This is a genomic window from Aeromonas sp. 600282, assembly GCF_049175755.1.
Classification (GTDB): domain Bacteria; phylum Pseudomonadota; class Gammaproteobacteria; order Enterobacterales; family Aeromonadaceae; genus Aeromonas; species Aeromonas veronii_A.
The window spans coordinates 115,343-169,090 of sequence record NZ_JAAKVR010000009.1 but is presented as its reverse complement, the minus strand read 5'-3'; the positions used below and the strand labels follow the sequence as shown (position 1 = coordinate 169,090).

Genomic DNA, 53,748 nt, shown 5'->3' with positions numbered 1-53,748 from the left:
GCAGTTGAGGCAGTTGAGGCAGTTGAGGCAGTTGAGGCAGTTGAGGCAGTTGAGGCAGTTGAGGCAGTTGAGGCAGTTGAGGCAGTGTCAGAATGGATTAAAAGAAAAGCCGGGACAAGCCCGGCTTTTTCTTTATCACTCAGCAGCTGCTTCAGCAGCGGCCGGGCGGTCTACCAGCTCAATATAAGCCATAGGGGCGTTGTCGCCAGCACGGAAACCGCATTTCAGAATGCGAGTATAACCGCCGGCGCGCTCCAGGTAGCGCGGGCCCAGTTCATTGAACAGCTTAGCCACGATCGCGTTGTCGCGAGTGCGGGCAAATGCCAGACGACGATTAGCAACGCTATCAGTCTTGGCAAGGGTGATCAGCGGTTCAACTACACGACGCAGCTCTTTTGCCTTAGGCAGAGTCGTCTTGATGATCTCATGACGAACCAGGGAGCTGGCCATGTTGCGGAACATAGCCTGACGATGGCTGCTGTTCCGGTTCAGTTGACGACCACTCAAACGATGGCGCATGACCTTATCCTTCTAACTAAATCTGTGAAACCCGTAATCTGGATTACTCGTCAGCGATGCTGGCGGGCGGCCAGTTCTCAAGGCGCATGCCAAGAGACAGACCACGGGAGGCCAACACGTCCTTGATCTCAGTCAGGGACTTCTTACCGAGGTTAGGAGTCTTAAGCAACTCAACTTCGGTACGCTGTACCAGATCACCAATATAGTGGATAGCTTCTGCCTTCAGACAGTTCGCAGAACGAACTGTCAGCTCCAAATCATCGACAGGACGCAGCAGAATCGGATCAAACTCGGGTTTCTCTTCTTTCTTCTCGGGCACGCTGACATCGCGCAGATCCACGAAGGCTTCCAGTTGCTCAGCCAGAATAGTGGCAGAACGACGGATAGCTTCCTCAGGATCCAGGGTACCATTGGTCTCCATGTCGATGACCAGCTTGTCCAAGTCGGTACGCTGTTCCACACGTGCTGCCTCAACATTGTAGGCAATACGAACGATGGGGCTGAACGCGGAGTCCAGCAGCAGGCGACCGATAGGACGCTCTTCGTCATCATTGTGAACACGAGCAGAAGCAGGCACATAACCACGACCGCGCTGAACTTTCAGGCGCATGCTGATTTCAGCATTGGCACCAGTCAGGTGGCAGATTACGTGCTCCGGGTTTACGATCTCGACTTCATCACCGTGAGTGATATCACCTGCGGTAACGGGGCCTGTTCCAGACTTGGTCAGGGACAGAGTTACCTCGTCCTTGCCTTCCAGCTTCACAGCGATACCTTTCAGGTTGAGCAGGATTTCAAGAATGTCTTCCTGTACACCTTCTTTGCTGCTGTACTCATGCAGTACCCCGTCAATTTCGACTTCAGTAACTGCACAACCGGGCATAGAAGACAGCAAAATACGACGCAGGGCGTTGCCCAGCGTGTGACCAAAGCCACGCTCGAGTGGCTCAAGAGTCACTTTCGCATGAGTCGGGCTAACTTGCTCGATGTCAACTAGCCGCGGTTTAAGAAAATCTGTTACAGAACCCAGCATTGTGTCCTCTCTTTAGAAGCTAGCTTTACTTGGAGTAAAGCTCGACGATCAGCTGTTCGTTAATGTCGGCAGACAGGTCGGAACGCTCTGGCAGGCGCTTGAAGGCACCTTCCATTTTAGCGGCATCAACCTCTACCCAAGTCGGCTTCTCGCGCTGACCAGCAACCTCAAGGGCAGCTTTGATACGCGCTTGCTTCTTAGCCTTCTCACGAACGCAGATCACGTCCTCAGGGGAAACCTGGAAAGAAGGAATGTTCACAACGCGGCCGTTTACCATGATGGCCTTGTGGCTCACCAGCTGACGAGATTCAGCGCGGGTAGCACCGAAGCCCATGCGGTATACGACGTTGTCCAGACGACCTTCCAGCAGCTGCAACAGGTTTTCACCGGTGTTACCCTTTTGACGGGCAGCGTCGCGGTAGTAGTTGCGGAACTGTTTTTCCAATACGCCGTAGATACGACGAACTTTTTGTTTCTCGCGCAGTTGCACACCGTAATCGGACAGACGGGGCTTGCGAGCGCCGTGCTGACCAGGAGCGGTGTCAATCTTGCACTTAGAATCAATCGCACGAACACCAGACTTCAGGAAGAGGTCTGTGCCCTCACGACGGCTAAGCTTAAGCTTAGGACCGATATATCTTGCCATCTTCTTTCTCCAACAATCCTAGACCAAGTAGCTACAGCGTTACACGCGGCGCTTCTTGGGAGGACGACAACCGTTGTGCGGGATCGGAGTCACATCAGTAATGTTAGTGATGCGGAAACCAGCCGCGTTCAGGGCGCGGATGGAAGACTCACGACCGGGACCCGGACCTTTGACCATGACTTCCAGGTTCTTGACGCCATATTCTTTGGCCATCTCACCAGCGCGCTCGGCAGCTACCTGAGCAGCGAACGGGGTGGACTTACGAGAACCACGGAAACCGGAACCACCAGAAGTAGCCCAAGACAGAGCATTGCCCTGACGGTCAGTAATGGTCACGATTGTGTTGTTGAAAGATGCATGAACGTGCGCAATACCGTCGCTCACTTGCTTTTTAACGCGCTTGCGAGCACGAGTCGGAGTTTTAGCCATTTTCTACCTTCCCGTTACTTCTTGATAGCCTTGCGCGGACCCTTACGGGTACGAGCGTTGGTCTTGGTACGTTGACCACGAACAGGCAGGCTACGACGGTGACGCAAACCACGGTAGCAACCCAGATCCATCAATCGCTTGATGTTCATGGAAATCTGACGACGCAGGTCACCTTCAACGGTGAATTTACCTACTTGTTCACGCAGACTCTCGATCTGAGCTTCGTCCAGGTCTTTAATTTTCACATTCTCAGCGATACCGGCTGCGGCACAAATGGCCTTGGAGCGGGTACGACCGACGCCATAAATCGCAGTCAAAGCAATGACTGCATGCTTATGGTCAGGAATGTTAATGCCAGCGATACGGGCCACTATTCACTCCTACATATAGTAGATTACGACCACCACAAAGCCCGTGAGCGGATACGTGGCGGTCAACCAATACACAACAAAAGTTGGCTGGCTATATTAGCCAGCACAACTATTTGTTGCAAGTACTAACCGTAAAAAATTAGCCTTGGCGCTGTTTATGCTTTGGCTCGCTGCAAATCACACGCACCACACCGTGACGCTTGATGATTTTGCAGTTACGGCAGATTGCCTTAACGGAAGCACGAACTTTCATTGCTTAACTCCGTAACTACGCCGACCTTTAGCGGCCGTAGCCCTTCAGGTTGGCCTTCCTCAGGACGTCACCATATTGATGAGACATCATATGGGTTTGTACCTGAGCCATGAAGTCCATGATAACCACCACAATAATCAGCAGCGAAGTGCCACCGAAGTAGAACTGTACGTTCCAGGCAGTCATCAGGAACTGGGGTACCAGACAGATAAAGGTTATATAGAGCGCACCTGCCAATGTCAGGCGAGTCATAACCTTATCGATATAACGTGCTGTCTGCTCGCCCGGGCGGATCCCCGGGATAAAGGCTCCACTCTTCTTCAGGTTATCTGCTGTCTCGCGGGGGTTGAACACCAGCGCGGTATAGAAGAAACAGAAAAAGATAATGGCTGCTGCATACAGCATCTCGTAAAGCGGCTGACCCGGCTGCAGGACCATAGAGACCTGTTGCAGGATATCAGCGACTTTACCCTCACCCTGACCAAACCAGGAGGTAATGGTACCCGGGAAGAGGATGATACTGGATGCGAAAATCGCAGGAATCACACCAGCCATATTCACTTTCAACGGCAGGTGCGTGCTTTGCGCGGCAAATACCTGGCGGCCTTGTTGACGCTTGGCATAGTTAACGACGATACGACGCTGACCACGCTCCACGAACACCACAAAGTAAGTCACTGCGAAAACAATCAAGCCCAGCAACAACAACAGCAGGATGTGCAATTCCCCTTGACGTGCCTGTTCGGCCGTAGCGCCAATGGCATGCGGCAGACCAGCAACGATACCTGTGAAAATAATCAACGAGATACCATTACCAATCCCACGCTCGGTAATCTGCTCACCCAACCACATCAAGAACATGGTACCGGTGACCAGACTCACAACCGCTGTGAAATAGAAGCCCAAACCCGGATGAGTCACGAGTCCTTGCATCATATTCGGCAGACCGGTTGCAATACCAATGGCCTGGAAAGTTCCCAAAACCAGCGTGCCCCAACGGGTATATTGGCTAATCTTGCGACGGCCGGATTCACCCTCTTTCTTGAGTTCAGCAAGAGCAGGATGAACCACTGTCAGCAGCTGGATAATGATCGACGCCGAAATGTACGGCATGATCCCCAACGCAAGAATAGAAGCACGCGATAGTGCACCACCACTGAACATGTTGAACATCTCAATGATGGTGCCCTTCTGTTGCTGGAACAACTCGGCCAGTACGGCGGCGTCAATACCAGGAATCGGCACATAAGAGCCTGCACGGAAAACGATAATCGCCCCGAGAACGAAGAGCAGACGGCTCTTCAGTTCACTCAGACCACCCTGTGCTTTAACATCCAATCCTGGTTTCTTAGCCATTGTACTGATTATTCCTCGATTTTACCGCCAGCGGCCTCGATGGCTGCACGTGCACCTTTGGTGACGGACAGACCACGAACGGTCACAGCACGGTCAATGTTGCCAGACAGAACAACTTTAGCGAACACGATGTTCTTGGTCAGAACGCCGGCTTGCTTCAGAGTGCTCACGTCGACTACATCACCTTCTACCAGGGCGATTTCGTTCAGGCGCACTTCGGCAGATACCAAAGATTTACGAGAGAAGAAACCGAACTTCGGCAGACGGATTTTCAAAGGCATCTGGCCGCCTTCGAAACCGTTGCGGACTTTACCGCCACCGGAACGAGAGGTTTGACCTTTAACACCACGACCACCGGTCTTGCCCAGACCAGAACCGATACCACGGCCCGGACGGTGCTTAACGCGCTTGGAACCAGCGGCCGGAGACAGAGTATTCAGACGCATGCTTAGCCCTCCACCTTAACCATGTAATAAACCTGGTTGATCATACCGCGTACGCAAGGAGTATCTTCCAGCTCAACGGTGTGACCAATGCGACGCAGACCCAGACCACGCAGAGTCGCCTTGTGCTTTGGCAGACGGCCGATAGAGCTGCGAGTTTGAGTTACTTTTACAGTGTTAGCCATGTCGCATTACCCCAGAATTTCTTCAACGCGCAGACCACGCTTGGCAGCGATCTGTTCCGGTGACTGACCGTGAACCAGAGCGTCTACAGTTGCGCGAACAACGTTGATTGGGTTGGTGGAACCGTAGGTCTTAGCCAGCACGTTGTGGATACCAGCAACTTCCAGAACGGCACGCATGGCGCCGCCTGCGATGATACCAGTACCTTGAGAGGCCGGCTTCATGAACACGGTGGAACCGGAGTGAACACCTTTCACCGGGTGGTGCAGGGTGCCGTTGTTCAGTTCAACCTTGTTCAGGTTACGCTTGGCCTGTTCCATTGCTTTTTGAATAGCAGCCGGAACTTCACGGGCTTTACCGTAACCGTAACCTACACGGCCGTTACCATCACCCACCACGGTCAACGCGGTGAAGGACATGATACGACCACCTTTAACAGTTTTCGAAACACGGTTTACTGCAATGAGCTTTTCTTGCAGTTCGCCGGCTTGAGATTCGACTTTAGCCATCTTCGACTCCTAGCTTAGAACTGAAGACCAGCGTCACGTGCGGCAGCTGCCAGGGCAGCGATGCGACCGTGATACTTGAAACCGGAACGATCGAAAGATACGTTCTGAACGCCTTTGGCAATAGCACGCTCAGCGATAGCTTTACCTACAGCGGTAGCCGCATCTGCGTTACCGGTGTATTTCAGAGCTTCACTGATGGCTTTCTCTACTGTGGAAGCAGAGGCCAGAACTTCGGAACCGTTGGCTGCAATAACCTGCGCATAGATATGACGCGGGGTACGGTGAACAACCAGACGGGTAGCTCCCAGTTCCTGCATCTTTTTCCGAGCACGAGTAGCACGACGGAGACGAGCTGCTTTCTTGTCCATAGTGTTACCTTACTTCTTCTTAGCTTCTTTAGTACGCACTTGCTCGTTGGCATAGCGTACACCCTTGCCCTTGTAGGGCTCCGGAGCGCGGTAAGCACGGATATCGGCGGCGACTTGGCCAACCAGCTGCTTGTCGACACCACGCAGAACGATTTCTGTGGCAGTCGGGCACTCAGCGGTCACACCAGCCGGCAGCGCATGCTCTACCGGGTGAGAGAAGCCCAGAGCCAGCGCAACAGCATTGCCCTTGATGGAGGCTTTATAACCTACACCAACCAGCTGCAGCTTGCGCTCGAAGCCTTGGGTAACACCGATTACCATGTTGTTGACCAATGCACGGGCAGTACCGGCCTGAGCGTCAGCACCAGCGATGCCGTCGCGCGGGGCGAACTTCAGTACATTGTCTTCTTTGGTCACTTCTACACCGGCGTGAATAGAGCGAACCAAGGAACCTTTACCACCTTTGATGGACAGTTCCTGGCCGTTCAGAGTCACCTCTACGCCAGCAGGAATAGTGACGGGTGCCTTAGCAACACGAGACATTTCCTACCTCCTATTAAGCGACGTAGCAGATGATCTCACCGCCCATGCTTGCTTTACGGGCAGCACGGTCAGTCATCACACCTTTAGACGTGGACACGATAGCAACACCGAGACCGCCCATAACTTTCGGCAGATCAGTAGTGCGCTTGTAAATACGCAGGCCGGGACGGCTCACGCGTTGGATCAGTTCTACAACTGGCTTGCCCTGGAAATATTTCAGTTCAATTTCCAGTTCCGGCTTCACGTCACCAGCTACGGAGTAGCCAGCGATGTAACCTTCTTCTTTCAGCACTTTGGCGATAGCCACTTTCAGCTTGGAAGAAGGCATGGAAACCGCAACTTTGCTCGCCGCCTGACCGTTACGGATGCGGGTCAGCATATCCGCGATCGGATCTTGCATGCTCATAAGTCTAACTCCCGAGATTCGTTACCAAGAAGCCTTCTTCAGGCCCGGAATTTCGCCCTTCATGGCATGCTCACGCACCTTGATGCGAGACAGGCCAAACTTGCGCAGGAAACCGTGCGGACGACCAGTAATATTGCAACGGTTACGCTGGCGGGACGGACTGGAATCACGGGGCAGCTGTTGCAGTTGCAGTACAGCATCCCAACGCGCTTCTTCAGAAGCGTTCATGTCAACGATGATAGCTTTCAGCTCGGCACGCTTGGTCGCGTACTTGGCTACCAGCTTGGCACGCTTTGCTTCGCGCGCTTTCATGGATGTTTTAGCCATAACCCTAACCTTACTTGCGGAATGGGAAGTTAAAGGCAGCCAGCAGAGCACGGCCTTCTTCATCGGTATTCGCGGAAGTGGTGATGGTGATATCCAGACCACGGACGCGATCGACTTTGTCATAGTCGATTTCCGGGAAGATGATCTGCTCACGCACGCCCATGGAGTAGTTACCACGACCGTCGAACGCTTTAGCGTTCAGGCCACGGAAGTCACGGATACGCGGTACGGAGATGCAGATCAGCCGTTCCAGGAACTCCCACATACGCTCGCCACGCAGGGTTACTTTACAACCTATCGGGTAGCCTTCACGAATCTTGAAGCCCGCAACAGATTTGCGAGCTTTGGTGATCAGCGGCTTCTGACCGGAAATGGCAGCCATATCGGCAGCAGCATTTTCCAGCAATTTCTTGTCAGAGATCGCTTCACCAACACCCATGTTCAGGGTGATTTTCTCGATCCGAGGGACTTGCATGATAGTCTTGTAACCGAACTGCTTGGACAGTTCATTTACTACATCGGATTTGTAGTAATCATGCAGTTTCGCCATCGTTAAACTCCAATTACTTCACAAGTTCGCCGGTGGATTTGAAGAAACGGACTTTTTTGCCGTCTTCAATCCGGAAACCAACGCGGTCAGCTTTGCCAGTGGCAGAGTTGAACAGCGCTACGTTTGATACATCGATGGGGGCTTCTTTGGTGACGATACCGCCAGCCTGACCCAGTGCGGGTACCGGCTTCTGGTGTTTCTTCACCTGGTTGATGCCTTCCACGATTACCTTACCTTTTGCAATCAGGACTTGAGTGACTTTGCCACGCTTGCCCTTGTCTTTGCCGGTAAGAACAATCACTTCGTCTTCGCGACGGATTTTAGCTGCCATCGTTCGACTCCTTACAGTACTTCGGGTGCCAGGGACACAATCTTCATGAACTTCTCATTACGCAGTTCACGGGTCACCGGGCCAAAAATACGAGTACCGATTGGCTGTTGGTTGTTGTTAAGCAACACAGCCGCATTGTTGTCGAAACGGATGACAGAGCCGTCCGGACGACGAACGCCTTTACGGGTGCGTACGACCACCGCGTTATACACATCACCTTTCTTCACTTTACCGCGAGGAATGGCTTCCTTGATGGAAACCTTGATGATGTCGCCGATGCCGGCGTAACGGCGGTGCGAGCCACCCAGAACCTTAATACACATTACACTGCGAGCGCCGGAGTTGTCGGCAACACCCAGCATACTTTGCATCTGGATCATCTTAGTGCTCCGCTTTGTTTACTTCTTATCCCTAATGGGATCTGGCTGCCTTCAAAAGGCGCGAAACTATAACACAGGATTTTCAGAAAAGGTAGCCTAAAAAACAAACGGCCCCTGAAAGGGGCCGCTTGGACTACAAAGTACCGATTAGGCCTTTTCTACAACGGCAACCAGGGTCCAGGACTTGGTCTTGGACAGCGGGCGGCATTCGCGGATTTCCACGAGGTCGCCAGCTTTGCACTCGTTGTTTTCGTCATGCACGTGCAGCTTGGTAGTGCGCTTGATGATCTTACCGTAGATCGGGTGCTTTACCTTGCGCTCGATAGCAACAGTGATGGACTTGTCCATCTTGTCGCTGATTACACGACCTTGCAGAGTACGGATCTTGTCAGTCATTACGCACCTGCCTTCTCAGTCAGTACAGTCTTGATACGTGCGACGTCACGACGCACTTGTTTCAGAGTGTGAGTCTGAGCCAGCTGGCCGGTGGACGCTTGCATGCGCATGTTGAATTGCTCACGCAGCAGGCCCAGCAGCTCCTGGTTCAGTTCTTCGACGCTCTTTTGACGCAGATCTTGGGCTTTCATCACATCACCGTCTTAATTACGAAAGTGGTCTGAACAGACAGCTTAGCTGCGGCCAGGGCAAACGCTTCACGCGCCAGAGCCTCAGGTACACCGTCCATCTCGTACAGAACCTTGCCAGGCTGGATCGGGCAAACCCAGTATTCCACGTTACCCTTACCTTTACCCATACGAACTTCGAGGGGCTTTTCGGTGATGGGCTTGTCCGGGAACACACGGATCCAGATCTTACCTTGACGCTTAACGTGACGGGTCATGGCACGACGGGCTGCTTCGATTTGACGAGCAGTCAGTTGACCACGGGATGTCGCCTTCAGGCCAAAGGTACCGAAGGATACTTCGTTACCAGAGGTGGCCAGACCGCGGTTACGACCCTTGTGGGTCTTGCGGAATTTAGTACGCTTAGGTTGCAACATTTACCGAATCTCCTTACTTAGCAGCGCGGCGCTTGTTGTCACGCTTGGGCTTTGCAGGAGCTTGCTCTTGAGCAGCGGCAGCGTTAACAGCAGCCAGACCGCCCAGAACTTCGCCCTTGAAGATCCAAACTTTAACGCCGATCACACCGTAAGTGGTGTGGGCTTCAGAAGTTGCGTAGTCGATGTCGGCACGCAGGGTGTGCAACGGCACACGACCTTCACGGTACCATTCGGTACGCGCGATTTCAGCGCCGCCCAGACGACCGGAAACTTCCACTTTGATGCCCTTGGCACCCAGGCGCATTGCGTTCTGTACGGCGCGCTTCATAGCACGACGGAACATTACACGACGCTCCAGCTGGGAAGTGATGCTGTCGGCAACGAGTTTGCCATCCAGCTCCGGCTTGCGGACTTCGGAAATGTTGATCTGAGCAGGCACGCCAGCAATAGTGGCTACAGCTTTGCGCAGCTTCTCAACGTCTTCGCCTTTCTTACCGATGACAACACCCGGACGAGCGGTGTGAATGGTCACACGGATGCTCTTGGCCGGACGCTCAATGGTGATCTTGGACAAGGACGCGTTTTTCAGTTCCTTGGTCAGGAACTGGCGTACTTGAAAATCGCTGTACAGGTTGTCAGCGAAGTCTTTGGTGTTCGCGAACCAGGTAGAATTCCAAGGCTTGGTAATACCCAGGCGAATGCCATTAGGATGTACTTTCTGACCCATTGCTTATCTCCCAGCCTTAGCGTCGGATACCACTACAGTGATGTGAGCGGTACGCTTGAGGATACGATCCGCACGACCTTTGGCACGCGGACGGATGCGCTTCATGGAGGGACCTTCGTCGACCATGATAGTAGCAACACGCAGCGCGTCGATATCGGCGCCTTCGTTGTGCTCAGCGTTTGCAATGGCAGATTCCAGCACTTTCTTAACCAGCACTGCAGCCTTTTTCGGGCTGAAGGTCAGGATATTCAGAGCCTTGTCTACGGACAGACCACGTACTTGATCGGCTACCAGACGAGCTTTCTGGGCAGAAGTACGGGCATAACGGTGTTTAGCGATAGCTTCCATCATTTATCCCTTAGCGCTTCTTAGCCTTCTTATCAGCAGCATGGCCGCGATAAGTACGAGTCGGTGCGAATTCACCCAGTTTGTGACCGATCATTTCTTCGGTAACGAAAACCGGAACGTGCTGACGACCATTATGGACAGCGATGGTCAAACCGATCATGTTCGGGATGATCATTGAACGACGGGACCAGGTTTTAACCGGCTTTTTATCCCCGCTTTCCACCGCTTTCTCTACCTTCTTCAGCAAGTGCAGGTCAATAAATGGACCCTTCTTGAGAGAACGTGGCATGGTGATTCCTCTATGTTAACAATTACTTGTTACGACGACGTACGATGTACTTGTCGGTACGCTTGTTCTTACGGGTCTTGAAGCCTTTAGCCTTCTGGCCCCATGGGGACACAGGCTGCATGCCCTTGTTACGACCCTCACCACCACCGTGCGGGTGGTCAACCGGGTTCATCGCCATACCGCGAACGGTCGGACGAATACCACGCCAGCGGTTTGCACCGGCTTTACCCAGTTGACGCAACATGTGCTCGGAGTTACCGACTTCACCGATGGTAGCGCGGCACTCGGCCAGAACTTTACGTACTTCGCCGGAACGCAGACGCAGAGTTACATAGTTACCTTCACGAGCCAGGATCTGGATGAAAGTACCAGCGGAACGAGCCAGCTGGGCACCTTTACCAGGCTTCATCTCTACAGCGTGAACGGTAGAACCAACCGGGATGTTGCGCATCGGCAGGGCGTTACCTACCTTGATGGCTGCATCAGCACCAGAAGCGATCGCGTCACCAGCTTTCAGGCCTTTCGGAGCCAGGATGTAACGACGCTCACCGTCTGCATACAACACCAGAGCGATGTTAGCGGTACGGTTCGGATCGTATTCCAGGCGCTCTACTTTAGCCGGGATACCGTCTTTGTCGCGCTTGAAGTCGACGATACGGTAGTGCTGCTTGTGACCACCACCGATATGACGGGTAGTGATACGGCCGTTGTTGTTACGACCACCGGACTTGCTTTTGCTGTCCAGCAGAGCGGCGAAGGGCTTGCCCTTGTACAGCTCTTGATTGACGATCTTGACGACGTGGCGGCGGCCCGGAGAAGTAGGCTTGCACTTAACGATTGCCATTTTTGAGAACTCCTCTTACTCGGCTGCGCCCATGAAGTCGATGTCCTGACCAGCTTTCAGGGTCACATAAGCCTTTTTCCAATCGGAACGACGGCCTACGCGTGCACCTGCGCGCTTGGTCTTACCCTTCATGTTCAGGGTACGGACGGTCTCAACTTCGACCTCGAACAGTTTCGCAACTGCAGCTTTGACTTCCGCCTTGGTAGCATCAACAGCAACTTTGAACACGATAGTGTTCTGCTTTTCTGCAACCATGGTGCTCTTTTCAGAGATGTGCGGAGCCTTCAGAACTTTCAGCAGACGCTCTTCACGGATCATGCCAGCATCTCCTCGATTTGCTTAACTGCGTCAGCAGTCATCAGAACCTTGTCGAAAGCGATCAGGCTGACCGGGTCGATACCGGCAACGTCACGCACGTCAACTTTGTACAGGTTGCGAGCAGCCAGGAACAGGTTCTCATCGACTTCAGCAGTCACGATCAGAACGTCAGTCAGTTCCATTTCTTTCAGCTTGGCGATCAGTTCTTTGGTCTTCGGAGCTTCGATGCCGAACTTCTCAACAACGATCAGGCGCTCTTGACGTACCAGCTCGGACAGAATGCTACGGATAGCGCCGCGGTACATCTTCTTGTTTACTTTCTGGCTGTGATCTTGCGGCTTAGCAGCAAAAGTCACACCACCGGAACGCCAGATGGGCGAACGGATGGAGCCAGCACGGGCACGACCAGTACCCTTCTGACGCCACGGCTTTTTGCCGCCACCAGACACTTCAGAGCGAGTCAGCTGCGCACGAGTACCCTGACGGGCACCAGCGGCATATGCAACGACGACCTGGTGAACCAGAGCTTCGTTGAATTCGCGCCCGAAGGTAGTCTCGGAAACTTCAAGAGCGCTCTTGGCGTCTTTCATTACCAATTCCATTACTATCTCCTCAGACGTTACGCTTTGACGGCAGGTTTGACGATCACGTTGCCGTTGGTTGCACCCGGTACTGCACCTTTGATGAGCAGCAGGTTGCGTTCAGCGTCAACACGAACCAGTTCCAGGTTCTGAGTCGTTACACGCTCAGCACCCATGTGACCAGCCATCTTTTTGCCCTTGAATACACGACCCGGAGTCTGGTTCTGACCGATAGAACCCGGAACGCGGTGAGACAAGGAGTTACCGTGGGTCATATCCTGGGTGCGGAAGTTGTGGCGCTTAACAGTACCAGCAAAGCCCTTACCTTTGGATGTGCCGGTAACGTCTACCAGCTTAACGTCAGCGAGAAGATCTACTTTCAGCTCGCTACCAACAGTGAAAGTTTCACCGTTGTTCAGGCGGAATTCCCACAGACCGCGACCGGCTTCTACACCAGCTTTGGCGAAGTGGCCAGCTTCCGGCTTGGTCACACGGCTGGCTTTTTTGGCGCCAGTGGTAACCTGAATAGCGTTGTAGCCGTCGGTTTCTACAGATTTGACCTGAGTTACACGGTTAGCTTCAACTTCGATAACAGTCACCGGGATAGAAACGCCATCTTCAGTGAAGATGCGAGTCATACCCACTTTGCGACCTACAAGACCGATTGTCATTGTTATCAACCTCTTTCCGTAATTAACCCAGGCTGATCTGGACGTCTACACCAGCTGCCAGATCCAGACGCATCAGGGCGTCTACGGTCTTGTCAGTCGGCTCAACGATGTCTACCAGACGCTTGTGAGTGCGGATCTCGTACTGATCACGCGCATCTTTGTTGACGTGCGGGGAGATCAGGACGGTGAAGCGCTCTTTGCGAGTCGGCAGCGGAATAGGACCGCGAACCTGCGCGCCAGTGCGCTTAGCAGTTTCAACGATTTCCGCAGTGGATTGATCAATCAGGCGATGATCAAAAGCCTTCAGGCGGATACGGATTCTTTGGTTCTGCATTGACAGAGCTCCAATAGATAAAAGAACATAAATCAACACCGCCCGACCGAGATTTCTCCCGCCAGAGGTGTGATTTTTCACGTTTCCCCCCATATCGGGAGGACTGTATGGCTGGCTCCTGTAAACAGGAAACTCAGCAACAGACATATCGTCTGGCTTACCTCATGGGTAAGCGGAGGGGATTATACGGATTTTTCAAATTTGCGCAAGGGAAAGCGAACAGATTATGCGCAGTTTTATGTAACAGATGGATCTCGCCTGCGGCAACGCACTCTGCTACCAACACCCAGGTAACGACAATGTTACAAGCAGACTGGTAGACTGTGCGCTTGCCTCCGTCAGTGGAACGACATCCCATGCTCAAAGATCAAAAGAAAGCCTATCAGTATGGCCTTTGCGCCGTTGCCCTCTGGTCGACGGTCGCCACAGCCTTCAAGATCTCCCTCGCCTATTTCGAACCCGTGCAACTGTTGCTTGTGGCCGCCTTCACCTCAACTCTCACGCTGACAGCCGTCGTCGCCAAACAGGGCAAACTGCCGCTGCTGGGGAGCTACATCAAGGCCCGCCCTTTCTACTACTTGACTCTGGGTGTGCTGAACCCCTTTCTCTATTACTTGTTGCTGTTCAAGGCGTATGACCTGCTGCCTGCCCAGCAGGCACAGACCCTCAACTACACTTGGGCTATCACTCTCAGTCTGCTTGCCGTCCCCTTTCTCGGCCAGAAGCTGCGTCGGCGCGATGGCGTCGCCATCGTGTTGGGATATTTTGGCGCACTGGTGATCGCTACCAGAGGGGATGTATTCGGCCTGCAGTTCGACAACCCCCTCGGCGTGACGCTGGCACTGGTCTCGACCCTCATCTGGGCCAGCTACTGGATCCTCAACACCCGCAATCAGGGGGATCCCATCGTCAGCCTGTTGCTCGGCTTTATGATCAGCCTGCCCTTTATCGTCGTTGCGACCTGGTTGCTCTCCGATTTTGCCATGACCGCCTGGCAGGGATGGGCTGGTGCCATCTATGTGGGACTGTTCGAAATGGGCTTCGGTTTCGTGCTCTGGCTGATGGCGCTGCGCCATGCCACCAACACGGCCCCCATCAGCAACCTCATCTTTATCTCGCCGTTTGCCTCACTGGTGCTGCTCAACCTGTTGATCGGCGAAACCATCCATCCGGCCACCCCCATCGGGTTGGCGCTCATCGTTGCCGCCCTGCTGATCCAGCAGCTCAAGTACGGTAAACGCTATCGTGCATCAGTCGAAACCAAGAGCTGACCATGCAGAAGGGCGTATCCACGGATACGCCCTTCTCTCAATCCATCCACTCCTGTGGCTGATGTTTCGGCAGCCGTATCTCGACCAGCAGGCCGCCGAGATCCGAGCTTCCCAGCCGGATAGTGCCGTGGTGCTGGGCGACTATCTTGGCCACGATGGCCAACCCCAAGCCACTGCCGCCAACAGTTCGCGCCACATTCCCCTGAGTAAACGGCTTGAGCACCCGGGAGTAGTCCTGCTCCGGAATACCGGGGCCATCATCGGATAGGCGCAGGCGCACCCAGTGCCCGTCGTCCTTCAACTCGGCATACAAGCGGCTCGCCCCATAACGCTGCGAGTTGCTTGATAGGTTGTTCAACACCCGCCGGATACTAACCGGATTGCAGGCCACCCGCACTGCCTCTTGTGGCAGCGCCAGATCGACGTCCAGCCCCTGCTCCGAATAGATCAACAGGGTATCGTGCACCAGCTGGGTCAGATCGACAGGTACCGGAGCCTGCCCCTCATCCGGGCGGATGTAATCGATGAACTGATCGATGATGGCATTGGACTCATCAATATCTGAGTTGATGCTCTCCTTGAGATATTCGTCACCGGAGGACATCATCTCGGTAGCCAGCCGGATACGGGTCAGCGGGGTTCGCAGGTCATGGGAAACCCCCGCCATCATCAGGTTACGCTCTTCGATCAGGCTCTTGATGGAGTGGGACATATGGTTGAAGGTGCGGGTCAGACGGCGTACCTCCCGTGACCCCAGCTCCCCCAGCGCCTCGGGGAAATGTCCTCTGGCCACGGCAACCGCGCCAGCCTCGAGATCCTCGAGCGGACGAACCAACTGGCGTGCAAAGCGCCAGGCAGCAAACAGGGTGATCACCAGCAGCACGCTCAGATAGATGATGAGGGGTTCGATATCGTCATCTTCAATCTCGGTCAGCGGGATCCGCACCCAGATTTTGCTGGCCTGTGGCGGCTGGATCCAGATGATGTAGTGATCCTGGATCTCGACCCGCACCTTGGCCGGGCCACCCAGTTCGCGGCTTATGTTCTCCTCCAGATAGGGGTACGGCTTGGCATCGTTGAAGCCATGCTGCACCGCCTCGCTCTGGGTATAGATGTCGGTACCGGTCGTCACATAGACCAGCGCCTCGGCATCTTCACTCAACGCCAGCTGCTCGGTATTGACCGGAAAGATCAGCTTGACCTGATTGGCCAGCAGGTGACTGATCTGTTTGACGGTGGGTGCCAGCAGATAGTTGTAGAAGGTGACATAGGAGACCGCTTGATAGACCACCAGAACGGCGGCCAGGAACCAGAGCATGCGCGAGAACATGCTGCCGACCTTTTTCATGCACCGTCACCATCTGGTACAAACACATACCCCAGACCCCAGACGGTCTGTAGATAGCGGGGCTGGGCCGGATCCTGCTCCAGCAGGCGGCGCAAGCGGGAAACCTGAACATCGATGCTGCGTTCGGTGGCGGTGTATTCGCGGCCACGGGCCAGATTCATCAGCTTGTCGCGGGAGAGCGGCTCGCGCGGATGGCTGACCAGCACCTTGAGCACCGCAAATTCACCGCTGGTGAGCGCCATCGGCTCACCATCCCGGCTAAGCTCACGGGTAGCCAGATTGAGTTGGAAGGCTCCGAAGTTGACCACCTTCTCTGCAGCAGAGGGAGCCCCTGGCAACTCGACAGTATGGCGGCGCAGCACAGCTCGGATCCGCGCCAGCAGTTCACGGGGATTAAATGGCTTGGGCAGATAGTCATCGGCTCCCATCTCGAGCCCGACGATGCGATCAACTTCATCCCCCTTGGCAGTGAGCATCAGCACCGGGATTTGGTTGCCAGCTTCCCGCAGACGACGACAGATGGAGAGCCCATCCTCCCCCGGCAACATCAGGTCAAGCACCATCAGGCTGAAGTTTTCACGAGTCAGCAAGCGATCGGCCTGTTCGCCATTAGCCACGCCGCGCACCACGAATCCCTGCTCGGTGAGATAGCGTTCCAACAGGGAACGTAATTTCAGGTCATCGTCCACGACCAGGACCTTGTATTGCTGCTGACTCATTGCTTTGCCTCTTCATTCTTTCGCTGCCCACCATACTAGGGGGGGATATCGCGGGAGAAAAGCATAAATATGTTACCGGTTATTACCCATGATCAGAGCGTGACGGCCGTCAAGCCCTCCTCCAGACCAGTACCGCTGAATGGCTCCCGCCAAGCTGGCGCAATTTCTCTCGACAGAAGGAGGACAAAAGCTAATATTCCCGAGCAGTTAGCGATGATTACCCCTCTTTGACCAGGTCCGCATCACCATGAAGACAAAGCTGATCACCCGCGAAGGCTACAACAAGCTGAAAGAAGAGCTCGATTTCCTCTGGCGTCAGGAGCGCCCCGAGGTCACCAGAAAGGTGGCATGGGCCGCCAGCCTGGGGGATCGCAGCGAAAATGCCGACTACCAGTACAACAAGAAGCGACTGCGGGAGATCGATCGGCGGGTGCGTTACCTGCGCAAATGTCTCGAAGAGCTGGGGATCGTCGACTATGCCCCCGCGCAGGAGGGCAAGGTCTTCTTCGGTGCCTGGGTCGAGGTGGAAAACGAAGAGGGCGAGACCAAGCGCTTTCGCATCGTCGGCTATGACGAGATCTTCGAGCGCAAGGATTACATCTCCATCGACTCCCCCATGGCCCGCGCCCTGCTCAAGAAAGAGGTCGGTGATGAGGCCATCGTCCGTACGCCAGTTGGTGACGTCTGCTGGTATATCAACGAGATCAGCTACCCCAAGTAGCCGGACTGCTTGCCACAGGCACATCCAGAGTCACAGGTGTAATGGCAAGATAAACGCTCTCCCCTGCGACTTATCAGTCTGACGGGTGCAGACCCCGGCGCAGGGTGGCATCCCGCAACACGACCCCATATAGTGCTCACACTTGGCGCCTGATGGCGCGGACTCGACCACAGAGGCCCTCAACAACATCATGATGCAAACCATAGAGAGACAGATTGCCGGTGAGCTCAATGCTCGCCCGGAGCAGGTGCAGGCCGCAGTACGCCTGCTGGATGAAGGCTCGACCGTGCCCTTTATCGCCCGTTACCGTAAAGAGGTGACCGGCGGTCTGGACGACAGCCAGCTGCGTACTCTGGAAAGCCGCCTCGGCTATCTGCGTGAACTGGAAGATCGCCGTCAGGTGATCATTCGCTCCATCGAAGAGCAGGGCAAACTGACCCCCGAGCTGGCCCGCGAATTGAATGGCGCCGACAGCAAGACCCGACTGGAAGACCTCTATCTCCCCTACAAGCCCAAGCGCCGCACCAAGGGGCAGATGGCGATCGAAGCCGGGTTGGAGCCGCTGGCCAACCTGCTGCTCAGCGACCCGATGCAGGATCCCGAGCAAGCTGCAGCCACCTTCCTCAATCCCGAACAGGGCATTGCCGACAGCAAGGCAGCCCTCGACGGCGCCCGCTATATCCTGATGGAGCGCTTCGCCGAGCAGGCCGACCTGCTGGAGAAGCTGCGCGACTACCTGTGGCAAAATGCCACCCTGCGCGCCCGCGTGGTGGCAGGCAAGGAGCAGGAAGGGGCCAAGTTCAAGGACTATTTCGAACACGACGAACCACTGCACAAGGCCCCCTCCCACCGGGTGCTGGCCATGCTGCGCGGCCGCAATGAAGGGATCCTCAATCTGGCGCTGGTCACCGGTGACGACGAGAGTGCTAGCCCCTGCGAAGGGATCATTACCCACCACCTCAAGCTCAACCTGCAGAACCGCCCGGCCGACAAGTGGCTGCAAGGGGTGGTGAGCTGGACCTGGAAGATCAAGTTGTCGCTTCAGATGGAGACTGAGCTGATCGGCCGTATCCGCGAGTCGGCAGAGGAGGAAGCGATCAAGGTGTTCGCCATGAACCTCAAGGATCTGCTGATGGCGGCCCCGGCGGGCATGCGCTGCACCATGGGGCTGGATCCGGGCATCCGCACCGGCGTCAAGGTTGCCGTGGTGGATGCCACCGGCAAGCTGGTCGATCACGCCACCATCTATCCGTTCGAACCAAAACGGCAGATTGATCAGAGCCTCAAGACCCTGAGCGAGCTGTGCCAGAAACACAAGGTCGAGCTCATCAGCATCGGCAACGGCACCGCCTCGCGGGAGACCGACCGGCTGGTGAACGACCTGTTCGAGCGCTACCCCGCCGCCAAGGCGCAGAAGATAGTGGTGAGCGAAGCAGGAGCCTCTGTCTACTCCGCCTCCGAGCTTGCCTCTCAGGAGTTCCCGGATCTCGACGTCTCGATCCGTGGCGCCGTCTCCATCGCCCGCCGCCTGCAAGACCCGCTGGCCGAGCTGGTCAAGATCGATCCCAAGAGTATCGGGGTGGGCCAGTATCAGCACGACGTCGGCCAGAGCCAGCTAGCCCGCCGGCTGGATGCGGTGGTCGAGGATTGCGTGAACGCGGTCGGTGTGGATGTGAATACCGCCTCGGTCGCCCTGCTCAACCGGGTTTCCGGCCTCTCCCAGACGCTGGCCCAGAACATCGTCGCCTACCGGGATGAGCACGGCGCATTCAAGAGCCGTCAGCAATTGCTGAAAGTGAGCCGACTCGGCCCAAAAGCCTTCGAACAGTGCGCCGGCTTCCTGCGCATTCGCGGCGGCAGCAATCCCCTCGACAGCTCGGCGGTGCACCCCGAGTCCTATCCGGTGGTGGAGCGGATCCTCGCCAAGCTGGAGCAGACCGTGGAGAGTCTGCTCGGCAACAGCAGCCTGCTGCGCAGCCTGAAACCGGCCGATTACACCGATGAGCAATTCGGCGTACCTACCGTCACCGACATCATCGGCGAGCTGGACAAGCCGGGCCGCGACCCGCGCCCCGAGTTCAAAACCGCGACCTTCAAGGAAGGGGTGGAGCAGATCAGCGACCTGGTGCCAGAGATGGTACTAGAAGGGGTGGTCACCAACGTCACCAACTTCGGCGCCTTCGTCGATATCGGTGTTCATCAGGACGGGCTGGTGCATATCTCCTCCCTGACCGACCGTTTCGTCAAGGATCCCCGCGAGGTGGTCAAGGCGGGCGACATTGTGCGGGTCAAGGTGCTGGAAGTGGACGCCTCGCGCAAGCGGATCAGCCTGACCATGCGCCTCGACGAGAAAGCGGGACAAGCTGCCCGCAAGTCGGCTGAAGCGCGCAACAGCAGTGCTGGCAACGCCAAGCCAAGAAATGAGCCTCGGCAAAGCCCCCCTATGGGTGGTGCCATGGGCAACGCCTTCGCGGCAGCGCTCTCCAAAGCGAAAAAGTAACGACACCGTCCGGAACGTCTCTAAATGCAAAAAGCCCCGCAAGGGGCTTTTTTACACGCGAAGCTCAGGATTACTGCGTCAGGGCAGCAAGTATGCTCTCGGGCTCTCCATGCTGGGCCAGCACCTCCCGCAGTCGGTTGAATGCCTTGCAGGCCTCTTGCGGATACTTGCCGTAAGAGACGACGCCGGTGTGGCTCCAGCCAGCCGCCAGCATCACTTTCTTCTTGAAACTGGTTCCTTCAGTTCCTCCTCCTCCGAGCTGCATCAGAAACTGCTCCATCTGCAGGTGGGGGGGCGGTACACGGGAGAAGGTGGTGAAATCTTCCGCTTTGACTTCATCGAAATGCATGACAGCTCCTGTGAAATTGGAATGGGCCTGATCTTCAGGTTAGTTGCAAAACAGGCAAAGCAGCTGAAAGTTTGGCGAGGGTGATTCAGATATGCAGACTGAGGGACTGGGTAGAAGCCGGGCTGACAGCCTGTTGATAGTGGCCCGCGATGACGCTGTTGCGCTTGTCCATATAGGCACTCAGCACACCGCCCGATTTCGCGCTCTGCTCGGCCATCAGCTCTTTGCGCGCCTTGGCTTCACTCGCGGCGGCGCTGCGTGCAACGGCCAAATCCTGCGCGGAAGGCTCGGCAGGCGCCAGCGCTGCAGAGCGGATCTGCTGCATCTTGGCGATGGTAGCCGCAGGGTCACCGGGTACGACACTGGTATCGATCTGGACTTCGCCACCCGTAGCATAACGCTTGCCATCCGGCCCTTGCGTAAACTGATAGGTGGGCGAGCTGGCGTACTCTCCACCCGCAGACTGGTGAGCCTGCTCGTGAGTACGCACCTCCTTGTCACGCTCGACAAGATCCTGAACCTGCTGCTCTTGCCGCTGTTGCTGCTCCTGCTGTTTGGGATCTTGCTGCTTGCGCTGCCCATCCTCACCGGTGGCCTCGACAAAGCGATTGTCTGGCAGTGTCGTCGGCGCTAATTGCCCGGTTTCACGGCTGTTCTGGGAGGTCTGATTGCTGGAGGCCTGACCGGCTTTGGATTTCTCTTTCTGGGAGCCGACTTCGGATTCGGCAACGGAGGCTTGGCCCGCCCGGGCCTGCGGGATCAGTTCTGCCCGGCGATTATCCGTCCTCGCCGCTTCCACTTGGGGTTGCAGCTGTGTCGGGATAAGGGGAGGCAGACTGACATTGATGTTCATCTCACACCCGGATGTCGATCAGGGTTCCCATCATATCGCTGGCGGTCTGCACTACCTTGGCTGAAGCGCCAGCCTGCTGCTCGGCCACCTTGAGATTGACAAGCTCATCGGTCACTTGCACCTGATCCCCGCTGGGGGTGTTGAGGCGGGCGATCTGATTGGATGCCTTGTCGGCAATCTGCTCGGCTCGCTGAAATCCCTGTACCCCGCTGTTGAAAGCAGAATCAATACGCATGGTGTTACTCCTCTGGTCACAGCTTAATTATCCGCCAGACCAGAGGATTAATGAAGCTTGCAGGCTGTTTTTTAGCCAACAAAATCTCGAACGATTTCAATGAATTCGTCAGGATGGGAGATAAAAGGTGCGTGTGAGGCCTTATTAAGGGTCACGCTGCGGCTGGCAGGGTAGAGATCATCCAGCAGGGGAATGGCCGCCTTGGGTACCAATGAATCCAGTCGGCCATAGATCCGCAACCAGGGCAGATCCAGCTCCTGAAGCGGTTCGCGCAGATCAATCTCGGCCAACAGCGTCAGTCCAGCCTCGAGTGCGGCAAACGCGGGCGCCGGCCGCTCGGCCAGCCAGTGGCGCAACTGACGGATATCGTCCCGGGCGTGTTCACTGCCCATGGCCTGGATCGCCAGAAAACGCTCTATGGTCTGGCGAAAATCCCCTGCCAGCATCTGGTTGAAACTGGTCAGTACTTTGGGGGCGATCCCCGGCCACTCATCGCGGGCCATGAAACAGGGAGAGCTGGCTACCGTGATCAGGGAGTGCAGCCGATCGGGATGCGTCAGCGCCAACTGGCTTGCCACCAGACCGCCGAGCGACCAGCCAAGCAGATGACACTTCTGCGGCAAGATGGCAGCCACCTGCTCGGCAAGCCAGGGCAGGCTGTAATCCACCTCGTCTGCCAGCAGGCTGTTGCCAAAACCGGGCAAATCTACCAGATGAACCCGATAGTGGGGCGCCAACTGTTGGGCAATGCCATGCCAGACCGCACCGTTCATCCCCCAACCGTGCAACAGCACCAGATCGGGCCCCTGGCCAAACTGCTCTACCGATATGCTCATCTAGACTCAAGATCCCTGTTCATGCTCTTGGGGTCAGCATGTTAAAGCGACTGCTCGCTAAAGCAAGCCCGCTGCTCGGCAACCACGGCGACTGGCAAGGGAGTTGCCTCCTCTGTCATCAGCCTTGCGACAACGAGCCCCTGCTCTGCAGCTGGTGTCGGCAGGCGCTGCACCAGTCACAGCCGAGATGCCGCCTCTGCGCCGCACCGCTGACTGAATATATAGAAGAACGCATACCGGTCTGCGGCCGCTGCCAGCGCAGACCTCCCCCCTGGGAGCGGTTGCAGGTGATCGGCGACTACCAGGCTCCCTACCCCATGCTGATCCCCCGGCTCAAATATTCCGGCCAAATCCTGCTGGCGCCACTCCTGGCACGCCTCCTGGCCGATCATCTGGATGACAACGAGCCGCCGGAGGCGATCATTCCGGTTCCCCTGCACTGGTGGCGGCAGTGGCGGCGTGGGTTCAACCAGGCGGAGGAGATCGCGCAAGCCCTTGGCGAGTTCACCGACATTCCCTGCGACAACACTCTGTTGCAACGCATCAAGGCGACCCCGCAACAAACAACCTTGAGCGCCGGGCAGCGGCGGCGCAATCTGCGCGGGGCATTCCGGATCCGCTCCCACCAATACCGTCATGTCGCCCTGCTCGATGACGTCGTGACCACAGGCGCCACCGCTGGGCAGCTCAGCCGTTTGCTCCATGAGAGCGGCATCACAAAGGTAGAAGTGTGGGCAATCTGTCGAACCCTGCGGCACAGCAAGTAGCCATCGGCATGCTACCCAAGCATTAATAACCGCGTTATCATGAATACCCTAGTCGTACACTCAGGTTTATGAGGATAGTGATGATCAGCATTTCCGACGCCGCCCAGGCCCATTTCCGTAAACTGCTGGAAAAACAGCCTGATGGCACCAATATCCGGGTGTTTGTGGTCAATCCGGGAACCCAGAATGCCGAGTGTGGCGTATCGTATTGCCCGCCCGATGCCGTGGACCCGGAAGATCAACACCTGCCCTTCAGCGGCTTCGACTGCATGGTCGATCCCCTGAGCGCCCCCTTCCTGGTGGATGCCACCATCGACTTCGTGACCGATCAGATGGGCTCCCAGCTCACCCTGAAAGCACCGAACGCCAAGATGCGTAAAGTGGCCGATGACGCGCCGCTGATCGAGCGCATCGAGTACGTGTTGATGTCCGAAGTGAACCCCATGCTGGCCGGTCACGGTGGCAAGGTCACCCTGGTCGAGCTGACTGAAGACAAACTGGCCATCCTGCAGTTTGGCGGTGGTTGCAACGGTTGCTCCATGGTCGATTACACCCTGAAAGAGGGGATCGAGAAGCAGCTGCTGGAGAAGTTCCCGGGTGAGCTCAACGGTGTGAAAGACGCCACCGAGCACCAGCGCGGCGACCACTCTTACTACTGATTTGCAGCCCTTGCAGCAAAGAAAAGGCCCCGCCATCTGGCGGGGCCTTTTGCATGGGCAATCGGCAGATTACTCGTCCTTCTTGTCTCGCGACAGCAGGGCGATGGCCGCCTCTTTCGGGTTCTTACCCTCGTAGAGCACCTTGAAGATCTGCTCGCAGATGGGCATCTCGACGCCACAGCGGGCCGCCAGCAGATGCACCTCTTTGGTGTTGCGATACCCCTCCACCACCTGACCGATCTCGGTCATGGCGGTGTTCACATCCTTGCCAGCCCCGAGGGCCAGCCCGAAGCGACGGTTGCGCGACTGGTTGTCGGTACAGGTGAGCACCAGATCCCCGAGCCCCGCCATTCCCATAAAGGTTTTGGCATCGGCACCCAGCGCCGCACCCAGACGCTGCATCTCCACCAGACCCCGGGTGATGAGTGCGGTTCTGGCATTGGCGCCAAACCCGAGCCCGTCGGAGAGACCGGCACCGATGGCGATGACGTTCTTCACCGCCCCACCCAGCTGCAGACCGACGAAGTCCGGATTGGTGTAGACCCGGAACGAGCGGCCACAGTGCAGCAGATGGGAGAGATCGTCGGCGAACTCGTCGTGAGTCGAGGCGACCGAGATGGCGGTCGGCAGACCGGCAGCCAGCTCCTTGGCGAAGGTGGGACCGGAGATCACCGCCAGCGGTATCTCGTCACCCAGCACTTCACGGGCCACATCCTGCAGCAGACGGCCACTGTCCGGCTCCAGACCCTTGGTGGCCCAGGCGATACGGGTATCGGGGCGCAGGAAGGGTTTGATCCGGGTCAGTACATCACCAAATACATGGCTTGGCACGACCAGCAGCAGCACGGGGGCAGCCTGTACCGCACGTTGCAGATCCGCAGTTAGCTGCAAATCAACAGGAAAAGGGACATCAGGCAGAAAAGCCTTGTTGCAGCGGTCTTGTTCCAGCTCGGCGACATGAGCGGGGTCGTGACCCCACAGCAGGGTCGGATGACCGTTGCGCGCCAGAGAAATGGCAAGGGCGGAGCCATAAGACCCCGCCCCCAAGACCGAGATAGCGATCTGGTCAGCCATTATCAGGCTTCCGCAGTCGCCTGCTGGGCCTGTGCTTGCGCCATGTGCTGGGCAAACAGGGCATCGAAGTTGACCGGTGCCAGGTTCAGCTGCGGGAAGGAACCCTTGCTCACCATGTTGGCCACGGCTTCGCGGGCATACGGGAACAGGATGTTCGGGCAGAAGGCAGCCAGGCAGTGAGCCAGTTGCGGCTCCGGCAGGTTACCGATGGTGAAGATACCGGCTTGCTGTACTTCGCACAGGAAGGCGGTTTCTGTTTCCAGTTTGCAAGTTACGGTCAGGGTAAGGACAACCTCGTACACGTTCTCAGCCAGGATGTTGGTCTTGGTATCCATATCCAGCTTGACGTCCGGCTGCCACTCTTTCTGGAAGATGTGCGGGGTGTTCGGCGCTTCGAAAGAGACATCCTTGGTGTAAACACGCTGGATGTGGAATTCCGGTTGTACTTCCTGGTTGTTGATCTCGTCAGCCATTTCGTTTGATTCCTTGTTATATGGATAAGTGGGCTCAGGCCCTGCTTAAATCAGCGTTTCTTGGTTACCGGCAGATTTTCTGCACGCCATTGGGCCATGCCACCGCCGAGCACATAAACCTGCTTGAAGCCAGCTTTGCTCAGCTGACGGCCCGCGCCGCCCGCAGTCATTCCCGACTCGCACACCACTATGATGGGGGCATCTTTATGCTTTTCAACCGGGCCCAGATTATTGCTCTGGATCTGGGTCAGCGGCAGGTGCTGGGCACCGGCCAGATGGCCCTTGGCGTACTCTTCCTGACTGCGAATATCCACCACGGTGGCATTCTCGCGGTTGATCAGCAGGGTCGCGGTGTGGTTGTTGACGGTTTTTACCGGGGACAAACGGGCACGCACAGTGGTGTAAACCAGGGTGCCAGCCAGACCCAACCAGGCTGCGGTCAGCAGCGGGTTACGGGCCGCAAAATCCAAATACTCTTGCATCTTCTACTATCCAGGGACCAAGACAAGGGCCCGAGTATACATGGGGGTATTGATAAGATCAGCCATCTTGGCGGCAAAGCGCGAGCAGGCTCCCATCATCATTGGGCAGCGAGCATGGCAGGAAGGGCGTGGCTTGCGGGGCCACGGGAGCCCCCCTTGGCTATCAGGTGACTATTTCGGCAGATGTAGTAATATTACGCTAGTTTCATTTCCCGCATTTTTTCCAATCCGAGAGGACATAGTCTTATGTCAACAGCTAAGAAACCTTTGGTTCTGGTCATCATGGACGGTTGGGGCTACAGCACCAAGCAAGAGCACAACGCCGTCGCTGCCGCCAAGACTCCCAACCTCGATCGTCTGGCCCGTGACTACACCAGCACCCTGATCTCCGGCTCCGGTCTGGACGTCGGTCTGCCGGATGGCCAGATGGGCAACTCCGAAGTGGGCCACGTCAACATCGGTGCCGGTCGCATCGTCTATCAGGAGCTGACCCGCATCTCCAAAGACATCCAGGACGGCGAATTCTTCCAGAACGTCGAGCTGGCCAAGGCTGTTGACGCTGCCGTCACCAACGGCAAAGCCGTTCACATCATGGGCCTGATGTCTCCGGGTGGCGTACACAGCCACGAAGAGCACATCATGGGCATGATCGAAATGGCTGCCAAGCGTGGCGCCGAGAAGATCTACCTGCACGCCTTCCTGGATGGCCGCGACGTTCCGCCGCGCTCCGCCCAGTCCTCCATCGAGCTGTTCGATGCCCTGTTCGCCAAGCTCGGCAAGGGTCGTTTCGCCTCCATGATCGGCCGTTACTTCGCCATGGACCGTGACAACCGCTGGGATCGCGTGCAGCAAGCCTATGACCTGATGACCCAGGGCAAGGGCGAGTTCACCGCCGAGAGCGCCACCGAAGCACTGGCTGCCGCTTATGCTCGCGACGAGAACGACGAGTTCGTCAAAGCCACCCGCATCGGCGAAGCTGCCCCGATGGAAGATGGTGATGCGCTGATTTTCATGAACTTCCGTGCCGACCGTGCCCGTGAAATCACCCGCGCCTTCGTTGACACAGACTTCACCGGCTTCGCCCGTGCAGTCGAGCCGAAACTGAACTTCGTGATGCTGACCGAATACGCGGCCGACATCAAAACTGCCTGTGCCTACCCGCCGACCGCTCTGGTCAACACCCTGGGTGAGTGGCTGGCCAAGCAGGGCAAGACCCAGCTGCGCATCTCCGAAACCGAGAAGTATGCTCACGTCACCTTCTTCTTCAACGGTGGCGAAGAGTCCTGCTTCACCGGCGAAGATCGCGAGATCGTGGCCAGCCCGAAAGTGGCGACCTATGACCTGCAGCCGGAGATGAGCTCCGAAGAGCTGACCGACAAGCTGGTTGCGGCCATCAAGAGCGGCAAGTACGACGTCATCATCTGTAACTACCCGAATGGCGACATGGTTGGTCACACCGGTGTGTTCGATGCCGCCGTCAAAGCGTGTGAAGCCGTTGACCACTGCATCGGCCGCGTCACCGACGCCCTGGCCGAAGTGGGTGGCGAGTGCCTGATCACTGCCGACCACGGCAACGCCGAGAAGATGCTGGACGAAGAGACTGGTCAGGCCCACACAGCCCACACCAATCTGCCGGTTCCGCTCATCTATTTCGGTCGCAAAGCCGAGGTGGTTGAAGGTGGCAAACTGTCCGATCTGGCCCCCACCATGCTGACCCTGATGGGTCTGCCGGTGCCGCCGGAAATGACTGGCAAGCCCCTGATGATTCTGAAATAATCCTTCCCCATGCGGGGATGCGAAGTTATTTCACAGAAAACCAGTCGCGTCGGCCTGTTGGCCGGCGCGCTGTTTTTTTGCCTGTCGTTTGGCGCCAGCAAACCGGCTTTGGCCGCCAATCAGCAGCTGGGGACCATGCAGTCCCAGATCAAAGAGCAACAGAAGACCATCAAGCTCAGCAAGCAGGAGCTTGCCAAGCTCAATACCCAGCTCAAGGCTGACGAGCAGGCCATCTCGGCCGCCGCCGCCAAACTCAACCAGACCAGGCAGCAGTTGAAGCAGAACCAGCAGACGCTGGCGACCCTGCAAAAAGACAAGCTCGCGCTGGAAGTTCAAGCCAAACATCAAAAGCAGTTGCTGGCCAAACAGGCGGAGAGCGCCTTTCAGGCGGGCAACCACGACTACCTCAAACTGCTGCTCAATCAGCAGGATCCGGCCAAACTGAGCCGCTCACTCGACTACTACGACTACCTCAACAAGGCCCGCATCGAGGCCATCGACGCCCTGCGCGTCACCCGCGACAAGCTGGCGAAAAACCAGCAGGCAACCAAAGAGACCGAAACCAGACTGCAGACCCTGCTTGCCGAACAGCAGGAGCATCACCAGACCCTGCTGGCCAGCCAGCAGAGCCGGGCCAAGGTGCGCAACCAGTTGCAGCAGTCGGTACAGGATGACGAGCAGAAGCTCACCAAGCTGGTCAAAGCGGAGAAAGCGCTGAAAGCCCGGCTGGAAGAGCTGCGCCGCCAGCGGGAAGAGCAGGAGCGCCGCGAACGGGCCGAACGGGAACGGCTGGCCAAGCTGAAAGCGGAACAGGAGCGTCAGCGCAAGCTGGCCGAGCAGCGCCGCGCCGAGCAACAACGACTTGCCGCCCAGCAGAACAAAACCGTCAAACCGGCAGAACCGGTCGAAGAGATGTCCAGTACCAAACCGGAGCGAGGCTCTGGGATTGGGACCGCAGGTTACTACAGCGGGCTCAAGACCAATGGCAGCCTGCGCTGGCCGGTACAGGGGCCGATCCTCATCGCCTACGGCTCGCCGCGCACCGCCCAGCTCAAGTGGAAAGGCACCCTGATCGGCGCCAGCGAAGGAACCCAGGTAAAGGCGGTCGCACCGGGACAAGTGGTTTACGCCGACTGGCTCGACGGCTTCGGTATGCTGCTGGTAATCGATCACGGTCGCGGCTACATGAGCCTCTACGGTCACAACCAGTCGCTGCTGCGCCAGGTGGGCCAGAACGTGGAACAGGGTGAACCAGTGGCACTGGTTGGTGACAGTGGTGGCCAGGACAGACCGGGCCTCTACTTCGAAATTCGCTATCAGGGCGAGGCCATCAACCCAACCAAATGGCTGGCCAAGGGTTGAGTCAACCCGGCCGACAAACGCATCACACGCTCACTAGCAAAAGCCTGCATCACGCAGGCTTTTGTCGTTTCAGGAGTACAGCAACCCGCTGTCGCTCCCATTTGATGAAAAATTACCTAATTTTTCGCTCGGCTCAGGAGAAGACAACCAGACCGATCTGCTCCAGCAAGGTCTGCTGCTGATCCTCGTTGATCTGCACCCCTTGCAGATCGACCCGGCGCAGATCCAGCCCCGGCAGATCGCACTGGCGCAGATCGCAGCCCTGCAGCTTGAAGCTGGTCCAGTCAATCTGGCCAAACTCAGAGCCGCTAAGATCGGAACCCGCCAGCGAGGCACCAAACAGGTTGGCCCCCTGCCAACGGTTGCCGGTCAGCTCGCACTTCTCCAGCAGGCAGCCCTCAAAGCTGGCATAGCTGAAGTTGTTGCCGGTCAGATGGGCCTCGCAGAAGTAGCTTTTGGCGGTGATCTGGTTGGCGAAGCTGGCGTGGCCGAAGTTGATACCGACCGCCTGACAGTCGCGCATCTCCAACCTCAGACACTGGCTGCGGCTGCAATCGGCCATGGTGAGATCGCAGAGCAGGAAGCTGGCCTCGCGCAGATCGCAACCCTGCAACAGGCAGCCCCGTTCACTCTCCCGATCGTAGAAGCTGCAGTCAATGAAGCGGCTATCGCTCAGATCCAGCCAGGAGAAGTTGCATCCGATAAAGCGGCACTCCGAGAACAGCTCCCCCTCCACATCCTGTTGCTCGAACCGGACATCCACGAACTGCTTGCCTCTGATCATCGGAAAACTCCTGCAAAAACGGCTTCATATGCTGACTTTATCCGCCAAAAACGGTAATGTTACATGTAACATCCACCCTGGACACCCCTATGAGCCCCACCCGCAAGCGCCGCCCCACCCTGCAAGATATCGCCGACCAGACCGGCGTGACCAAGATGACTGTCAGCCGCTATCTGCGTGACCCACAGACCGTAGCGGAGGGGACCCGCGAGCGGATCGCAGCTGTAGTGGAAGAGCTGGGTTATATCCCCAATCGGGCGCCGGATATTCTCTCCAACGCGACCAGCAAGGCGATCGGCATCCTGATCCCCTCCCTCTCCAACCAAGTATTCTCTGCGTTGATCCACGGCATCGAGTCGGTGACCCGACCGGCCGGCTACCAGACCCTGCTGGCCCACTACGGCTACAGTCCGGAGCGGGAGGAGGAGCAGGTCGCGTCCCTACTCTCCTACCATGTGGATGGCCTCATCCTCTCCGACAGCCAGCACACAGAGCGCACTCGCAAGATGATCGCCACCGCCGGCATTCCGGTGGTGGAGACCATGGATCTGCCGCAAACCCCCATCGATATGGTGGTCGGCATGGATCATAGAGCCGCGGCCCGGGCCATGGTAACAGAGATGCTGCGCCGGGGCCGACGCAAGCTGGTCTATCTGGGGGCGCGGCTCGACGTGCGCACCCAGCTGCGGATGGAGGGTTACTATCAGGCGATGACCGACTTCGGCCTCACCGGCCAGCATCTGCTGACCGAACAATCCTCCAGCTTCACTCTGGGGGGCGAGCTGCTGGATCAGGCGCTGGTACGCTATCCCGACCTCGACGGCCTGTTCTGCACCAACGATGACCTGGCGGTGGGCGCCCTGCTGCAGTGTCAGGCCAAGTGGATCCCGGTGCCCCAGCAGATCGCCATCGCCGGTTGCAACGCTCTCGACATCGGCCACGCCATGACCCCCAAGCTGGCCAGTATCGCCACCCCGCGGGAAGCGATCGGTCGGGAGGCGGCCACCATGCTGCTGGCTCGTCTCAGCGGCCAATCCCAACCCGACACCCGCAAGGATATCGGCTTCTCCCTCTATGTCGGGGAGAGTCTGGGGTAATCCCTTCCCTCACCCACTTAAGTCACGCTGATAGCAAACAGGCCACCCGAGGGTGGCCTGTTTGGTTTTCTGCACAACTGAGGCTTAGCGTTTTACCAACTCAACCGCTTCGCGGGAGAGGCGAGTCACCTCTTCCCAGTTGCCGCTCTTGACCGCATCGGCCGGCAGCATCCAGGAGCCGCCGACAGTGGCCACGCATTTGAGCGCCAGATAGTCGGCCACGTTTTTCGGGCCGATACCGCCGGTCGGGCAGAACTTCACCTGGGGCAGCGGCGCGGCAATGGCGGAGAGCGCCTTGGTGCCGCCGTTCGCTTCGGCCGGGAAGAACTTCAGGTGGTCATAGCCCGCTTCCAGCGCCTGCATCACTTCAGACGGAGTTGCCACACCCGGGATCAGCGGCGCGGTGCTCTTGGCCGCGTGAGCCAGCAGGGCCGGCGTCATCCCCGGGGAGATGACGAAGCGGGCACCGGCGGCAACGGCTGCGTCAAACTGCTCGCAGTTGAGCACGGTACCAGCACCGACCATGGCATCCGGCATCGCCTTGGCAATGAGGGCGATGGCATCAAGCGCCACCGGGGTGCGCAGGGTGATTTCGAAGACAGAGATGCCGCCGTCGAGCAGCGCCTTGGCCATCGGCAGGGCCTGATCCAGCTCGTTGATAACCATCACGGGTACCAGCGGGGAGGCGGCAAACACCTCGGCCGGGGTCACTTTCCAGTTCTGCATAGCTCTTCCTTAGTCAAAGATGGTGGCGCCACACTCGGCGCTCGATACCGCGCGACGCATCACGCTGAACAGTTCACGGCCCCACCCCTCTTGTTCCAGAGTGAGGTCAATCTCGGCCTGGGTACGGCCACTCAAATCGGTCAGGCAGTCGAGGCTGCCGTTTACCGCATCAACCCGCAGCAGATCGCCGTCGGCCAGCAGGCCAATGGCCCCGCCGTGCAGCGCTTCCGGGGTGACGTGGATGGCGGCCGGAATCTTGCCGGAGGCACCGGAGAGGCGGCCATCGGTGACCAGCGCCACCTTGTAACCCGCCTTCTGCAGGTTGCCGAGCACCGGCATCAGCTTGTGCAGCTCCGGCATGCCGTTGGCGGCCGGACCATTGTGGCGCACTACGATCACGGCATCCTGATTGAGATCGCCCGCCTTGTAGGCCGCTTCCACCGCATGCTGGGAGGAGAAGACCCGCGCTGGCGCTTCGATAACCCGATACTCGGGAGCCACGGCGGATACCTTGACCACGGCGCGGCCCAGATTGCCCGCCAGCAGCTTGGTGCCGCCGGTGGCCTGGAATACGCTGCCGGAAGGCGACAGCACGCTCGCATCGCCGCTCTCGCCCACCGGCTGCCATACCAGCTGGCCATCGACCAATGCCGGACGGCTGAGGTAATCCTGCATCTCGCCAAAGACCGGAGTGGCATCCATGTGGATCAGCCCCTCTTGCGCCAGACGGCGCATCAGGCCGGGCACGCCGCCCGCCTGTTCGAAGGCGTTGACGTCAGCCGGGCCGTTCGGGTACATGCGAACCAAGAGCGGCACCACGTCGGAGAGATCGCTGATGTCATCCCAGGTCAGTACCAGACCGGCGGCGCGGGCCAGCGCCACCATGTGGATGCTGTGGTTGGTACTGCCGCCAGAGGCGAGCAGGGCCACCAGACCGTTGACCAACGAGCGCTCGTCCAGCACCTCGCTCAACGGGCGATAGGCCGGGGAGCCCGGGATCATGGCGCTGATGCGGCGGGCCGCTTCGGCGGTCAGGGCGCGGCGCAGCTCGCTATGGGGATGCACAAAAGCAGAGCCCGGCAGCATCAGGCCCATGGCCTCGAATACCAGCTGGTTGGTGTTGGCGGTGCCGTAGAAGGTACAGGTGCCTGCCGCGTGGTAGGCGCCGCACTCCATCTCCAGCAGGGCATCGCGACCCACTTCACCGGCAGCGTACTTCTGACGCACCTTCACCTTCTCGTCATTGCTGATGCCGCTCGCCATCGGGCCAGCAGGAACAAATGCAGTCGGCAGGTGAGCGTGGGAGAGGGCCCCCATGATCTGACCCGGAGCGATCTTGTCGCAGATACCGAGAAGCAGGGTGGCATCAAAGGTGTTGTGAGAGAGCGACAGTGCGGTTGCCTGGGCGATCAGGTCGCGGGAGAAGAGGGACATGTCCATCCCCGGCTGACCCTGGGTCACGCCGTCGCACATGGCGGGCACGCCGCCGGCGACCTGGGCGCTGTGGCCCAGCTCGGCCAGCACCGCCTTGATCTGATCCGGATAGCCCTGATAGGGCTGATGGGCGCTCAGCATATCGTTGTAGGCGGTGACGATGCCGACGTTGGCACGGGTCATATCGAGAATGCGACCCTTCTCGTCACTGCTGCAGGCGGCCACGGCGTGGGCCAGGTTGCCGCAGGCCAGCGCGGCGCGGGTCTTGCCCTGCTCTGCCTGACGCTGGATGCGGGCCAGAAATGCCTGACGACGGGCGACACTGCGCTCACGGATGCGGGCGGTGACGTCGGAAATTACCTGATGAATCATTGGGCTTGCTCCAATGCTGTGACGGCGCGGTCAACCACCTGTTCGAAGGTGCCGTCTATATCAATGTGGAATACACCGGCTTCGCCATCCGGGCGCTCCAGGGTATCGAACTGACTTTGTACCATGCTTTCACGCATGAAGTGGCCCTTGCGGGCACGCATCCGCTCGAGGATCAGCGGCTGGCTGCCATCGAGGAAGATGAAGCTGACCGACTCGTTGCCTTCGCGGATCTGGTCGCGGTACTTCTTTTTGAGGGCGGAACAGACAATGATGCCGGTCTCGTTCTTCTGCTCGAGACTGTAGGCGGCGTCGCGGATCCGCTCCAGCCAGGGGGCACGATCCTCATCGTTGAGGGGGTTGCCGCCAGCCATCTTCTGGATGTTGGCCTTGGGGTGCAGGTCATCGCCATCGATGAACTTGGCGCCCAGCGCTTCGGCCACTTTCAGACCCACGCTGGATTTGCCGCTACCACACACACCCATCACGATAATGCACTTACCCGCCATAATTTGACCTCTGTCCCACTTTTCAAAAAACCAGCTGTTGATGGGTTCTAATCTAACACGTTACCGGTAACATGTTACCGGTAACGATTGAAAATGTGAAGTCTGCCACAGACTGAGCAAACCCATAGTCACCTGGGCATATGATGTTGAGCCCTTGCCATAAATCTAAATAAATCATAAAGATATGGTTTGCCGACGGATCGGCAAGGTGTCACGACTGAACTTGGAAAAAGGAACGCATAACAATGTCTGACCTCTCCCTGATCATGACAGCCGCCGGCTCGATTGTGCTGCTGCTCTTCCTGGTGATGAAGGCCCGGCTCCACGCCGTGGTAGCCCTGATCCTGGTCTCCATGGTGGCGGGTCTCGCCGCTGGCATGAACCCGGCCGACATCGCCAACACCATCCAGAAAGGGATGGGCGGCACCCTCGGTTTCGTCGCCGTGGTGGTGGCGCTGGGCGCCATGTTCGGCAAGGTGATGGAAGTGACCGGTGCCCTCGACCGGGTAGCCCACACCCTGCTCGGCAAGTTCGGCGTAAAGCGCGCCAACTGGGCCATGGCACTGACCGGCTTTGTCTGCGCCCTGCCGCTCTTCTTTGACGTGGCCGTGGTGCTGCTGATCGGCGTCGCCTTCGCCATCGTCCGTCGTGGCGGCGGCAGCGTGGTTAAGATTGGTATCGCTCTGCTGGCGGGTATCGCCACCTGCCAGGCCTTCCTTATCCCGGCGCCGGGCCCGATCCTGGTGGCATCCCAGCTGGGCGCCGACTTCGGCTACATGATCCTGTTCGGCCTGATCGCCGCCGTACCGGCGCTGATCCTGGCTGGCCCGCTGTTCGGTGACTTCATCAGCAAGATCGTCGATGTGCCGCTGCCTGCCGATGCACAGAACAGCGTCCACGATGACAGCAAATCCCTGCCCTCCTTCGGGCTGGCCATGGGTCTGATCGGTCTGCCGCTGCTGCTGATCGGCCTCAAGACCATCGTCGGTCGTTTCGTCGAGGCGGGCTCCACCCTGCACAACTGGCTGGAGTTCATCGGTCACCCCTTCACCGCCATCATGGTCGCCTGTCTGGCCGCCTTCTATCTGCTGGGTATTCGCCGCGGCATGTCCCGTGACGAGGTGATGAGCGTCTGCAACAGCGCCATCCAGCCGGCAGGCGTCATCATTCTGGTGACCGGTGCCGGTGGCGTGTTCAAGCAGGTGCTGGTTGATTCCGGCGTGGGTGCCGCCCTTGGCAATATGCTGGCCGACTCCGGTCTGCCCATCGTCGCACTGGCCTTCATTCTGGCCGCTGCGGTACGGGTGATTCAGGGCTCCGCCACCGTCGCCATGCTGACCGCCTGCGGTCTGGTGCTGCCGATGCTGGAGCCGCTCGGTCTGAACGGCGCCCAGCTGGCGGCCGTCACCATCGCCATCGGCGGCGGTGCCATCGTGCTCTCCCACGTCAACGACTCCGGTTTCTGGCTGGCGAACCGCTACCTAGGCCTGACCGAGAAGCAGACCCTGCAGACCTGGACCGTGATGGAAACCATCATCGGCACCACTGGCGGCGTGATGGCGATGATCATCTACAGCTTCCTCTGAAAAGGGCAAAATGCTGACAAAAAGGCCTCACTCGTGAGGCCTTTTTCATCTTTCTGATGATTCTTTCTTTGGCTGAGAGGGCGAGATTGCTAGAATCGCCTATTCATCGCTCCGAGTGGAACGCTTAACCCCGTGATTTCAGGTTTATCTATGCATTCATCGGCCCATTATCGACAACTGCTGGCGCGCCTGCCCCAGATCGCCGTCGCAGCGGATCAGTTTGAAGTGCTCTATAGCGCCCAGGATTTCAAACGCCGCATTCTTGCGCTTATCGCCAGTGCCACCCGGCGCATCTATCTGGTCGCGCTCTATCTGCAGGATGACGAAGCAGGCCGGGAGATCCTCTCCGCCCTCTACGCCGCCAAGCAGCGCAATCCGGCCCTCGACATCAAGCTGTTCGTCGACTTCCACCGTGCCCAGCGCGGCCTGATCGGCAAAGGCAAGCAGGGCGGCAACCACCTGATGTATCAGGCCATGGCTGCCGAACACGAGCACCAGATCGAAATCTACGGCGTGCCGGTCAAAGGGCGCGAGCTGCTCGGCGTGCTCCACCTCAAGGGCTTCATCTTTGATGATGTGGTGCTCTACTCCGGCGCCAGCCTCAACGACATCTACCTGCACCAGCAGGATCGCTACCGCTTCGACCGCTATCACCAGATCACCAGCCCGGAGCTGGCCCGCAGCATGGTCAACTATGTGGATGACCTGTTCGTGAAGAGCGACGCGGTGCAGCGACTGGATCACAGCGATATCCCCAGCGCCAAACAGCTGAAGGGGCCGATCCGCCGCTTCAAGCAGAACCTGCGCCAGAGCCAGTACCGCTTCAGCACCATGCCGGTCAACACCCAGGAGGTGGCCGTCACCCCCATGGTGGGTCTGGGCAAGCGCAACAATCAGCTCAACCTGATGATCCGCAATCTGGTGCGTGCCACCGAGCGGGAGATCTTCATCTGCACCCCTTACTTCAACCCGCCCAAAGAGTTGAGTAAGGATATCGAGGATCTGCTGCAGCGCGGTTGCAAAGTCACCATCGTAGTGGGCGACAAGACCGCCAACGACTTCTTCATTCCGCCGGAAGAGAAGTTCTCCACCATCGGTGGCCTGCCCTATCTCTACGAGACCAACCTGCGCAAGTTTGCCGAGCGCAACCAGCGCCACATCGACGACGGTCGCCTCAACCTGATGCTCTGGTGTTGCGAGCGCAACTCCTACCATCTCAAGGGGATCTTCGTGGATGACGAGTGGGCCCTGCTAACAGGCAACAACCTCAACCCCCGCGCCTGGGCGCTGGATCTGGAGAACGGCCTGCTGGTACACGATCGTCGCCACCTGCTGCGTCCCCAGTTCAACGCGGAGCGGGAGAACATCCTGACCAACACCAAGCGGATCAGCCACTTCGATCAGGTTGAGCAGATCCAGGACTACCCGGAACAGGTGCGCAAGCTGCTGGGACGGATCCATCGGGTCAAGGCCCATTTGCTGCTTAAACGCATCATCTGACCCTGGGCGCCATGCGCCCACACCTTGCCTGTTGGCAGCCGCACAGAGGCCTCCCGTTTTCGGCAGGCCTTTGTTATATCCGCCGTTTCCCCCGTCTTGGCTGCCCAGCCAGCAGCAACTCGGCTTGCATCGGCCCCTCAACAACCCCTATCATCTGGACATATTTACAGTGTTTTCGGGCATCTAATTGATGAAATTGGATAAAATTCCTCTCGATAGCCTCAAGGGTGTCGGCAGCAAGATGCTGGAGAAGCTCGAGCGGCTGGGGCTGGCCACGGTACAGGATCTGCTGTTCCACCTCCCCCTGCGCTACGAGGACCGCACCCAGGTGTGGCCCATCGGCGATCTGCCGCCCGGCCTGCACGGCGCCGTCGAGGGCGAAATCCAGGACACTCAGCTGGTGATGGGGCGCCGCCGCATGATGGTCTGTCGCATCAGCGATGGCACCGGCACCCTCACCTTGCGCTTCTTCAACTTCACCGCCGCCCAGAAAAACAGTCTGGCGACGGGCCGTCTGATCCGCTGCTTTGGCGAGGTGCGCCCCGGCAAATACGGGCTGGAGATGGCCCACCCCGAGTACAAGCTGCTCGGCGAGGAGCAGGCCGGTCAGACCGAAGAGGCGCTCACCCCCGTCTACCCGACTACCGAAGGGCTGCGCCAACTCACCCTGCGCAACCTCACCGATCAGGCGCTGGCCCAGCTCGACCTCTATGGCGTCGAGGAGCTGCTGCCCGCCGGCCTCTATCCCCACCAGATTGAGCTGGCCGCCGCTCTGAAATTGCTGCATCGCCCGCCTCCCTCGGTGGCGCTGCCACTGCTCGAAAGCGGCCAGCATCCGGCCCAGCAGCGACTGGTACTGGAGGAGCTGCTGGCGCACAACCTCTCGGTCCTCAAGGTGCGCGCTCAGGCACAAACCCAGCTGGCCCGCGCCCTCAAACCGGCGCCCGAGCTGGTCGAACAGCTGCTCGGCGCCCTGCCGTTCAAGCCCACCGGCGCCCAGAGCCGGGTGGTGGCCGAGATAAGTAAGGATCTGCAACAGAGCCACCCCATGATGCGGCTGGTGCAGGGCGACGTGGGATCCGGCAAGACCCTGGTCGCGGCGCTGGCCGCCCTGCAGGCCATCGGCAACGGCTGTCAGGTGGGCTTGATGGCGCCGACCGAGCTGCTGGCTGAACAGCACGCCATCAACTTCGCCAAGTGGCTGGAGCCGCTCGGCATCGGAGTCGGCTGGCTGGCGGGCAAGCAGAAAGGCAAGGCGCGGGAGGAGGCGCTGGCCGCGATCAAAGATGGCAGCGTCAAGATGGTGGTGGGCACCCACGCCATCTTTCAGGAGCAGGTGGTGTTCCAGCGTCTGGCGCTGGTCATCATCGATGAACAGCACAGATTCGGGGTGCATCAGCGCCTTGCACTGCGCGAGAAAGGGGAGCGGGAAGGGGTACATCCCCATCAGCTCATCATGACCGCCACCCCCATCCCCCGCACCCTGGCGATGACCGCCTATGCCGACCTCGATACTTCGGTCATCGACGAACTGCCGCCGGGCCGAACCCCCATCACCACGGTGGCGCTGCCCGACAGCCGTCGCGGCGATGTGATCGAGCGGGTCAAGCTCGCCTGCACCGAGGGCAAGCAGGCCTACTGGGTCTGCACCCTGATCGAGGAGTCGGAGGTGCTGGAGTGTCAGGCCGCCGAGGATACCGCCGCCGAGCTGCAAAACCTGCTGCCCGGTCTGCATATCGGGCTGGTGCACGGCCGGATGCGCCCGGTCGAGAAACAGCGGGTGATGGAGGAGTTCAAGGCGGGCATACTGCAACTGCTGGTCGCCACCACCGTCATCGAAGTGGGGGTGGATGTGCCCAACGCCAGCCTGATGATCATCGAGAACCCGGAACGGCTCGGGCTGGCGCAGTTGCACCAGTTGCGTGGGCGGGTTGGCCGGGGCGCGGTAGCCTCTCACTGCGTGCTGCTCTATCATGCCCCCTTGTCCAAGACGGCCCAAAGCCGGCTCGGGGTGCTGCGGGAGACCAACGACGGCTTCCTGATCGCCCAGCGCGATCTGGAACTGCGCGGCCCGGGGGAACTGCTCGGCACCCGCCAGACCGGTCTGGCCGACCTCAAGATCGCCGATCTGGTGCGGGATCAGCCGCTTATTCCGCAGGTACAAAAGATGGCGCGCTTCCTTATGGATAGGCATCCGAGCCATGTCGACCCGCTGATCCGCCGCTGGCTCGGTCTGCGAGACCACTACTCAAACGCCTGACAACCAATCCCGAAACAGGAGGAAAGCACCCATGAATTCCTGGCTACGCGGCCTGCTCTACACCTTCGCCTTCCTGCTGCTATTTGTCTGGGTTGCCCTCGGCCTGTTCGACGCCGAGCGCGCCAAAGGCCCCATCGCCAGCTGGATCAGCCAGCAGACCGGCGTGCCGGTCACCATAGGGCGACTGGTGTTCAACCCGCTGCACCCCTACACCCTGCTGGCTGAGCAGGTGCACTACGGCGATGCGGTCTCCCTCGACAAGATCTATCTGGAGATCGAGAGCATCGACTGGCTGAGCCGCGATGTGCGCATCGCCCATCTCGATCTGATCCGTCCCGCCATCAAGCTGCCGCTGCCCAACCAGCTACCGAACCTGCCGGTGCACTCCCTCACCATCAGTGACAGCACCATAGACCGGCTCAGTCTGGAGAGCCCCGAGCTGACCCTGCGCGGCCTCAATGCCACCCTGAGTGACTGGGAGCTGATCGACCCGAAACAGCAGCCACAGGCCAACCTGAGTCTCAATATCGGCCAGCTGGAGACTCCGCAATTCACCTTCGCCCGTCTCAACCTGCAAGGACGGCTGGAGGGGGAAGTGCTGCGCAGCGACAAGCTGGTGACCAACCTGTTCGACGGTCTGCTGGAGACCGGCATGGTCCTGGACTGGCCCGCCCGCACCCTGCAACTGCACGATCTCAAGGCGCGCGGCATGCGGGTAGAGCTGGGTGACCTGACACAGCAAGGCTTCCCGCAGCGCTTCCCGTTGCAAAGAGTGTCGCTGGATCGCGGTCAGCTGGACGGCGTCAGCCTCAACGACATCAATCAGGAGCTCTCCTTCAACAACTTCAGCGGCCAGCTCACCGCCTTCAACTGGCAGGCGGGCAACCAGCCCACCGGCTATCTGAGCGGCACCCTGGGCGACATGGGCCGTGGCCTGTTCCAGCTGGAGGAGATCAAGGGCAAGCTCGCCTTCTCCCCCCAGCAGATCGACGGCGAACTGCAGGGCAAGGCCTATGAAGGGGAGTTCAATGTCGAGCTATCCCTCGATACCCAGCAGCAGAAGCTGACCCTGAAAGACGTGGCGCTAAGCGGCATGGATATCAGCCTGCCGCAGGGTTGGTGGCAGGATTGGCAGAGCTGGCGCCCGCAGCAGGTCGATATCCGCAAGCTGGCGTTCGACAAGCTCAAGGTGCTCTCCTTCGACGATACCCTGCCCCTGTCGCTGACCGGCTGGCAGCTCTATCTGAGCGATCTCGCCCTGCGCGATAACCAGCCCGGCCCGCTGCTCGGCCGAGCCCGTATCGAGAGCAAATGGTTCGAACTGGTGTGGGATGGCCTCAGCGCCCGCAACGGCGAGCTGGATGGGGAGCTGACCCCCAGCTCCTGGCAACTGGGCAAGCTCACCAGCTCGCTGCCGGATGAGGGCACTCTCAGCCTGAGTGGCCAGTGGGGCCGCGAACCGGGCCAGAGCAGCCGCCTCCAACTGCAGGCGACCAAGCTGGATCTACAGCAATGGGGCAAGCTATTCCACTCCCCGGTCTCCTTTGCCGGCAAGGCGGACGTGAGCGCCGACCTGCAAGCCGAACACGGCAAAACGGCGGGCGAGTGGCGCCAGACCCTGCAGGGCAGCTTTGCCCTCGATGCCGACGAGCCGTTCTGGGACAAGGTAAAGATAGATCCGCTGCTGGATGAGTGGTTCAAGGGGGCGACCCCACCCACCCTGACGCCGGATCAGCTGTGGCAGGCGATGCAGGAGGGTGACACCCCCTTCTACCGCATCAAGCTGCTGGGCAAGATCGACAAGGGGCAACTGCAGATCGAGCAGGCTGGTGCCTCCACCATCACCCATCTGCTGGCGCTGCAAGGGGGGATCGATCTGGTCAACGAGCAGTGGCAGCTGGATCTGGGGATCCTCAATGGCAACCGCTGCGCCGAGCTGCTCGGCCAGTGGCGCGGGCCGTTGACGGAACCCACGCTGGCTTGGAGCTTCCCTCAGAAGCAGGACGCCTGCGGCTGGGAAGTGGGAGTACGCTATCCTCCGCAAGGCAACAGTGCCCCGCTCTGGCGACCGGCTCCCGCGCCGAAAGCCCAAAACCAGGCCCAAGTGCAGACCCAAGCCGGGCAGGCAAGCGACAGCCGGCAAGGGTAAAAACAGACAAGGCCTCATAATGAGGCCTTGTTGTTTGATGGGGAAACGACGCGGTTACTGGCCCGGACGGCGGGGCGGCTGCACCACGTAGTGGCCGCAGAACTCCGCCGCCAGTTTACTGCCGCTGAACAGCTGGATCTTGAGGCTGAAGGTGGCAGGCTCCCCCCGTTTGAGCGGCTGCAGCACGGCGGGCATCCCCTCGCGGGCCACTCGCGCCTCGGGCTCCTCATCGACCGGGCCATGATATTTGATGGTGCTCTCGGCCAGCACCGGCTCGCCCACCAGCCCCTCCTCTTTAAGCTGCAGCCAGATCAGCCCCCAGCCCGCCAGCACGCACTGGCTGTAGACACTACCGGCGAACATGCTGCCATGCACGTTGAAGTTGGCCGCCAAATTGGCCTTGAGGTGGAAAGTCTGGCCATCGTAGTGGCTGATATGCATCCCCATCTTCTCGCTGATGGGTACCCCGCGCGACCAGCGGGTGGTGAGATCCTGACACCACTCCGGCCGGTACTGGATAGTCTGCAACGGGCTCAGGGATTTGATCATCTGGCGATGGGGAATCCGACCAAAGGAGACGGGGCCGCCCCCCACTTCGAGAAAACCGCACTTGCGATAGAACTCCACCGCCTCCTGACGGGCGTTCATCACCAGCCGTTTCACCTTCTCGCTGCGGGCCAGCTGCTCGAGATCCTCCACCATTTTGGCGCCCAGCCCCTGGCCGCGATATTCGGGACGCAGCGCCATGAAGCGGATCTGCGCCTCGTCACCGCCGATAAAGAGGCGGCCCACAGCGATGGGAGTACCATCGGGAGCCAGCATCAGCCGGTGAATGGCGACCGTATCGTATTCGTCCCGCTCGGAACCGACCGGCAGATTGAAGGGTTTACGCAGAAGTTCCCAGCGCAACTGGTAGTAGGCATCCAGCTCGGCGACTGTCTGAGGGGTGACTACCCGGTACATAGTTTCATCCTTGAGTTACACTGGTCGGAAACCATCTTGCCGTGCAAATTCATGGACTTCAATCTGCAAGCGTACCAAGCCGATCACTTGTTGCACCTCAGCGTCAAACCCCAGCGCCGCCTCACGGTACAGGAAAATGACCAGCACCGCTGGCTGGAGATAGATGGCGTGGTGCAATCCGCCATGTCGCTCGCCGACCCCGCGACCCTCTGTCTGCCCCATCAGCGGGTCATCGCCTGCCTGCTACCGGAGCGGGCTGAGCAAATCCTCGAACTGGGGCTGGGTGGCGGCGATCTCACCCGCCATCTGAGTCAGCGCTGGCCCGATGCTCGCCACGAGTGCGTTGACCTCGACGAAGAGGTGCTGACCGTTTATCAGCAGTTTTTCCAGCATCAGGCGCACGATGGGCAAGCCGTTCCGACACTCCATCAGGCCGATGCCCTCGCCTTTCTCGAGCAGAGCGAGCAGCAGTACGACCTCATCCTGCTCGATCTCTTCAGTCAGGATGGCAACCCGCTGCTGCTGTTTCAGGAGCGGCTCTACCGGGCGCTGGCTCCCCGCCTCTGCGGCACCCTGGTGATCAACCTGCTGCCGCGAACAGAACTGGAGCTAACCCACGCCCTGACACTGATAGAACAGTGGATTGGCCCCGCTACCCCCTATCCGGTTGCGGGGCTTATCAACGTGATCGTCCACGTCACACCGCGGGACGAGACATCCTCAGACCTGTAGCCAGAAGGTAACCGGGCCGTCGTTGACCAGCGCCACCTTCATGTCGGCGGCAAAACGCCCGGTTGCGGTCGGGATGCCGCTGGCAGCAGCCTTCGCCACGAAGTAGTCATAGAGGCGTTCGGCCTCGCTCGGGTGGGCACCGCAGGAGAAGCTGGGGCGCATCCCGCTCTTGGTATCGGCCGCCAGGGTAAACTGGGAGACCACCAGCAGGCTGCCGCCGACCTGACCGACATTGAGGTTCATCTTGCCATTCTCGTCACTGAAGACCCGATAGCCGCTCACCTTGTGCAGCAGTTTGTCGGCCTTGGCCTCGTCATCCCCCTGCTCTACTCCGAGCAGTACCAGCAATCCCTGACCGATGGCGCCGGTCACCTCCCCCTCGACAGTCACGCTGGCCTCGCTGACCCGCTGAATCAGTGCAATCACATCCCTCTCCTCTCAAAACAGAACGACCGCCCCGGCTCGATTGCAGGGGCGGTCGTCGATGCTACCAATAAACCGGTGGCCAAGGCGATGGCTTAGCCAAGCTCCTCGCTCGCCGGCTTCTCGTACTCACCGAGGCAGGCTGTGGTCTCCGCACCGAGCAGCACCACCAGCCAACTTAAATAGACCCAGACAAACAGAATCGGGATGGTGGCCAGCGCACCGTAGATGGCCTGATAGGAGGGGAAGTTGGTGATATAGATGGCAAAGCCGCGCTTGGCCAGCTCGAACAGGGTCGCCGCTACCAGCGCACCGATAAAGGCGTGGATCAGCCGCACCTTGCAGTTCGGCACCACGGTATAGACCAGCAGGAAGGTGAGCACCGAGAAGAGGAACGGCAAACCGCGCAACAGCAGATAACCGATGCCGAACAGGCTCTCGGCACCAAACAGCCGCAGCGAGAAGATATAGGAGGAGATGGCGATACTGGCCCCGATAAGCACAGGCCCCAGGGTCAGGATCATCCAGTACATGGCAAAGGCCTGCGCCAGCGGGCGGCCCTGGGTCGAACGCCAGATGTAGTTGAGGTTCTTGTCGATGGCGGAGATCAGCATCAACGCCACCACCACCAGCGCCCCAATCCCCACAGCAGTGGTGTTGGTGGCATTGGCGACGAAGCCGTCGATGTACTCCTTGAGCATATCGCCCGCGGTCGGCACGAAGTTGTGGTAGACGAACTGCTCCATCGCCTGCTTGAGGCTCTGGAACACCGGGAAGGCGGACATCATGCCAAAGACCACGGCGATCATCGGCACCAGTGAAAGCAGGGTGACATAGGCCAGATAACCGGCGGTAACCGTCAATCTGTCCTGCTGGAAACGGCCCCAGACAAACTGGGCAAAGTGGCGACCATCATGGCGCAAGAAGGAGAGGGCGTGGGCCAAACGGCCGCTGACAGGCTGCTGCATCTTGATTCTCGTTAGCGTCATAGTGGCAATATTGTGTCAGAGGAGAGCGCTGTTTGACCACCTTTGAACCCGATTTGCCTCCATATGCCCCAACCTGTTACCCGGGTTACGCCTCCGACTGTCGCCAGAAGCAGAGATAAAAACGGCCCCGATAAAGGGGCCGTTTGCAATGCCGGATTACAGCATGTAGTCCGCAGGCAGCTCGATGCGGGCGACGCCGGAGGCCACCGCCGCCAGCGCCACGGCGCGGGCAACCCGCGGCAGCAGACGGGCATCCATCGGCTTGGGAATGACGTAATCCTTGCCGAAGGCGAGCTCGCTAACCCCGGCGGCGGTCAGCACCTCGGCTGGCACCGGCTCCTTGGCCAGCGCGCGGATCGCCTCGACCGCAGCAATCTTCATGGCATCGTTGATGCGGCTGGCACGGGCGTCGAGGGCACCGCGGAAGATGAAGGGGAAGCAGAGCACGTTGTTGATCTGGTTCGGGTAGTCGGAGCGACCGGTGCCCATGATGAGGTCGCTGCGCACCCCGTGGGCCAGCGCCGGCTTGATCTCCGGGTCCGGGTTGGAGCAGGCGAAGATCACCGGATTGGGCGCCATCAGGGCGACCGCCTCGGCGGGCAGCACATCGGGGCCGGAAACACCGACAAACACATCCGCCCCTTCGATGACATCCATCAAGGTGCGCAGCGGGGTCTCGTTGGCGAAGCGCTGCTTGTACTTGTTGAGATCGCTGCGGCCGGTATGGATGACACCCTGACGATCCAGCATGAAGATGTTGTGCGCCCTGGCGCCACACTTGATCAGCAGATCCATGCAGGCGGTGGCGGCAGCCCCCGCTCCCATGCAGACGATGCGGCTGTCGCTGATCTGCTTGCCCTGCACTTCCAGCGCGTTGAGCAGCCCGGCGGCGGTGACGATGGCGGTGCCGTGCTGGTCATCATGGAACACCGGAATATCGCAGCGCTCGATCAACGCCTGCTCGATCTCGAAGCACTCAGGTGCCTTGATATCTTCCAGATTGATGCCGCCGAAGGTATCGGCGATAGCCGCCACCGTGTCGATGAACTGCTGGCTGGTCTCGTGCTTCACCTCGATGTCGATGGCGTCGATACCGGCGAAGCGCTTGAACAACAGGGCCTTGCCCTCCATCACCGGCTTGGAGGCCAGCGGCCCCAGATTACCCAGCCCCAGAATAGCGGTGCCGTTGGAGATGACGGCCACCAGATTGCCCTTGCCGGTATAGCGATAGGCATCGACCGGGTTGGCGGCGATCTCGCGCACCGGCTCGGCAACACCCGGGCTGTAGGCCAGCGCCAGATCACGGGCGGTTTCGGCAGGCTTGGTCAGGGCGATGGCAATTTTGCCCGGTACGGGCTGGGCGTGGTAATCGAGTGCTTCTTGACGCAGATCGGACATGGGGGACCCCGATGTGGTTGGTGCAAATGAGGTGCCGACAGGGGGCACGCAGAAGGGCGGGGATCATAAAAGAAAGCGGTGGGCATGCCCAGCAGATCATGCTGCCATCAGCCAGATCAGACCAGTTATTTCAGCACCTTACCCCACCCACACATACCACTTTAGTTATAGATTCTGCCGCATGGGATGAAAATGGAGCAAAAAGGGCGGCAAGTTGGCCTTGCCGCCCTTTCTGTCAGTGCTGTAGACCTGACTCAGTTGCCCAGATAGACCGGCAACAGATTTGCCATCGACAGGAAGTGGAACAGCGCGGTCGCCAATCCGAACAGGATCAGCAGCCAGGCCATCAGCTTGCCGCCGGGGGTGACGAAGTGGGGTGTCACTTCGCCCCGCTCGGCCCGCGCCCGGGTGCGCAGCACCAGCAATGCCGGGATGATGCAGGTCCAGATGGTGGCGGCGGCACCGGCATAGCCGATGGCCAGCAGGAAGCCGAACGGGAAGAGCAGGGAGAGCACCAACGGCGGCAGGAAGGTGACCGCCCAGGTCTTGCAGCGACCGGCGCGGCTGTTGTCGAACTTGAACAGATCAGCCAGATAGTCGAACACCCCGAGCCCCACCCCGATAAAGGAGGAGAGAATGGCCGCCATGGAGAAGCCGTTGATGGCGCTGGCCACCTTCTCCGATTCAATGACCCCGGAGAGGGCGGAGAGCAGCACGCTCACGTCCCCTCCCTTGGCAATCACGGGAGCAAAATCCTGACGGGGAAGGTTGCCGAAGATCCCCAACAGCCAGAGCACGTAGAGCGCCAGCGCGATCAGGGTTCCCCCCAGAATGGCCCATCTGGCCTGCTGCTCGTTCTGGTAGTAGGCACGCAGGGAGGCCACCGAGTGGTGATAGCCGAACGAGGTGAGCGCCACCGGCAGCATCGCCATGGCATAGGGAGCATAGCGGCTCTCGCTGCCCGCCAGATCGAGCAGGGTCGGCAGCTTGATACTGCCGAGCAGACCGGCCACACCGAGGGCGAAGCTGAGGATCATGAAGGCGATCAGTACCACCGAAATACGGTCAACGGCGCGGGTCGAGTGCCACACCACCGCAGAGAAGAGCGCCACGAACAACACGGACGCGAGCTTGCTGTCGATCCCCAGAATCCCCTGCAGGATGGCACCGGAGGAGGTGATGTAGGCGTAGAGCAGAATGCCGCCAACAAAGTAGACCGAGAGATTGTTGAGGAGATTGAGCTTCTCCCCCAGCAGCTCGCGAGTCACGGTATTGAAGGAGACCCGCATGTCGTGGTGCTGGAAGGATTCCAGCAACATCCAGCCGGAGAGAGTCATCATCACCATAGTGACGGTCAGCGCCAGCACCGACCAGAGGGTCCAGGCCCCCGCCCCCGAACTCGGCAGACCGAGCATGCCGGCTCCCACGCAGACGCTGGCAATGATGCAGGCGCCCCCCAAAATTGACGGTTTTTTCTTCATAATCCCTTCTTTTTCTGACTGATTATCTATCCGCGGTAAACAAGACCGCGGCATGATGCCAGCCTTTGCCATGAGACGCCTACCACTATCTGCCATAACCGGGCATGGCTGCCGCATAAAAAAGTGCCCCGAACGGGGCACTCTATCAGCGGGAATGGTGTGAAGAGGGTTAATCCATCACCGGGATACCTGCCCTCGCTTCGGCCTGACGGGCGATGGCCTCGGTCATCCCCTGAAAAATGAAAAGGTGGAACGGCAGCATGGCGAGCCAGTAGGCCAACCCCCAGGCGCCCTGCGGGTGCCAGTGAGCGGTGACCCGGATGCGGGTCAACCCGGACTCCTCCGGCAGGATGTTGAACTCCAGCCGCCCGACGCCCGGGGCCTTCATATTGAACAAGAGATCGAGCCTGCGCCCCTCATCCACCCCGAGGATCTGCCAGGAGTCGAGCATATCCCCCTTCACGAAACGATCCGGATTGGTGCGGCCACGGGTGCGGGCTGGGCCGCCAATCAGGTGATCCATCCATTCGCGCACCACCCACAACTCGTTCATGTAGAAGTAGCGCTGCTCACCCCCCAGTTGCTGCAACACCTGCCACACCACCTCGGGAGAGGCGAGGCAGATGGCCTCGCCGCTGGCGGTGCGATCGTAGAAGCCATATTCGGGATGGCGCCAGCGCAGGCCGAGGGGGGTCTCCTGCCCCTGCTGCTCGGCACCCAGCTTCTGCTCCAGCGCCAAACTCTCCGCCAACGCCTCGTCGAAGCTGAGCAGGGTCTGCGGCAGCAGGGCCCGCAGCGGGCCATCGTCGGCCGGAATATCGTGCTTGAGGCCACCCACCAGCGCCTTGGCCACCGGCTGCGGTACCGAGGTAACAAACTGCAGCCACCAGGCAGAAAGGCGCGGACTCAGAAACGGAATGGGAATGATGGGGCAGCGCTTGCCGATATGGGCGGCGAACTTCTGCAACTGCTGTTGATAGCTGAGCAGCTCGGGGCCGACCGCGTTGAAGATGTGGCCATCCACCTCGTCTGCCTCTACCAGCCCGCCCAGATAGTGCAGCAGGTTGGACAGCGCAATCGGCGGCGTGCGCGAGCGCACCCACTTTGGCGTCACCATCATCGGCAGGTTGAATACCAGATCCCGCATCACCTCGAACGCCGCCGAACCGGGCCCGATGATGATGCCGGCGCGCAGCTCCACCGTCGGTACGCCAGATTCGCGAAACAACTCGCCACAGTAGCGGCGGGAGTTGAGATGGCGGCTGTTGCACTGTTCAGGCTGGATTGCCCCGAGATAGATGATACGGCGCACCCCGGCAGCACGGGCGGCGGCAGCAAAATTCTTTACCCCCTGCTGCTCCAGCCGGTGAAAATCGGCCCCCGCCCCCATGGCATGCACCAGATAGAAGACTGTGTCTATGTTCGCCAGCGCAGGCAGCAGTGTGATCGGCTTGAGGCTGTCGGCGAGGCGAAACTCGACCCCCTCAGGCAAGCGGCAGGGACGGCGCGCCCCGGCAATCACCTTGTAGCCTAGGGTTTGCAGGTGGGGCACCAGATAGGAGCCTATATAGCCCGCCGCCCCCATCACCAGACAGTTTCTCATCCTCTCTCCCCTTTCCATTGTCGTCCCGGCCACCGGGCTGGCAACCTGAATGCCCATCATCCAGCCTCACCGTCACTTTGCAACATGGAACTAACAATTCTGCCTGTTAGTCCGATTTAGTGTTAATCCCGGTTTATTTATCGGTCGATAACTGACCAGATGTATAGCGCCGAGGGCGAACGTATGCGCATCGACCACTACGACCTCCAGGGGGAGGTGCAATACCGGCAACAACAGGCCCAGAGCCGCAAGGTGCGCAATCTTGGGCCAGTGCCACCCGTAGTTAATCCACCGGAAGGCAACAATACGGCAGCGGCCGGCGAACGCAGCAGCACCCTGACCCTCGCCAGCGCCCTGACGCTGCAAACCCCGAGGCAATCCGCCGCCAGTCAGCAAGCTTCAACGCCTCCCACACCGCCCGCAGCGGAAGTCGGCAAAGAGCAGGATGGCATTCCCGACGATGGACTGGATAACCGCCAGCGGCTGATCAAGCTGATGATCGAGGCGATGCTGGGCCACGAAATCGAGCTGCCCAAGCCGATCAAACCCTCCGAAGAAGGAGGCGATGGAGTGACCCAAGGAGACGCCGCTGCTCAAGCCGCCGAGCCGGATCAACTGGTGGAGGTGACTGACACCCTGCTGCAACAGGAGCAGCTCAACGTGGTGGCATCGGCCAGCGTAGCGACTCAAGATGGTCAGACTATGCAGCTCGATCTCGGCTTTGTGCTCGACTGGCGTCAACTGGAGGTGAGCCAGCGGCGCACCACCCTCAATGCCCTCAAGGATCCGCTGGTGCTGAGTCTGGATGGCAAGATTGCCGATCTGACCGAGGCACGGGTCACTTTCGATATCGATCAGGATGGCAAGGAGGATAGCCTGCCGGGTCTGCGGGAAGGGAGCGGCTTTGTGGCGCTGGATCGCAATGGCAACGGCACCATAGACGATGGGGGCGAGCTGTTCGGTGCCCGCTCCGGCAATGGCTTCGGCGAGTTGGCCACCCTAGATGAGGATGGCAACGGGGTGCTGGATGAGGGGGATAGCCAGTTTTCAGCCCTGCAGTTCTGGCATCCGGAGCACGCACCTATCGCACTGGTCGAACTGGGGATCGGCGCCATCCTGCTGCGCCCCCTCGACACCCCCTTCAACCATCTGGGGGAGAGCGGCAATCAGGGGGTGCTGCGCCAATCCGGCCTCTATCTCACCGAACAGGGTAAGGGAGGCTGGGTGCAGCAGATCGATCTGCGGGTCTGAACCCCGCACCCGCATGGCAAACCCGGTCGCTGACGATAACTGCCAGCGACCGGCTCCGGCACCATCAACTCAGCTCGGTGGGGTCGATATCCAGACTCCAGCGCACCCTTTTGGTCTCGGGCCAGCCTTCCAGCTCCTTCACCGCCCAATCCAGCAGTTGGGCCAGAGGTGCCCGATTCGGCCCCTGCACCAGCAACTGCATGCGAAACTTGCCCGCCTTGCGCTCCATAAAGCCGCTGATGGGCCCCAGCACCTGAACGTGGGGATAGCGGGCGCTGCGCAGGGTATCGGCGAGGCGGGCGAGGAACAGCTGCACCTCGTCACGGCCGTTGGCCTCGGCGCGGAACAGCCCCTGATAGCTGAACGGCGGTAGCCCCAGCAGGCGGCGCTCTTTCAACGCCGTATCGGCGAAATGGCCGTAACCGTTCTGGGTCAGATCCTGCAGCAGGGCATGTTCCGGATGGTGGCTCTGCAACACCACCAGCCCGGGCTTGCTGGCACGACCGGCACGGCCCGCCACCTGGGTGTAGAGCTGGGCCAGCTTCTCGGCGGCGCGAAAATCGGCGCTGAACAGGGCACCATCCACATCCAGCAGGCCCACCAGGGTCACATCCGGAAAGTGATGGCCCTTGGCCAGCATCTGAGTGCCGATCAGGATCTTGTACTTGCCCGCCTTGATGTCGCCAAGATGGGTCTCCAGCTCCCCCTTGCGGCGGGTGTTGTCCCGATCGATGCGCACTACGGGATATTGCGGGAACACTGTGGTGAGCAACTGCTCCAACTGCTCGGTGCCCACTCCCGACCCGATCAGCTCGTTGCTGCCACACTCGGGGCAGTGGTGGGGCAGCGGGCGCACGCTGTCGCAGTGATGGCAGTGCAGCCGTCGCCCGGCCTGATGCCAGGTGTACCAGGCATCACAGCGCTCGCAGGCGGCGCTCCAGCCACACTGGTGACAGATCAGGGCCGGGGCATAGCCACGGCGGTTGAGAAACAGCATCACCTGATTGCCCGCTGCCAGATGCTCCGCCATCAACTGCTCCAGCTGAGGGGAAAGCCCGGCCTGCAGCCGCACGCTCTTGATATCCAGGATCACCTGACGGGCGGTCTGGGCGTTACCGGCGCGGCGGGTCAGGGTGAGATGGTGATACTTGCCGGTGCGGGCGTTGTGCAATGTCTCCAGGGACGGGGTAGCAGAGCCAAGCAAAATGGGAATACCGGCACGATGGGCCCGCATCACCGCCAGATCCCGCGCGTGGTAGCGAAAACCGTCCTGCTGCTTGAAGGAGCCGTCGTGCTCTTCGTCGATGATGATGATGCCGATGTTGTGAAACGGGGTGAACACCGCGGAGCGGGTACCGATCAGGATGGCGGCGCCGCCGTCGCGACAGGCGAGCCAGGCGTCGAGCCGCTCCCTGTCGTTCATGGCGGAGTTCATCGCTACCACTGGCACGTTGAAGCGGCGGCGGAATCGATTGATGGTTTGCGGGGTGAGGCCGATCTCCGGCACCATCACCAGCGCCTGCTTGCCCGCCTTGAGCAGGGGTTCGAGGATGCTCAGATAGACCTCGGTCTTGCCGGAACCTGTGATGCCATCCAGCAGGAAGGCGCCGAACTTGTCGCTCTGGCTGGTAACGGCGGAGACGGCCAGAGCCTGCTCGCCGTTGAGGCGCAGCCCCTCCCCCGGCTCGAAGCGGGCAGCCCAATCGCCATCGTGGCTCGGCTCCAGCGAACGCTTCTCCAGTAGCCCCTTCTTCTCCAGCGCGGTGAGAGCTGCGCTCTGGATCTCCTCCTGCTTGAGAGCGGAGGGGGTCTGCGGCCCCTTGCGCAGCAAGGCGAGCGCTTGCTGCTGCTTGGCCGCCCGCTTGAGCTCGTTAAGGTCGATGGCCATCCCTGCCTCGGTAGCAAACCAGAACTCCAGTTCACGATAAGCGGCAGGCTCCCCCTTGCGCACCAGCACCGGCAGGGCGTGGGGCAGCACTTCCCCCAGCGGATGCTGGTAGTAGCTGGCGCTCCAGTTCATCAGCGCCAGAATATCCGGCCCCAGCACCGGCGTCGCATCGAGTACGCGCTTGATGGGCTTGAGCTTGTTGCGGGGCACCTGGCTGTCGGCCGGATGATCCACCACCAGCCCGACCAGGGTCTGGGGACCGAAAGGGATCTCGACCCGGCAACCGGGGGCAGGTAACGGCAGGGGAGAGAGATAGTCGAAGTGACGGCGTAACGGTACCGGGACAGCGACACGAACCAGATCCAGCGTTTGGGAAGAATTCACCAGGGGTTGCCTATTTTTTCTGCGAAGCCACTTGCCTGATCTCAGGCATTTCCTATATTATTCGCAGCCTTTGAAACTGTGTTCAACAATCGTGTGGTGTCCGACAAGAGATCGGATGGCGACACGGCCTATTAATTGAGGTTGTCCATGAAAGCTGGTATCCATCCTGACTACGTAGCCATCACCGCCAAGTGCTCTTGCGGTAACGTCATCAACACTTTCTCTACCATCGGTAAAGATCTGAACCTGGACGTGTGCTCCGAGTGCCACCCGTTCTACACCGGCAAGCAGAAAGAAGTTTCTAGCGGCGGCCGCGTAGACAAGTTCAACAAGCGTTTCGGTGCGATGACCACCAAGAAGTAATTTTACTTCTGAAGAATTCTGAAAAAGGCGCCCAATGGGCGCCTTTTTTACGATTCCTGTTTTTCATCCTTCATGTTCCCGCAGCCAGACGCATTCGCCCCTACTGGCCAAATCCTTTGGAACGACGCAAATAGACATACCCCTCACCCGGGCTGCCCCAGCGCGGACTCCCGGCATTGTCATAGGCGCGATCCAGCAATCTGACACTGTCGGGGCCAATCCAGATATGCTGCACCAGCGTAGTGGCACCACCAAAATCGGTGGAGCAATGGCCCACCCGGGTGTGGCCGGCATATTCGCCGGAGGGAGTGCGTGTCAGCCAGATCTCGCAACCGTGGCGCAAGGAGAGCTGCTGTGGGGTCAGACTGTCGAGCAGGGCGGGATCATGCCAGGCACCGGCAAAATCGGTGGCTCGGGGCATAGTCAGCTCTGCCATCAGGATCCGCCCGTCAGGGGCGGGTGAGAAGCGATAGATGCGCTGGCGGAAGGGACGGACGGAGCGCAGACTCAGGTACTGCTCGGCATAGACCCAGCGATAGCCCTGATAGCCAGGCCAGATCTCCATCAGGCGCAGCTCAGCACTGGTAAAGCGGCTGTCGTAACTGGCCTGCTCCCGGCTCGTAAATGCCCCATTGAACCAGCTGAGTAGCGGCTCCATGCGGGGCTTTAGTGGGG

64 protein-coding genes (1 of these 64 running past the window's edge) are annotated in these 53,748 nt (G+C 59.2%); 15 read left to right on the top strand and 49 right to left on the bottom strand.

Annotated elements, in window-relative coordinates:
* Positions 1 to 135: 135 nt before the first annotated feature.
* The 28 genes from rplQ to rpsJ form a co-directional block, all read right to left on the bottom strand.
* A complete protein-coding gene (gene rplQ, locus G5137_RS10880) occupies positions 136 to 519 on the bottom strand; it encodes a 50S ribosomal protein L17 (protein ID WP_005307999.1) in 384 nt (127 codons plus the stop codon).
* Between the two features lie 43 nt (positions 520 to 562).
* On the bottom strand, positions 563 to 1,552 hold the full coding sequence (locus G5137_RS10875; protein WP_005307997.1) for a DNA-directed RNA polymerase subunit alpha: 990 nt from the start codon (positions 1,550 to 1,552) through the stop codon (positions 563 to 565).
* A gap of 25 nt (positions 1,553 to 1,577) precedes the next feature.
* Positions 1,578 to 2,198, bottom strand: coding sequence for a 30S ribosomal protein S4 (gene rpsD, locus G5137_RS10870; RefSeq protein WP_005342696.1), 621 nt, complete (start codon positions 2,196 to 2,198; stop codon positions 1,578 to 1,580).
* Between the two features lie 39 nt (positions 2,199 to 2,237).
* On the bottom strand, positions 2,238 to 2,627 hold the full coding sequence (gene rpsK, locus G5137_RS10865) for a 30S ribosomal protein S11 (RefSeq protein ID WP_005307993.1): 390 nt from the start codon (positions 2,625 to 2,627) through the stop codon (positions 2,238 to 2,240).
* A gap of 14 nt (positions 2,628 to 2,641) precedes the next feature.
* Positions 2,642 to 2,998, bottom strand: a complete 357-nt coding sequence (gene rpsM / locus G5137_RS10860) for a 30S ribosomal protein S13 (RefSeq protein ID WP_005307991.1) — start codon at positions 2,996 to 2,998, stop codon at positions 2,642 to 2,644.
* Between the two features lie 139 nt (positions 2,999 to 3,137).
* Positions 3,138 to 3,251: a 50S ribosomal protein L36 gene (rpmJ, locus tag G5137_RS10855; protein WP_005319705.1), complete on the bottom strand. Its 114-nt coding sequence runs from the start codon at positions 3,249 to 3,251 to the stop codon at positions 3,138 to 3,140.
* A gap of 27 nt (positions 3,252 to 3,278) precedes the next feature.
* Positions 3,279 to 4,607 carry a preprotein translocase subunit SecY gene (gene secY / locus G5137_RS10850; protein ID WP_005307989.1) on the bottom strand — a complete coding sequence of 443 codons (1,329 nt, stop codon included), beginning with the start codon at positions 4,605 to 4,607 and terminating at the stop codon, positions 3,279 to 3,281.
* Positions 4,608 to 4,615: 8 nt separating this feature from the next.
* Complete coding sequence (gene rplO / locus G5137_RS10845; RefSeq protein WP_005342691.1) at positions 4,616 to 5,053, bottom strand: 50S ribosomal protein L15; 438 nt, start codon at positions 5,051 to 5,053, stop codon at positions 4,616 to 4,618.
* A gap of 2 nt (positions 5,054 to 5,055) precedes the next feature.
* Positions 5,056 to 5,235 (bottom strand): 50S ribosomal protein L30, encoded by a 180-nt coding sequence (gene rpmD, locus G5137_RS10840; RefSeq protein WP_005307985.1) that lies wholly within the window; start codon positions 5,233 to 5,235, stop codon positions 5,056 to 5,058.
* Between the two features lie 6 nt (positions 5,236 to 5,241).
* Positions 5,242 to 5,742 carry a 30S ribosomal protein S5 gene (gene rpsE, locus G5137_RS10835; RefSeq protein WP_005342686.1) on the bottom strand — a complete coding sequence of 167 codons (501 nt, stop codon included), beginning with the start codon at positions 5,740 to 5,742 and terminating at the stop codon, positions 5,242 to 5,244.
* A 14-nt stretch (positions 5,743 to 5,756) separates the two neighbouring features.
* Positions 5,757 to 6,110: a 50S ribosomal protein L18 gene (gene rplR, locus G5137_RS10830; protein WP_005340606.1), complete on the bottom strand. Its 354-nt coding sequence runs from the start codon at positions 6,108 to 6,110 to the stop codon at positions 5,757 to 5,759.
* Between the two features lie 9 nt (positions 6,111 to 6,119).
* Positions 6,120 to 6,653 carry a 50S ribosomal protein L6 gene (gene rplF, locus G5137_RS10825; protein WP_005307981.1) on the bottom strand — a complete coding sequence of 178 codons (534 nt, stop codon included), beginning with the start codon at positions 6,651 to 6,653 and terminating at the stop codon, positions 6,120 to 6,122.
* A gap of 13 nt (positions 6,654 to 6,666) precedes the next feature.
* Positions 6,667 to 7,059 carry a 30S ribosomal protein S8 gene (gene rpsH, locus G5137_RS10820; RefSeq protein ID WP_005307980.1) on the bottom strand — a complete coding sequence of 131 codons (393 nt, stop codon included), beginning with the start codon at positions 7,057 to 7,059 and terminating at the stop codon, positions 6,667 to 6,669.
* Between the two features lie 21 nt (positions 7,060 to 7,080).
* A complete protein-coding gene (gene rpsN, locus G5137_RS10815) occupies positions 7,081 to 7,386 on the bottom strand; it encodes a 30S ribosomal protein S14 (protein ID WP_005340609.1) in 306 nt (101 codons plus the stop codon).
* Between the two features lie 10 nt (positions 7,387 to 7,396).
* On the bottom strand, positions 7,397 to 7,936 hold the full coding sequence (gene rplE, locus G5137_RS10810; protein ID WP_005331162.1) for a 50S ribosomal protein L5: 540 nt from the start codon (positions 7,934 to 7,936) through the stop codon (positions 7,397 to 7,399).
* A gap of 13 nt (positions 7,937 to 7,949) precedes the next feature.
* On the bottom strand, positions 7,950 to 8,267 hold the full coding sequence (gene rplX, locus G5137_RS10805; protein WP_005307977.1) for a 50S ribosomal protein L24: 318 nt from the start codon (positions 8,265 to 8,267) through the stop codon (positions 7,950 to 7,952).
* Between the two features lie 11 nt (positions 8,268 to 8,278).
* On the bottom strand, positions 8,279 to 8,647 hold the full coding sequence (gene rplN / locus G5137_RS10800; protein WP_005307975.1) for a 50S ribosomal protein L14: 369 nt from the start codon (positions 8,645 to 8,647) through the stop codon (positions 8,279 to 8,281).
* Between the two features lie 147 nt (positions 8,648 to 8,794).
* Complete coding sequence (gene rpsQ / locus G5137_RS10795; protein ID WP_005307966.1) at positions 8,795 to 9,043, bottom strand: 30S ribosomal protein S17; 249 nt, start codon at positions 9,041 to 9,043, stop codon at positions 8,795 to 8,797.
* Positions 9,043 to 9,234: a 50S ribosomal protein L29 gene (rpmC, locus tag G5137_RS10790; RefSeq protein ID WP_005307965.1), complete on the bottom strand. Its 192-nt coding sequence runs from the start codon at positions 9,232 to 9,234 to the stop codon at positions 9,043 to 9,045. Before rpmC ends, rpsQ begins: the two co-directional genes overlap by 1 nt.
* Positions 9,234 to 9,647: a 50S ribosomal protein L16 gene (rplP, locus tag G5137_RS10785; RefSeq protein ID WP_005340612.1), complete on the bottom strand. Its 414-nt coding sequence runs from the start codon at positions 9,645 to 9,647 to the stop codon at positions 9,234 to 9,236. Before rplP ends, rpmC begins: the two co-directional genes overlap by 1 nt.
* A 13-nt stretch (positions 9,648 to 9,660) precedes the next feature.
* On the bottom strand, positions 9,661 to 10,374 hold the full coding sequence (rpsC, locus tag G5137_RS10780) for a 30S ribosomal protein S3 (RefSeq protein ID WP_005307962.1): 714 nt from the start codon (positions 10,372 to 10,374) through the stop codon (positions 9,661 to 9,663).
* 3 nt (positions 10,375 to 10,377) lie between these two features.
* Complete coding sequence (gene rplV / locus G5137_RS10775; RefSeq protein WP_005319741.1) at positions 10,378 to 10,722, bottom strand: 50S ribosomal protein L22; 345 nt, start codon at positions 10,720 to 10,722, stop codon at positions 10,378 to 10,380.
* Between the two features lie 10 nt (positions 10,723 to 10,732).
* Positions 10,733 to 11,011 carry a 30S ribosomal protein S19 gene (gene rpsS / locus G5137_RS10770; protein ID WP_005307960.1) on the bottom strand — a complete coding sequence of 93 codons (279 nt, stop codon included), beginning with the start codon at positions 11,009 to 11,011 and terminating at the stop codon, positions 10,733 to 10,735.
* A gap of 22 nt (positions 11,012 to 11,033) precedes the next feature.
* Positions 11,034 to 11,855, bottom strand: coding sequence for a 50S ribosomal protein L2 (rplB, locus tag G5137_RS10765; RefSeq protein WP_005340614.1), 822 nt, complete (start codon positions 11,853 to 11,855; stop codon positions 11,034 to 11,036).
* Positions 11,856 to 11,870: 15 nt separating this feature from the next.
* The gene (rplW, locus tag G5137_RS10760) at positions 11,871 to 12,173 is read right to left on the bottom strand and encodes a 50S ribosomal protein L23 (RefSeq protein ID WP_005307955.1); all 303 of its coding nucleotides are present in this window, start codon (positions 12,171 to 12,173) and stop codon (positions 11,871 to 11,873) included.
* Positions 12,170 to 12,775 carry a 50S ribosomal protein L4 gene (gene rplD, locus G5137_RS10755; protein WP_005340616.1) on the bottom strand — a complete coding sequence of 202 codons (606 nt, stop codon included), beginning with the start codon at positions 12,773 to 12,775 and terminating at the stop codon, positions 12,170 to 12,172. Before rplD ends, rplW begins: the two co-directional genes overlap by 4 nt.
* A 17-nt stretch (positions 12,776 to 12,792) precedes the next feature.
* Positions 12,793 to 13,425 carry a 50S ribosomal protein L3 gene (rplC, locus tag G5137_RS10750; protein ID WP_005340620.1) on the bottom strand — a complete coding sequence of 211 codons (633 nt, stop codon included), beginning with the start codon at positions 13,423 to 13,425 and terminating at the stop codon, positions 12,793 to 12,795.
* Positions 13,426 to 13,447: 22 nt separating this feature from the next.
* Positions 13,448 to 13,759, bottom strand: a complete 312-nt coding sequence (gene rpsJ, locus G5137_RS10745) for a 30S ribosomal protein S10 (protein ID WP_005307944.1) — start codon at positions 13,757 to 13,759, stop codon at positions 13,448 to 13,450.
* 356 nt (positions 13,760 to 14,115) lie between these two features.
* Here rpsJ and G5137_RS10740 point away from each other — a divergent pair, with 356 nt between their 5' ends.
* A complete protein-coding gene (locus tag G5137_RS10740; RefSeq protein ID WP_227341575.1) occupies positions 14,116 to 15,030 on the top strand; it encodes a DMT family transporter in 915 nt (304 codons plus the stop codon).
* 37 nt (positions 15,031 to 15,067) lie between these two features.
* Here the strand turns inward: G5137_RS10740 and envZ are convergent, their stop codons facing one another.
* Positions 15,068 to 16,378, bottom strand: a complete 1,311-nt coding sequence (gene envZ / locus G5137_RS10735) for a two-component system sensor histidine kinase EnvZ (protein WP_227341576.1) — start codon at positions 16,376 to 16,378, stop codon at positions 15,068 to 15,070.
* Positions 16,375 to 17,097 carry a two-component system response regulator OmpR gene (ompR, locus tag G5137_RS10730; RefSeq protein ID WP_005340625.1) on the bottom strand — a complete coding sequence of 241 codons (723 nt, stop codon included), beginning with the start codon at positions 17,095 to 17,097 and terminating at the stop codon, positions 16,375 to 16,377. The genes envZ and ompR overlap by 4 nt, the downstream gene beginning before the upstream one ends.
* A 247-nt stretch (positions 17,098 to 17,344) precedes the next feature.
* Between ompR and greB the strand changes: the two genes are divergently transcribed.
* The gene (gene greB, locus G5137_RS10725) at positions 17,345 to 17,818 is read left to right on the top strand and encodes a transcription elongation factor GreB (RefSeq protein WP_005355349.1); all 474 of its coding nucleotides are present in this window, start codon (positions 17,345 to 17,347) and stop codon (positions 17,816 to 17,818) included.
* A gap of 190 nt (positions 17,819 to 18,008) precedes the next feature.
* The gene (locus G5137_RS10720) at positions 18,009 to 20,318 is read left to right on the top strand and encodes a Tex family protein (RefSeq protein WP_421209232.1); all 2,310 of its coding nucleotides are present in this window, start codon (positions 18,009 to 18,011) and stop codon (positions 20,316 to 20,318) included.
* A 70-nt stretch (positions 20,319 to 20,388) separates the two neighbouring features.
* Here G5137_RS10720 and G5137_RS10715 read toward each other — a convergent pair whose 3' ends face one another.
* From G5137_RS10715 to bioH, 4 genes are all read right to left on the bottom strand, one after another.
* Positions 20,389 to 20,667: a hypothetical protein gene (locus tag G5137_RS10715; protein ID WP_005355353.1), complete on the bottom strand. Its 279-nt coding sequence runs from the start codon at positions 20,665 to 20,667 to the stop codon at positions 20,389 to 20,391.
* A gap of 85 nt (positions 20,668 to 20,752) precedes the next feature.
* Entirely contained in the window at positions 20,753 to 21,520 is a 768-nt protein-coding gene (locus tag G5137_RS10710; protein ID WP_279476717.1) for a putative metalloprotease CJM1_0395 family protein, read from the bottom strand.
* A gap of 1 nt (position 21,521) precedes the next feature.
* Positions 21,522 to 21,755 (bottom strand): flagellar basal body rod C-terminal domain-containing protein, encoded by a 234-nt coding sequence (locus tag G5137_RS10705; RefSeq protein ID WP_005340632.1) that lies wholly within the window; start codon positions 21,753 to 21,755, stop codon positions 21,522 to 21,524.
* Positions 21,756 to 21,826: 71 nt separating this feature from the next.
* On the bottom strand, positions 21,827 to 22,591 hold the full coding sequence (bioH, locus tag G5137_RS10700; protein WP_421255360.1) for a pimeloyl-ACP methyl ester esterase BioH: 765 nt from the start codon (positions 22,589 to 22,591) through the stop codon (positions 21,827 to 21,829).
* A 38-nt stretch (positions 22,592 to 22,629) separates the two neighbouring features.
* Between bioH and G5137_RS10695 the strand changes: the two genes are divergently transcribed.
* Both G5137_RS10695 and nfuA read left to right on the top strand, forming a co-directional pair.
* On the top strand, positions 22,630 to 23,358 hold the full coding sequence (locus tag G5137_RS10695; RefSeq protein ID WP_227341580.1) for a ComF family protein: 729 nt from the start codon (positions 22,630 to 22,632) through the stop codon (positions 23,356 to 23,358).
* 80 nt (positions 23,359 to 23,438) lie between these two features.
* Entirely contained in the window at positions 23,439 to 24,017 is a 579-nt protein-coding gene (nfuA, locus tag G5137_RS10690; protein WP_005340636.1) for a Fe-S biogenesis protein NfuA, read from the top strand.
* A gap of 69 nt (positions 24,018 to 24,086) precedes the next feature.
* Here the strand turns inward: nfuA and gpsA are convergent, their stop codons facing one another.
* The 3 genes from gpsA to G5137_RS10675 are packed head-to-tail and all read right to left on the bottom strand — an operon-like array spanning position 24,087 to position 26,046.
* Positions 24,087 to 25,091, bottom strand: coding sequence for an NAD(P)H-dependent glycerol-3-phosphate dehydrogenase (gpsA, locus tag G5137_RS10685; RefSeq protein ID WP_058058785.1), 1,005 nt, complete (start codon positions 25,089 to 25,091; stop codon positions 24,087 to 24,089).
* A 2-nt stretch (positions 25,092 to 25,093) separates the two neighbouring features.
* Positions 25,094 to 25,564, bottom strand: a complete 471-nt coding sequence (gene secB, locus G5137_RS10680) for a protein-export chaperone SecB (RefSeq protein WP_005340639.1) — start codon at positions 25,562 to 25,564, stop codon at positions 25,094 to 25,096.
* Between the two features lie 50 nt (positions 25,565 to 25,614).
* Entirely contained in the window at positions 25,615 to 26,046 is a 432-nt protein-coding gene (locus G5137_RS10675) for a rhodanese-like domain-containing protein (RefSeq protein ID WP_005340640.1), read from the bottom strand.
* Between the two features lie 246 nt (positions 26,047 to 26,292).
* On the opposite strand from G5137_RS10675, the gene gpmM reads away from it, so the two are divergent.
* Both gpmM and envC read left to right on the top strand, forming a co-directional pair.
* Positions 26,293 to 27,822, top strand: a complete 1,530-nt coding sequence (gpmM, locus tag G5137_RS10670; RefSeq protein ID WP_005356867.1) for a 2,3-bisphosphoglycerate-independent phosphoglycerate mutase — start codon at positions 26,293 to 26,295, stop codon at positions 27,820 to 27,822.
* A gap of 9 nt (positions 27,823 to 27,831) precedes the next feature.
* Positions 27,832 to 29,184, top strand: a complete 1,353-nt coding sequence (envC, locus tag G5137_RS10665) for a murein hydrolase activator EnvC (RefSeq protein WP_421255359.1) — start codon at positions 27,832 to 27,834, stop codon at positions 29,182 to 29,184.
* A gap of 133 nt (positions 29,185 to 29,317) precedes the next feature.
* Here envC and G5137_RS10660 read toward each other — a convergent pair whose 3' ends face one another.
* On the bottom strand, positions 29,318 to 29,968 hold the full coding sequence (locus G5137_RS10660) for a Qnr family pentapeptide repeat protein (RefSeq protein WP_421255358.1): 651 nt from the start codon (positions 29,966 to 29,968) through the stop codon (positions 29,318 to 29,320).
* 89 nt (positions 29,969 to 30,057) lie between these two features.
* Between G5137_RS10660 and G5137_RS10655 the strand changes: the two genes are divergently transcribed.
* Positions 30,058 to 31,065 (top strand): substrate-binding domain-containing protein, encoded by a 1,008-nt coding sequence (locus G5137_RS10655; RefSeq protein WP_421255357.1) that lies wholly within the window; start codon positions 30,058 to 30,060, stop codon positions 31,063 to 31,065.
* An 84-nt stretch (positions 31,066 to 31,149) separates the two neighbouring features.
* On the opposite strand, the gene G5137_RS10650 is transcribed toward G5137_RS10655, so the two are convergent.
* From G5137_RS10650 to G5137_RS10640, 3 genes are read right to left on the bottom strand one after another with little or no spacing between them, the layout of a single operon-like run.
* Positions 31,150 to 31,791 carry a bifunctional 4-hydroxy-2-oxoglutarate aldolase/2-dehydro-3-deoxy-phosphogluconate aldolase gene (locus tag G5137_RS10650; protein WP_005342660.1) on the bottom strand — a complete coding sequence of 214 codons (642 nt, stop codon included), beginning with the start codon at positions 31,789 to 31,791 and terminating at the stop codon, positions 31,150 to 31,152.
* 9 nt (positions 31,792 to 31,800) lie between these two features.
* Positions 31,801 to 33,597: a phosphogluconate dehydratase gene (edd, locus tag G5137_RS10645; RefSeq protein ID WP_021230776.1), complete on the bottom strand. Its 1,797-nt coding sequence runs from the start codon at positions 33,595 to 33,597 to the stop codon at positions 31,801 to 31,803.
* On the bottom strand, positions 33,594 to 34,103 hold the full coding sequence (locus G5137_RS10640; RefSeq protein WP_005340649.1) for a gluconokinase: 510 nt from the start codon (positions 34,101 to 34,103) through the stop codon (positions 33,594 to 33,596). Before G5137_RS10640 ends, edd begins: the two co-directional genes overlap by 4 nt.
* A 245-nt stretch (positions 34,104 to 34,348) precedes the next feature.
* Here G5137_RS10640 and gntU point away from each other — a divergent pair, with 245 nt between their 5' ends.
* The 4 genes from gntU (at position 34,349) to G5137_RS10620 (ending at position 41,598) form a co-directional block, all read left to right on the top strand.
* Positions 34,349 to 35,689: a gluconate transporter gene (gene gntU / locus G5137_RS10635; RefSeq protein WP_005355418.1), complete on the top strand. Its 1,341-nt coding sequence runs from the start codon at positions 34,349 to 34,351 to the stop codon at positions 35,687 to 35,689.
* A gap of 150 nt (positions 35,690 to 35,839) precedes the next feature.
* On the top strand, positions 35,840 to 37,189 hold the full coding sequence (pssA, locus tag G5137_RS10630; RefSeq protein ID WP_005342654.1) for a CDP-diacylglycerol--serine O-phosphatidyltransferase: 1,350 nt from the start codon (positions 35,840 to 35,842) through the stop codon (positions 37,187 to 37,189).
* 190 nt (positions 37,190 to 37,379) lie between these two features.
* Positions 37,380 to 39,449, top strand: coding sequence for an ATP-dependent DNA helicase RecG (gene recG / locus G5137_RS10625; protein ID WP_421255356.1), 2,070 nt, complete (start codon positions 37,380 to 37,382; stop codon positions 39,447 to 39,449).
* A 31-nt stretch (positions 39,450 to 39,480) separates the two neighbouring features.
* Positions 39,481 to 41,598, top strand: coding sequence for an AsmA-like C-terminal region-containing protein (locus G5137_RS10620; protein ID WP_421255355.1), 2,118 nt, complete (start codon positions 39,481 to 39,483; stop codon positions 41,596 to 41,598).
* Positions 41,599 to 41,652: 54 nt separating this feature from the next.
* On the opposite strand, the gene G5137_RS10615 is transcribed toward G5137_RS10620, so the two are convergent.
* On the bottom strand, positions 41,653 to 42,561 hold the full coding sequence (locus tag G5137_RS10615) for a bifunctional GNAT family N-acetyltransferase/hotdog fold thioesterase (RefSeq protein ID WP_069527624.1): 909 nt from the start codon (positions 42,559 to 42,561) through the stop codon (positions 41,653 to 41,655).
* A gap of 51 nt (positions 42,562 to 42,612) precedes the next feature.
* Between G5137_RS10615 and G5137_RS10610 the strand changes: the two genes are divergently transcribed.
* Positions 42,613 to 43,293, top strand: coding sequence for a spermidine synthase (locus G5137_RS10610; RefSeq protein ID WP_162628440.1), 681 nt, complete (start codon positions 42,613 to 42,615; stop codon positions 43,291 to 43,293).
* Here G5137_RS10610 and dtd read toward each other — a convergent pair.
* The 5 genes from dtd to G5137_RS10585 form a co-directional block, all read right to left on the bottom strand.
* Positions 43,282 to 43,719 (bottom strand): D-aminoacyl-tRNA deacylase, encoded by a 438-nt coding sequence (gene dtd, locus G5137_RS10605; RefSeq protein ID WP_113740154.1) that lies wholly within the window; start codon positions 43,717 to 43,719, stop codon positions 43,282 to 43,284. The genes G5137_RS10610 and dtd overlap by 12 nt on opposite strands.
* Before the next feature lie 92 nt (positions 43,720 to 43,811).
* Positions 43,812 to 44,684, bottom strand: a complete 873-nt coding sequence (locus tag G5137_RS10600) for a virulence factor BrkB family protein (RefSeq protein ID WP_005340664.1) — start codon at positions 44,682 to 44,684, stop codon at positions 43,812 to 43,814.
* A 177-nt stretch (positions 44,685 to 44,861) separates the two neighbouring features.
* A complete protein-coding gene (locus tag G5137_RS10595) occupies positions 44,862 to 46,103 on the bottom strand; it encodes a malic enzyme-like NAD(P)-binding protein (protein WP_421255354.1) in 1,242 nt (413 codons plus the stop codon).
* A 254-nt stretch (positions 46,104 to 46,357) separates the two neighbouring features.
* Positions 46,358 to 47,584: an aromatic amino acid transporter gene (locus G5137_RS10590; protein WP_005355439.1), complete on the bottom strand. Its 1,227-nt coding sequence runs from the start codon at positions 47,582 to 47,584 to the stop codon at positions 46,358 to 46,360.
* A 169-nt stretch (positions 47,585 to 47,753) separates the two neighbouring features.
* A complete protein-coding gene (locus G5137_RS10585; protein WP_421255353.1) occupies positions 47,754 to 49,187 on the bottom strand; it encodes a DUF2867 domain-containing protein in 1,434 nt (477 codons plus the stop codon).
* 159 nt (positions 49,188 to 49,346) lie between these two features.
* Here G5137_RS10585 and G5137_RS10580 point away from each other — a divergent pair, with 159 nt between their 5' ends.
* Positions 49,347 to 50,438, top strand: a complete 1,092-nt coding sequence (locus tag G5137_RS10580; protein ID WP_421209220.1) for a hypothetical protein — start codon at positions 49,347 to 49,349, stop codon at positions 50,436 to 50,438.
* Positions 50,439 to 50,502: 64 nt separating this feature from the next.
* Here G5137_RS10580 and priA read toward each other — a convergent pair whose 3' ends face one another.
* Positions 50,503 to 52,710, bottom strand: a complete 2,208-nt coding sequence (priA, locus tag G5137_RS10575; protein ID WP_421255352.1) for a primosomal protein N' — start codon at positions 52,708 to 52,710, stop codon at positions 50,503 to 50,505.
* Between the two features lie 147 nt (positions 52,711 to 52,857).
* On the opposite strand from priA, the gene rpmE reads away from it, so the two are divergent.
* On the top strand, positions 52,858 to 53,073 hold the full coding sequence (rpmE, locus tag G5137_RS10570) for a 50S ribosomal protein L31 (protein WP_005340673.1): 216 nt from the start codon (positions 52,858 to 52,860) through the stop codon (positions 53,071 to 53,073).
* 100 nt (positions 53,074 to 53,173) lie between these two features.
* Here rpmE and G5137_RS10565 read toward each other — a convergent pair whose 3' ends face one another.
* Positions 53,174 to 53,748, bottom strand: the 3' portion of a protein-coding gene (locus G5137_RS10565) for a chromophore lyase CpcT/CpeT (protein ID WP_421255351.1). Its footprint extends 76 nt past the window's final position; the window shows 575 of its 651 coding nt (coding positions 77-651); its start codon lies beyond the right edge, outside the window; its stop codon occupies positions 53,174 to 53,176.

Bases quoted from the DNA above. Each gene is read 5' to 3' on its own strand.
- rplQ (WP_005307999.1), bottom strand. From the start codon at position 519: ATGCGCCATCGTTTGAGTGGTCGTCAACTGAACCGGAACAGCAGCCAT.
- G5137_RS10875 (WP_005307997.1), bottom strand. From the start codon at position 1,552: ATGCTGGGTTCTGTAACAGATTTTCTTAAACCGCGGCTAGTTGACATC.
- rpsD (WP_005342696.1), bottom strand. From the start codon at position 2,198: ATGGCAAGATATATCGGTCCTAAGCTTAAGCTTAGCCGTCGTGAGGGC.
- rpsK (WP_005307993.1), bottom strand. From the start codon at position 2,627: ATGGCTAAAACTCCGACTCGTGCTCGCAAGCGCGTTAAAAAGCAAGTG.
- rpmJ (WP_005319705.1), bottom strand. From the start codon at position 3,251: ATGAAAGTTCGTGCTTCCGTTAAGGCAATCTGCCGTAACTGCAAAATC.
- secY (WP_005307989.1), bottom strand. From the start codon at position 4,607: ATGGCTAAGAAACCAGGATTGGATGTTAAAGCACAGGGTGGTCTGAGT.
- rplO (WP_005342691.1), bottom strand. From the start codon at position 5,053: ATGCGTCTGAATACTCTGTCTCCGGCCGCTGGTTCCAAGCGCGTTAAG.
- rpmD (WP_005307985.1), bottom strand. From the start codon at position 5,235: ATGGCTAACACTGTAAAAGTAACTCAAACTCGCAGCTCTATCGGCCGT.
- rpsE (WP_005342686.1), bottom strand. From the start codon at position 5,742: ATGGCTAAAGTCGAATCTCAAGCCGGCGAACTGCAAGAAAAGCTCATT.
- rplR (WP_005340606.1), bottom strand. From the start codon at position 6,110: ATGGACAAGAAAGCAGCTCGTCTCCGTCGTGCTACTCGTGCTCGGAAA.
- rplF (WP_005307981.1), bottom strand. From the start codon at position 6,653: ATGTCTCGTGTTGCTAAGGCACCCGTCACTATTCCTGCTGGCGTAGAG.
- rpsH (WP_005307980.1), bottom strand. From the start codon at position 7,059: ATGAGCATGCAAGATCCGATCGCGGATATGCTGACCCGCATCCGTAAC.
- rpsN (WP_005340609.1), bottom strand. From the start codon at position 7,386: ATGGCTAAAACATCCATGAAAGCGCGCGAAGCAAAGCGTGCCAAGCTG.
- rplE (WP_005331162.1), bottom strand. From the start codon at position 7,936: ATGGCGAAACTGCATGATTACTACAAATCCGATGTAGTAAATGAACTG.
- rplX (WP_005307977.1), bottom strand. From the start codon at position 8,267: ATGGCAGCTAAAATCCGTCGCGAAGACGAAGTGATTGTTCTTACCGGC.
- rplN (WP_005307975.1), bottom strand. From the start codon at position 8,647: ATGATCCAGATGCAAAGTATGCTGGGTGTTGCCGACAACTCCGGCGCT.
- rpsQ (WP_005307966.1), bottom strand. From the start codon at position 9,043: ATGACTGACAAGATCCGTACTCTGCAAGGTCGTGTAATCAGCGACAAG.
- rpmC (WP_005307965.1), bottom strand. From the start codon at position 9,234: ATGAAAGCCCAAGATCTGCGTCAAAAGAGCGTCGAAGAACTGAACCAG.
- rplP (WP_005340612.1), bottom strand. From the start codon at position 9,647: ATGTTGCAACCTAAGCGTACTAAATTCCGCAAGACCCACAAGGGTCGT.
- rpsC (WP_005307962.1), bottom strand. From the start codon at position 10,374: ATGGGTCAGAAAGTACATCCTAATGGCATTCGCCTGGGTATTACCAAG.
- rplV (WP_005319741.1), bottom strand. From the start codon at position 10,722: ATGGAAGCTATCGCTAAACACCGTTATGCCCGTACTTCTGCCCAGAAA.
- rpsS (WP_005307960.1), bottom strand. From the start codon at position 11,011: ATGCCACGTTCTCTCAAGAAGGGTCCATTTATTGACCTGCACTTGCTG.
- rplB (WP_005340614.1), bottom strand. From the start codon at position 11,855: ATGGCAATCGTTAAGTGCAAGCCTACTTCTCCGGGCCGCCGCCACGTC.
- rplW (WP_005307955.1), bottom strand. From the start codon at position 12,173: ATGATCCGTGAAGAGCGTCTGCTGAAAGTTCTGAAGGCTCCGCACATC.
- rplD (WP_005340616.1), bottom strand. From the start codon at position 12,775: ATGGAATTGGTAATGAAAGACGCCAAGAGCGCTCTTGAAGTTTCCGAG.
- rplC (WP_005340620.1), bottom strand. From the start codon at position 13,425: ATGACAATCGGTCTTGTAGGTCGCAAAGTGGGTATGACTCGCATCTTC.
- rpsJ (WP_005307944.1), bottom strand. From the start codon at position 13,759: ATGCAGAACCAAAGAATCCGTATCCGCCTGAAGGCTTTTGATCATCGC.
- G5137_RS10740 (WP_227341575.1), top strand. From the start codon at position 14,116: ATGCTCAAAGATCAAAAGAAAGCCTATCAGTATGGCCTTTGCGCCGTT.
- envZ (WP_227341576.1), bottom strand. From the start codon at position 16,378: ATGAAAAAGGTCGGCAGCATGTTCTCGCGCATGCTCTGGTTCCTGGCC.
- ompR (WP_005340625.1), bottom strand. From the start codon at position 17,097: ATGAGTCAGCAGCAATACAAGGTCCTGGTCGTGGACGATGACCTGAAA.
- greB (WP_005355349.1), top strand. From the start codon at position 17,345: ATGAAGACAAAGCTGATCACCCGCGAAGGCTACAACAAGCTGAAAGAA.
- G5137_RS10720 (WP_421209232.1), top strand. From the start codon at position 18,009: ATGATGCAAACCATAGAGAGACAGATTGCCGGTGAGCTCAATGCTCGC.
- G5137_RS10715 (WP_005355353.1), bottom strand. From the start codon at position 20,667: ATGCATTTCGATGAAGTCAAAGCGGAAGATTTCACCACCTTCTCCCGT.
- G5137_RS10710 (WP_279476717.1), bottom strand. From the start codon at position 21,520: ATGAACATCAATGTCAGTCTGCCTCCCCTTATCCCGACACAGCTGCAA.
- G5137_RS10705 (WP_005340632.1), bottom strand. From the start codon at position 21,755: ATGCGTATTGATTCTGCTTTCAACAGCGGGGTACAGGGATTTCAGCGA.
- bioH (WP_421255360.1), bottom strand. From the start codon at position 22,591: ATGAGCATATCGGTAGAGCAGTTTGGCCAGGGGCCCGATCTGGTGCTG.
- G5137_RS10695 (WP_227341580.1), top strand. From the start codon at position 22,630: ATGTTAAAGCGACTGCTCGCTAAAGCAAGCCCGCTGCTCGGCAACCAC.
- nfuA (WP_005340636.1), top strand. From the start codon at position 23,439: ATGATCAGCATTTCCGACGCCGCCCAGGCCCATTTCCGTAAACTGCTG.
- gpsA (WP_058058785.1), bottom strand. From the start codon at position 25,091: ATGGCTGACCAGATCGCTATCTCGGTCTTGGGGGCGGGGTCTTATGGC.
- secB (WP_005340639.1), bottom strand. From the start codon at position 25,564: ATGGCTGACGAGATCAACAACCAGGAAGTACAACCGGAATTCCACATC.
- G5137_RS10675 (WP_005340640.1), bottom strand. From the start codon at position 26,046: ATGCAAGAGTATTTGGATTTTGCGGCCCGTAACCCGCTGCTGACCGCA.
- gpmM (WP_005356867.1), top strand. From the start codon at position 26,293: ATGTCAACAGCTAAGAAACCTTTGGTTCTGGTCATCATGGACGGTTGG.
- envC (WP_421255359.1), top strand. From the start codon at position 27,832: ATGCGGGGATGCGAAGTTATTTCACAGAAAACCAGTCGCGTCGGCCTG.
- G5137_RS10660 (WP_421255358.1), bottom strand. From the start codon at position 29,968: ATGATCAGAGGCAAGCAGTTCGTGGATGTCCGGTTCGAGCAACAGGAT.
- G5137_RS10655 (WP_421255357.1), top strand. From the start codon at position 30,058: ATGAGCCCCACCCGCAAGCGCCGCCCCACCCTGCAAGATATCGCCGAC.
- G5137_RS10650 (WP_005342660.1), bottom strand. From the start codon at position 31,791: ATGCAGAACTGGAAAGTGACCCCGGCCGAGGTGTTTGCCGCCTCCCCG.
- edd (WP_021230776.1), bottom strand. From the start codon at position 33,597: ATGATTCATCAGGTAATTTCCGACGTCACCGCCCGCATCCGTGAGCGC.
- G5137_RS10640 (WP_005340649.1), bottom strand. From the start codon at position 34,103: ATGGCGGGTAAGTGCATTATCGTGATGGGTGTGTGTGGTAGCGGCAAA.
- gntU (WP_005355418.1), top strand. From the start codon at position 34,349: ATGTCTGACCTCTCCCTGATCATGACAGCCGCCGGCTCGATTGTGCTG.
- pssA (WP_005342654.1), top strand. From the start codon at position 35,840: ATGCATTCATCGGCCCATTATCGACAACTGCTGGCGCGCCTGCCCCAG.
- recG (WP_421255356.1), top strand. From the start codon at position 37,380: ATGAAATTGGATAAAATTCCTCTCGATAGCCTCAAGGGTGTCGGCAGC.
- G5137_RS10620 (WP_421255355.1), top strand. From the start codon at position 39,481: ATGAATTCCTGGCTACGCGGCCTGCTCTACACCTTCGCCTTCCTGCTG.
- G5137_RS10615 (WP_069527624.1), bottom strand. From the start codon at position 42,561: ATGTACCGGGTAGTCACCCCTCAGACAGTCGCCGAGCTGGATGCCTAC.
- G5137_RS10610 (WP_162628440.1), top strand. From the start codon at position 42,613: ATGGACTTCAATCTGCAAGCGTACCAAGCCGATCACTTGTTGCACCTC.
- G5137_RS10600 (WP_005340664.1), bottom strand. From the start codon at position 44,684: ATGCAGCAGCCTGTCAGCGGCCGTTTGGCCCACGCCCTCTCCTTCTTG.
- G5137_RS10595 (WP_421255354.1), bottom strand. From the start codon at position 46,103: ATGTCCGATCTGCGTCAAGAAGCACTCGATTACCACGCCCAGCCCGTA.
- G5137_RS10590 (WP_005355439.1), bottom strand. From the start codon at position 47,584: ATGAAGAAAAAACCGTCAATTTTGGGGGGCGCCTGCATCATTGCCAGC.
- G5137_RS10585 (WP_421255353.1), bottom strand. From the start codon at position 49,187: ATGAGAAACTGTCTGGTGATGGGGGCGGCGGGCTATATAGGCTCCTAT.
- G5137_RS10580 (WP_421209220.1), top strand. From the start codon at position 49,347: ATGTATAGCGCCGAGGGCGAACGTATGCGCATCGACCACTACGACCTC.
- rpmE (WP_005340673.1), top strand. From the start codon at position 52,858: ATGAAAGCTGGTATCCATCCTGACTACGTAGCCATCACCGCCAAGTGC.